The 56,555-nt window shown below is 40.8% G+C and carries 68 protein-coding genes (2 of these 68 cut by a window edge); 48 read left to right on the top strand and 20 right to left on the bottom strand.

Going from position 1 to position 56,555, the window contains the following annotated elements; translation table 11 throughout:
- From FXF70_RS05495 to FXF70_RS05440, 12 genes are all read left to right on the top strand, one after another.
- A protein-coding gene (locus tag FXF70_RS05495; RefSeq protein WP_148779963.1) for a formate--tetrahydrofolate ligase crosses the window boundary here: on the top strand, window positions 1–329 show its 3' end. Its footprint begins 1,354 nt before the window's first position; the window shows 329 of its 1,683 coding nt (coding positions 1,355–1,683); the start codon falls outside the window, past its left edge; it ends in the stop codon at window positions 327–329.
- Window positions 330–403: 74 nt separating this feature from the next.
- Window positions 404–886: a glutathione peroxidase gene (locus tag FXF70_RS05490; RefSeq protein ID WP_007500827.1), complete on the top strand. Its 483-nt coding sequence runs from the start codon at window positions 404–406 to the stop codon at window positions 884–886.
- A 2-nt stretch (window positions 887–888) separates the two neighbouring features.
- Window positions 889–1,512 (top strand): HD domain-containing protein, encoded by a 624-nt coding sequence (locus tag FXF70_RS05485; RefSeq protein ID WP_148779962.1) that lies wholly within the window; start codon window positions 889–891, stop codon window positions 1,510–1,512.
- A gap of 30 nt (window positions 1,513–1,542) precedes the next feature.
- Entirely contained in the window at window positions 1,543–2,682 is a 1,140-nt protein-coding gene (locus FXF70_RS05480; RefSeq protein ID WP_148779961.1) for a conserved virulence factor C family protein, read from the top strand.
- A 310-nt stretch (window positions 2,683–2,992) separates the two neighbouring features.
- Window positions 2,993–4,669: a dihydroxy-acid dehydratase gene (gene ilvD / locus FXF70_RS05475; protein WP_007500822.1), complete on the top strand. Its 1,677-nt coding sequence runs from the start codon at window positions 2,993–2,995 to the stop codon at window positions 4,667–4,669.
- Window positions 4,670–4,750: 81 nt separating this feature from the next.
- On the top strand, window positions 4,751–5,185 hold the full coding sequence (locus FXF70_RS05470) for a BrxA/BrxB family bacilliredoxin (protein ID WP_008346384.1): 435 nt from the start codon (window positions 4,751–4,753) through the stop codon (window positions 5,183–5,185).
- A 65-nt stretch (window positions 5,186–5,250) separates the two neighbouring features.
- Complete coding sequence (locus FXF70_RS05465; RefSeq protein WP_148779960.1) at window positions 5,251–6,048, top strand: class I SAM-dependent methyltransferase; 798 nt, start codon at window positions 5,251–5,253, stop codon at window positions 6,046–6,048.
- 266 nt (window positions 6,049–6,314) lie between these two features.
- Window positions 6,315–6,932, top strand: a complete 618-nt coding sequence (locus FXF70_RS05460; RefSeq protein WP_017367469.1) for a YpjP family protein — start codon at window positions 6,315–6,317, stop codon at window positions 6,930–6,932.
- An 18-nt stretch (window positions 6,933–6,950) separates the two neighbouring features.
- A complete protein-coding gene (locus FXF70_RS05455) occupies window positions 6,951–7,478 on the top strand; it encodes a phosphatidylglycerophosphatase A family protein (protein WP_148779959.1) in 528 nt (175 codons plus the stop codon).
- A gap of 104 nt (window positions 7,479–7,582) precedes the next feature.
- Window positions 7,583–8,377, top strand: coding sequence for a thymidylate synthase (locus tag FXF70_RS05450; protein WP_017367468.1), 795 nt, complete (start codon window positions 7,583–7,585; stop codon window positions 8,375–8,377).
- On the top strand, window positions 8,374–8,862 hold the full coding sequence (gene folA / locus FXF70_RS05445; protein WP_017359700.1) for a type 3 dihydrofolate reductase: 489 nt from the start codon (window positions 8,374–8,376) through the stop codon (window positions 8,860–8,862). The genes FXF70_RS05450 and folA overlap by 4 nt, the downstream gene beginning before the upstream one ends.
- A gap of 19 nt (window positions 8,863–8,881) precedes the next feature.
- Window positions 8,882–9,505, top strand: a complete 624-nt coding sequence (locus tag FXF70_RS05440; RefSeq protein WP_035703293.1) for a lysophospholipid acyltransferase family protein — start codon at window positions 8,882–8,884, stop codon at window positions 9,503–9,505.
- 38 nt (window positions 9,506–9,543) lie between these two features.
- Here FXF70_RS05440 and trhA read toward each other — a convergent pair whose 3' ends face one another.
- Together trhA and FXF70_RS05430 are read right to left on the bottom strand one after the other, a co-directional pair.
- Window positions 9,544–10,179 (bottom strand): PAQR family membrane homeostasis protein TrhA, encoded by a 636-nt coding sequence (gene trhA, locus FXF70_RS05435; protein ID WP_008346394.1) that lies wholly within the window; start codon window positions 10,177–10,179, stop codon window positions 9,544–9,546.
- A gap of 13 nt (window positions 10,180–10,192) precedes the next feature.
- Window positions 10,193–11,161, bottom strand: coding sequence for a sigma 54-interacting transcriptional regulator (locus FXF70_RS05430; protein ID WP_148779958.1), 969 nt, complete (start codon window positions 11,159–11,161; stop codon window positions 10,193–10,195).
- 180 nt (window positions 11,162–11,341) lie between these two features.
- Here FXF70_RS05430 and ilvA point away from each other — a divergent pair, with 180 nt between their 5' ends.
- From ilvA to ypmT, 7 genes are all read left to right on the top strand, one after another.
- On the top strand, window positions 11,342–12,610 hold the full coding sequence (gene ilvA, locus FXF70_RS05425) for a threonine ammonia-lyase IlvA (RefSeq protein ID WP_008346398.1): 1,269 nt from the start codon (window positions 11,342–11,344) through the stop codon (window positions 12,608–12,610).
- A 36-nt stretch (window positions 12,611–12,646) separates the two neighbouring features.
- Window positions 12,647–12,898, top strand: a complete 252-nt coding sequence (locus FXF70_RS05420) for a YpmP family protein (protein WP_008346400.1) — start codon at window positions 12,647–12,649, stop codon at window positions 12,896–12,898.
- 187 nt (window positions 12,899–13,085) lie between these two features.
- Window positions 13,086–13,928 carry a DegV family protein gene (locus FXF70_RS05415; protein ID WP_008346402.1) on the top strand — a complete coding sequence of 281 codons (843 nt, stop codon included), beginning with the start codon at window positions 13,086–13,088 and terminating at the stop codon, window positions 13,926–13,928.
- Window positions 13,929–13,950: 22 nt separating this feature from the next.
- A complete protein-coding gene (locus FXF70_RS05410) occupies window positions 13,951–14,541 on the top strand; it encodes a cytochrome c oxidase assembly protein (protein WP_007500791.1) in 591 nt (196 codons plus the stop codon).
- 69 nt (window positions 14,542–14,610) lie between these two features.
- Entirely contained in the window at window positions 14,611–15,372 is a 762-nt protein-coding gene (locus FXF70_RS05405) for an SGNH/GDSL hydrolase family protein (RefSeq protein ID WP_025207511.1), read from the top strand.
- Between the two features lie 9 nt (window positions 15,373–15,381).
- The gene (locus tag FXF70_RS05400; RefSeq protein ID WP_024718556.1) at window positions 15,382–15,948 is read left to right on the top strand and encodes a YpmS family protein; all 567 of its coding nucleotides are present in this window, start codon (window positions 15,382–15,384) and stop codon (window positions 15,946–15,948) included.
- A gap of 24 nt (window positions 15,949–15,972) precedes the next feature.
- Entirely contained in the window at window positions 15,973–16,170 is a 198-nt protein-coding gene (gene ypmT, locus FXF70_RS05395; protein ID WP_008346409.1) for a protein YpmT, read from the top strand.
- A gap of 188 nt (window positions 16,171–16,358) precedes the next feature.
- Here ypmT and FXF70_RS05385 read toward each other — a convergent pair whose 3' ends face one another.
- From FXF70_RS05385 to FXF70_RS05375, 3 genes are all read right to left on the bottom strand, one after another.
- Window positions 16,359–17,027: a DUF4397 domain-containing protein gene (locus FXF70_RS05385; protein WP_136944856.1), complete on the bottom strand. Its 669-nt coding sequence runs from the start codon at window positions 17,025–17,027 to the stop codon at window positions 16,359–16,361.
- Window positions 17,028–17,144: 117 nt separating this feature from the next.
- Window positions 17,145–17,405, bottom strand: a complete 261-nt coding sequence (locus FXF70_RS05380) for a hypothetical protein (protein ID WP_008346413.1) — start codon at window positions 17,403–17,405, stop codon at window positions 17,145–17,147.
- Window positions 17,406–17,457: 52 nt separating this feature from the next.
- Window positions 17,458–17,889 carry a MarR family transcriptional regulator gene (locus tag FXF70_RS05375; RefSeq protein WP_007500780.1) on the bottom strand — a complete coding sequence of 144 codons (432 nt, stop codon included), beginning with the start codon at window positions 17,887–17,889 and terminating at the stop codon, window positions 17,458–17,460.
- Between the two features lie 138 nt (window positions 17,890–18,027).
- Here FXF70_RS05375 and msrA point away from each other — a divergent pair, with 138 nt between their 5' ends.
- Window positions 18,028–18,561 (top strand): peptide-methionine (S)-S-oxide reductase MsrA, encoded by a 534-nt coding sequence (gene msrA, locus FXF70_RS05370; RefSeq protein ID WP_060832402.1) that lies wholly within the window; start codon window positions 18,028–18,030, stop codon window positions 18,559–18,561.
- Window positions 18,561–18,992, top strand: a complete 432-nt coding sequence (gene msrB, locus FXF70_RS05365; RefSeq protein WP_041091280.1) for a peptide-methionine (R)-S-oxide reductase MsrB — start codon at window positions 18,561–18,563, stop codon at window positions 18,990–18,992. The genes msrA and msrB overlap by 1 nt, the downstream gene beginning before the upstream one ends.
- Window positions 18,993–19,044: 52 nt before the next feature.
- Here msrB and FXF70_RS05360 read toward each other — a convergent pair whose 3' ends face one another.
- Window positions 19,045–20,073: an SDR family NAD(P)-dependent oxidoreductase gene (locus FXF70_RS05360; RefSeq protein ID WP_017367463.1), complete on the bottom strand. Its 1,029-nt coding sequence runs from the start codon at window positions 20,071–20,073 to the stop codon at window positions 19,045–19,047.
- A 265-nt stretch (window positions 20,074–20,338) separates the two neighbouring features.
- Here FXF70_RS05360 and FXF70_RS05355 point away from each other — a divergent pair, with 265 nt between their 5' ends.
- The gene (locus FXF70_RS05355; protein ID WP_008346422.1) at window positions 20,339–21,061 is read left to right on the top strand and encodes an acylneuraminate cytidylyltransferase family protein; all 723 of its coding nucleotides are present in this window, start codon (window positions 20,339–20,341) and stop codon (window positions 21,059–21,061) included.
- A 28-nt stretch (window positions 21,062–21,089) separates the two neighbouring features.
- Here the strand turns inward: FXF70_RS05355 and FXF70_RS05350 are convergent, their stop codons facing one another.
- Both FXF70_RS05350 and FXF70_RS05345 read right to left on the bottom strand, forming a co-directional pair.
- On the bottom strand, window positions 21,090–21,884 hold the full coding sequence (locus FXF70_RS05350) for a CgeB family protein (RefSeq protein ID WP_231947208.1): 795 nt from the start codon (window positions 21,882–21,884) through the stop codon (window positions 21,090–21,092).
- A gap of 183 nt (window positions 21,885–22,067) precedes the next feature.
- A complete protein-coding gene (locus FXF70_RS05345; protein WP_007500770.1) occupies window positions 22,068–22,469 on the bottom strand; it encodes a hypothetical protein in 402 nt (133 codons plus the stop codon).
- A gap of 208 nt (window positions 22,470–22,677) precedes the next feature.
- On the opposite strand from FXF70_RS05345, the gene cgeC reads away from it, so the two are divergent.
- From cgeC to FXF70_RS05310, 7 genes are all read left to right on the top strand, one after another.
- Window positions 22,678–22,998 (top strand): spore maturation protein CgeC, encoded by a 321-nt coding sequence (cgeC, locus tag FXF70_RS05340; protein ID WP_007500768.1) that lies wholly within the window; start codon window positions 22,678–22,680, stop codon window positions 22,996–22,998.
- Between the two features lie 18 nt (window positions 22,999–23,016).
- Complete coding sequence (locus FXF70_RS05335) at window positions 23,017–24,312, top strand: glycosyltransferase family 2 protein (RefSeq protein ID WP_099496568.1); 1,296 nt, start codon at window positions 23,017–23,019, stop codon at window positions 24,310–24,312.
- A 156-nt stretch (window positions 24,313–24,468) separates the two neighbouring features.
- A complete protein-coding gene (locus FXF70_RS05330; protein WP_099496567.1) occupies window positions 24,469–25,845 on the top strand; it encodes a sigma-54 interaction domain-containing protein in 1,377 nt (458 codons plus the stop codon).
- A 116-nt stretch (window positions 25,846–25,961) separates the two neighbouring features.
- Window positions 25,962–27,362, top strand: coding sequence for a lysine 2,3-aminomutase (kamA, locus tag FXF70_RS05325; protein ID WP_008346434.1), 1,401 nt, complete (start codon window positions 25,962–25,964; stop codon window positions 27,360–27,362).
- Window positions 27,363–27,364: 2 nt separating this feature from the next.
- Entirely contained in the window at window positions 27,365–27,646 is a 282-nt protein-coding gene (locus tag FXF70_RS05320) for a YokU family protein (RefSeq protein ID WP_048003315.1), read from the top strand.
- Window positions 27,647–27,725: 79 nt separating this feature from the next.
- A complete protein-coding gene (locus FXF70_RS05315; RefSeq protein ID WP_003215834.1) occupies window positions 27,726–27,950 on the top strand; it encodes a YozE family protein in 225 nt (74 codons plus the stop codon).
- A 147-nt stretch (window positions 27,951–28,097) separates the two neighbouring features.
- Complete coding sequence (locus FXF70_RS05310; protein ID WP_008346441.1) at window positions 28,098–28,778, top strand: hypothetical protein; 681 nt, start codon at window positions 28,098–28,100, stop codon at window positions 28,776–28,778.
- Here FXF70_RS05310 and FXF70_RS19190 read toward each other — a convergent pair.
- Complete coding sequence (locus FXF70_RS19190) at window positions 28,775–28,909, bottom strand: hypothetical protein (RefSeq protein WP_017359686.1); 135 nt, start codon at window positions 28,907–28,909, stop codon at window positions 28,775–28,777. The genes FXF70_RS05310 and FXF70_RS19190 overlap by 4 nt on opposite strands.
- Window positions 28,910–29,028: 119 nt before the next feature.
- Between FXF70_RS19190 and FXF70_RS05305 the strand changes: the two genes are divergently transcribed.
- From FXF70_RS05305 to FXF70_RS05285, 5 genes are all read left to right on the top strand, one after another.
- Window positions 29,029–29,199 (top strand): YozD family protein, encoded by a 171-nt coding sequence (locus FXF70_RS05305; RefSeq protein ID WP_065460573.1) that lies wholly within the window; start codon window positions 29,029–29,031, stop codon window positions 29,197–29,199.
- 51 nt (window positions 29,200–29,250) lie between these two features.
- On the top strand, window positions 29,251–29,859 hold the full coding sequence (locus tag FXF70_RS05300; RefSeq protein WP_065460571.1) for a phosphatase PAP2 family protein: 609 nt from the start codon (window positions 29,251–29,253) through the stop codon (window positions 29,857–29,859).
- A 54-nt stretch (window positions 29,860–29,913) separates the two neighbouring features.
- Entirely contained in the window at window positions 29,914–30,231 is a 318-nt protein-coding gene (locus tag FXF70_RS05295; protein ID WP_007500756.1) for a YodL domain-containing protein, read from the top strand.
- A gap of 110 nt (window positions 30,232–30,341) precedes the next feature.
- Complete coding sequence (gene deoD, locus FXF70_RS05290; protein WP_007500754.1) at window positions 30,342–31,037, top strand: purine-nucleoside phosphorylase; 696 nt, start codon at window positions 30,342–30,344, stop codon at window positions 31,035–31,037.
- Window positions 31,038–31,105: 68 nt separating this feature from the next.
- A complete protein-coding gene (locus FXF70_RS05285; RefSeq protein ID WP_007500752.1) occupies window positions 31,106–31,936 on the top strand; it encodes a M15 family metallopeptidase in 831 nt (276 codons plus the stop codon).
- Between the two features lie 49 nt (window positions 31,937–31,985).
- Here the strand turns inward: FXF70_RS05285 and FXF70_RS05280 are convergent, their stop codons facing one another.
- Complete coding sequence (locus FXF70_RS05280) at window positions 31,986–32,249, bottom strand: hypothetical protein (protein ID WP_017359682.1); 264 nt, start codon at window positions 32,247–32,249, stop codon at window positions 31,986–31,988.
- Between the two features lie 92 nt (window positions 32,250–32,341).
- Window positions 32,342–33,040: a class I SAM-dependent methyltransferase gene (locus tag FXF70_RS05275; protein WP_148779957.1), complete on the bottom strand. Its 699-nt coding sequence runs from the start codon at window positions 33,038–33,040 to the stop codon at window positions 32,342–32,344.
- 151 nt (window positions 33,041–33,191) lie between these two features.
- On the opposite strand from FXF70_RS05275, the gene FXF70_RS05270 reads away from it, so the two are divergent.
- Window positions 33,192–34,577 carry a S41 family peptidase gene (locus tag FXF70_RS05270; protein WP_148779956.1) on the top strand — a complete coding sequence of 462 codons (1,386 nt, stop codon included), beginning with the start codon at window positions 33,192–33,194 and terminating at the stop codon, window positions 34,575–34,577.
- 40 nt (window positions 34,578–34,617) lie between these two features.
- Here the strand turns inward: FXF70_RS05270 and FXF70_RS05265 are convergent, their stop codons facing one another.
- From FXF70_RS05265 to FXF70_RS05255, 3 genes are all read right to left on the bottom strand, one after another.
- A complete protein-coding gene (locus tag FXF70_RS05265) occupies window positions 34,618–36,111 on the bottom strand; it encodes a sodium:solute symporter family protein (protein ID WP_148779955.1) in 1,494 nt (497 codons plus the stop codon).
- Window positions 36,096–36,314, bottom strand: coding sequence for a DUF3311 domain-containing protein (locus tag FXF70_RS05260; RefSeq protein ID WP_017359680.1), 219 nt, complete (start codon window positions 36,312–36,314; stop codon window positions 36,096–36,098). The genes FXF70_RS05265 and FXF70_RS05260 overlap by 16 nt, the downstream gene beginning before the upstream one ends.
- A gap of 237 nt (window positions 36,315–36,551) precedes the next feature.
- Complete coding sequence (locus FXF70_RS05255; RefSeq protein ID WP_017359679.1) at window positions 36,552–37,169, bottom strand: nitroreductase family protein; 618 nt, start codon at window positions 37,167–37,169, stop codon at window positions 36,552–36,554.
- 141 nt (window positions 37,170–37,310) lie between these two features.
- Between FXF70_RS05255 and FXF70_RS05250 the strand changes: the two genes are divergently transcribed.
- A complete protein-coding gene (locus tag FXF70_RS05250; protein WP_017359678.1) occupies window positions 37,311–37,643 on the top strand; it encodes a winged helix-turn-helix transcriptional regulator in 333 nt (110 codons plus the stop codon).
- Between the two features lie 75 nt (window positions 37,644–37,718).
- Window positions 37,719–37,937, top strand: coding sequence for a hypothetical protein (locus FXF70_RS05245; RefSeq protein ID WP_003215921.1), 219 nt, complete (start codon window positions 37,719–37,721; stop codon window positions 37,935–37,937).
- A 40-nt stretch (window positions 37,938–37,977) separates the two neighbouring features.
- Here FXF70_RS05245 and FXF70_RS05240 read toward each other — a convergent pair whose 3' ends face one another.
- Window positions 37,978–38,451: an Hsp20/alpha crystallin family protein gene (locus tag FXF70_RS05240; RefSeq protein WP_046526872.1), complete on the bottom strand. Its 474-nt coding sequence runs from the start codon at window positions 38,449–38,451 to the stop codon at window positions 37,978–37,980.
- An 86-nt stretch (window positions 38,452–38,537) separates the two neighbouring features.
- On the opposite strand from FXF70_RS05240, the gene rarD reads away from it, so the two are divergent.
- The 4 genes from rarD to bshB2 all read left to right on the top strand — a co-directional run bounded on the left by rarD (window position 38,538) and on the right by bshB2 (window position 40,839).
- Entirely contained in the window at window positions 38,538–39,449 is a 912-nt protein-coding gene (rarD, locus tag FXF70_RS05235; RefSeq protein WP_262368781.1) for an EamA family transporter RarD, read from the top strand.
- A 78-nt stretch (window positions 39,450–39,527) separates the two neighbouring features.
- On the top strand, window positions 39,528–39,809 hold the full coding sequence (locus FXF70_RS05230; RefSeq protein ID WP_008346472.1) for a hypothetical protein: 282 nt from the start codon (window positions 39,528–39,530) through the stop codon (window positions 39,807–39,809).
- Window positions 39,806–40,156 carry a YojF family protein gene (locus FXF70_RS05225; protein ID WP_008346474.1) on the top strand — a complete coding sequence of 117 codons (351 nt, stop codon included), beginning with the start codon at window positions 39,806–39,808 and terminating at the stop codon, window positions 40,154–40,156. The genes FXF70_RS05230 and FXF70_RS05225 overlap by 4 nt, the downstream gene beginning before the upstream one ends.
- Before the next feature lie 17 nt (window positions 40,157–40,173).
- On the top strand, window positions 40,174–40,839 hold the full coding sequence (gene bshB2 / locus FXF70_RS05220) for a bacillithiol biosynthesis deacetylase BshB2 (protein WP_148779953.1): 666 nt from the start codon (window positions 40,174–40,176) through the stop codon (window positions 40,837–40,839).
- A 21-nt stretch (window positions 40,840–40,860) separates the two neighbouring features.
- On the opposite strand, the gene FXF70_RS05215 is transcribed toward bshB2, so the two are convergent.
- Window positions 40,861–42,228: an MATE family efflux transporter gene (locus FXF70_RS05215; RefSeq protein ID WP_019743266.1), complete on the bottom strand. Its 1,368-nt coding sequence runs from the start codon at window positions 42,226–42,228 to the stop codon at window positions 40,861–40,863.
- A 59-nt stretch (window positions 42,229–42,287) separates the two neighbouring features.
- Window positions 42,288–42,413, bottom strand: coding sequence for a hypothetical protein (locus FXF70_RS19185; protein WP_003215647.1), 126 nt, complete (start codon window positions 42,411–42,413; stop codon window positions 42,288–42,290).
- Between the two features lie 81 nt (window positions 42,414–42,494).
- Here FXF70_RS19185 and cdaS point away from each other — a divergent pair, with 81 nt between their 5' ends.
- The 7 genes from cdaS (at window position 42,495) to odhB (ending at window position 52,737) form a co-directional block, all read left to right on the top strand.
- Window positions 42,495–43,121 (top strand): sporulation-specific diadenylate cyclase CdaS, encoded by a 627-nt coding sequence (gene cdaS, locus FXF70_RS05210; RefSeq protein ID WP_024718575.1) that lies wholly within the window; start codon window positions 42,495–42,497, stop codon window positions 43,119–43,121.
- Between the two features lie 402 nt (window positions 43,122–43,523).
- Entirely contained in the window at window positions 43,524–44,855 is a 1,332-nt protein-coding gene (locus tag FXF70_RS05205; protein ID WP_041091286.1) for a C40 family peptidase, read from the top strand.
- A 77-nt stretch (window positions 44,856–44,932) separates the two neighbouring features.
- Window positions 44,933–45,511 (top strand): superoxide dismutase family protein, encoded by a 579-nt coding sequence (locus tag FXF70_RS05200; protein WP_072368418.1) that lies wholly within the window; start codon window positions 44,933–44,935, stop codon window positions 45,509–45,511.
- An 89-nt stretch (window positions 45,512–45,600) separates the two neighbouring features.
- Window positions 45,601–46,479, top strand: a complete 879-nt coding sequence (locus FXF70_RS05195) for an ATP-binding protein (protein WP_148779952.1) — start codon at window positions 45,601–45,603, stop codon at window positions 46,477–46,479.
- Window positions 46,480–46,490: 11 nt separating this feature from the next.
- The gene (locus tag FXF70_RS05190; RefSeq protein WP_048002258.1) at window positions 46,491–48,407 is read left to right on the top strand and encodes a vWA domain-containing protein; all 1,917 of its coding nucleotides are present in this window, start codon (window positions 46,491–46,493) and stop codon (window positions 48,405–48,407) included.
- Window positions 48,408–48,631: 224 nt separating this feature from the next.
- On the top strand, window positions 48,632–51,466 hold the full coding sequence (gene sucA / locus FXF70_RS05185; protein WP_035703265.1) for a 2-oxoglutarate dehydrogenase E1 component: 2,835 nt from the start codon (window positions 48,632–48,634) through the stop codon (window positions 51,464–51,466).
- A 14-nt stretch (window positions 51,467–51,480) separates the two neighbouring features.
- Window positions 51,481–52,737, top strand: coding sequence for a 2-oxoglutarate dehydrogenase complex dihydrolipoyllysine-residue succinyltransferase (gene odhB / locus FXF70_RS05180; RefSeq protein WP_007500721.1), 1,257 nt, complete (start codon window positions 51,481–51,483; stop codon window positions 52,735–52,737).
- 31 nt (window positions 52,738–52,768) lie between these two features.
- Here odhB and FXF70_RS05175 read toward each other — a convergent pair whose 3' ends face one another.
- The 3 genes from FXF70_RS05175 to FXF70_RS05165 form a co-directional block, all read right to left on the bottom strand.
- Window positions 52,769–53,719 (bottom strand): bile acid:sodium symporter family protein, encoded by a 951-nt coding sequence (locus FXF70_RS05175; RefSeq protein ID WP_148779951.1) that lies wholly within the window; start codon window positions 53,717–53,719, stop codon window positions 52,769–52,771.
- Between the two features lie 151 nt (window positions 53,720–53,870).
- A complete protein-coding gene (locus tag FXF70_RS05170; RefSeq protein WP_007500719.1) occupies window positions 53,871–54,695 on the bottom strand; it encodes a superoxide dismutase in 825 nt (274 codons plus the stop codon).
- Window positions 54,688–56,555: the 3' portion of a terpene cyclase/mutase family protein gene (locus FXF70_RS05165; protein WP_148779950.1), read on the bottom strand. 10 nt of this gene lie beyond the right edge of the window; the window shows 1,868 of its 1,878 coding nt (coding positions 11–1,878); the start codon falls outside the window, past its right edge; it ends in the stop codon at window positions 54,688–54,690. Before FXF70_RS05165 ends, FXF70_RS05170 begins: the two co-directional genes overlap by 8 nt.

Here is a 56,555-nt window from a genome sequence, read left to right as displayed (position 1 = left end):
TGTCAAAAGTCGCCAAAGTGGTTTATGGTGCAGACGGCGTCAACCTTACATCAAAAGCAAGAAAGCAGCTAGCTGCAATTGAGAAAAATGGCTGGGCCCATTTGCCGGTTTGTATGGCAAAAACGCAATATTCACTATCGGATGATCCGGCTTTAATCGGCAGACCAAAAGGCTTCACCGTTACGATTCGAGAGTTAAAAGCATCTGTAGGAGCAGGTTTTATCGTTGCACTAACGGGAAGCATTCTGACCATGCCAGGTCTCCCTAAAAAACCTGCGGCACTTGAGATGGATTTATTAGAAGACGGCAGTGTGACTGGACTCTTTTAGCAGGAAGCATAAAAAGCGATTTTCTAAAAGAAGCATGTTACGATAGGAAAAAGTGAATCCTAGGAGGCTATGAGATGTCAATTTATGATATTCAGGTCAAGACCATTAACGGTCAGGAAAAATCAATGGCAGATTACAAAGGGAAAGTACTGATCATCGTGAACACAGCGAGCAAATGTGGACTGACCCCTCAATTTAAACAATTACAAGAGTTATACGATCAATATCATGAAAAGGGCCTTGAAATTTTAGGATTTCCGTGCAATCAATTCATGAATCAAGAGCCAGAAGGGGAAGAAGCAATTCAAGAATTCTGTTCGTTAAACTATGGTGTGACCTTCCCGATGTTTGCAAAAGTAGATGTCAATGGTGACAATGCGCATCCGCTTTTCAAATACTTAACGAGTCATGCGAAAGGTGTGCTTGGTACAAAAACGGTGAAATGGAATTTTACAAAATTTATCGTTGACCAAAACGGAGAAGTGACTGAACGATTCTCTCCTAAAACACCACCAAAAGAATTAGAAAGCTCCATTATCGCTCTTTTGGAGAAATAAGCATGTATTCGAGTAAGCAGCAAGAACAATTGGAGGCAGCTGCCTCCTTTGTTTCGAAACAGCTAAAGAATGAACCGACTGGACACGATGAAGCTCATATCAATCGTGTTCGCCAGTTTGCCGTCCATATTGCACAACAGGAGGGCGGGTCGCTTTTTGTCATTGAAATGGCAGCGATTGTCCATGATGTCATTGATGACAAGCTGTCTAGTGAATGGAAGCTTTCACCGCATGATCTCAAGCAGCAGCTCCTTTTGTGGGAAGTGGACACGCGAGATATTCGCTATATCATGGATATCATTACAACGATGTCTTTTCGTCACCGGCATATGCAGCATAAGCCAGTGACATTAGAAGGGGCCATTGTTCAAGATGCAGATCGGCTAGATGCGATAGGTGCAACTGGGATTGCAAGGGTGTTTACATATGCCGGTGCAAAAGGGGAGCCTCACTATACAGAGGGTGCTCACCAAGGCACAGTACTTTTGCATATGCAAGAAAAGCTGCTTCAATTAAAAGACTTGATGAACACACGTGCTGGAAAGCAGCTGGCTCATGAGCGGCATGAGTTTATGTGTCTATTTATCAAGACATGGAAAGAAGAATGCGGCCTTACAGATGAGTAGGGTCTTTATGTGTGTAAGGAGGATGTATAGATGAAAATAACTGCCATAGAACCAACGCCAAGCCCGAATACAATGAAAGTCATTTTGACAGAAGCGCTTGCAGGCGGTAAAAGCAATAACTACAAAAAAGATCAAAAAGACGAAGCGCCAGAGATGATCAAGCGCATTTTAACCATTGAAGGTGTAAAAGGTGTTTACCATGTAGCCGATTTCTTAGCGGTTGAGCGTAATGCGAAATTTGATTGGCAAGGTATTTTACAGCAAGTCAGAGAAGCCTTTGGACAAGAAACAGAAGGTCTTCAGGGAGAATCGCAGTCAGGTGATGACACATTTGGAGAAGTCAAAGTGCATGTTCAAATGTTTAATGGGATTCCGATGCAGGTCAAGCTGACAGACGGTGAAAGAGAAGAACGATTTGGAATGCCTGAACGTTTCCAGGCAGCGATTTTAAAGCTAAGAAGCAGTTCAGATAATGTTGTATTTGAACGTGTGTGGAAAGAACATGGCGTACGTTTTGGAGAATTTGCTGATATCGGTCAAGAAGTCACAGAAGAGCTGCAAGCTGCATATGACGACGAGCGTTTATCCCGTTTAACAGAGGCAGTGAAGGAAGGTCAAGAGGCTGTAGATAAACAAGTGAACCGAAAAGCATATGATGTGACAGAAGAGATGCTGCTCGATGAAGATTGGAAGAAACGTTTTGCTCATTTAGAGCAAATGCAGCCTGAGAAAAAAGATATACCTGTTTTAATGAAAGCGATGGAGGATCCAAAAACATCAATTCGCAGACAAGCTGTTGTGAATGCTGGCATGATTGAAGATCCAGACATTTTGCCTATTTTGTATAAAGGGCTTGAAGATAAAACAGTGACAGTTAGAAGAACTGCTGGAGATTGTATTTCAGATCTTGGTGATCCTAGTGCGATTGAAGCGATGATTCAAGCCTTAAAGGACCCAAGTAAGCTTGTCCGCTGGCGTGCGGCCATGTTCCTTTATGAAGAAGGTGACGAAACAGCACTAGAAGCTTTAAAAGAAGCGGAGCAGGACCCTGAATTTGAAGTCAGTCTTCAAGTGAAAATGGCCATCGAACGAATTGAGCACGGAGAAGAAGCAAAAGGCTCTGTGTGGAAGCAAATGACAGAAAGTAGAAAAAATGCATCAGAATCATAAGAAAGACAAGCAGGCTGCCAATAAAAGGCAGCTTGTTTTCTGAAAATGGCTTTTTTATTGGCAGAAAAATTTTTTTAGAAAAATTATTTTGAATATTGTTGAAATATGAGAAAAAACTCTATATAGTAGTACCAATATAGAATATTGGAGGTCAGATTTTATGACACAATCCTTGCTGAGCACTTGCTTCAGCAGAGAAATCAGTCACTATCTATTATAGGTGGCTAAATAAACAGAAAATTTGTAAAATAAAATCAACTCAAAATCATACAGTCAACAAGACTAGTAGTATAGGAGGCTTTTTAAACAGATGGCAGAACTTCGCAGTAATATGATTAAACAAGGAATTGACAGAGCACCTCACCGAAGCTTACTAAGAGCAGCTGGGGTAAAAGATGAGGATTTTGGCAAGCCGTTTATTGCCGTATGTAATTCCTATATTGATATTGTCCCAGGGCATGTCCATCTTCAGGAATTCGGAAAAATTGTGAAAGAAGCCATTCGTGAAGCTGGCGGTGTTCCATTTGAATTCAATACAATTGGGGTAGATGATGGTATTGCGATGGGGCATATTGGGATGAGATATTCATTGCCAAGCCGTGAAATCATTGCTGATTCAGTAGAGACCGTGGTGTCTGCACACTGGTTTGATGGCATGGTTTGTATTCCTAACTGTGATAAAATCACGCCAGGTATGATGATGGCTGCCATGCGTGTGAATATCCCAACTGTATTTGTCAGTGGTGGACCGATGGAAGCTGGTAGAACAAGTGATGGCAGAAAAATTTCTCTTTCTTCTGTCTTTGAAGGCGTAGGCGCATACCAATCAGGGAAAATTAATGAAGAGGAGTTAAACGAATTAGAGCAATTTGGCTGTCCAACATGCGGATCTTGCTCTGGTATGTTTACAGCAAACTCAATGAACTGTTTAGCAGAGGCGCTAGGGATTGCTCTTCCTGGAAATGGAACCATTCTGGCGACTTCACCAGAACGAAGAGAATTTGCGAAGAAGTCAGCAAAACAATTGATGGAGCTAATCAAAAAAGACATTAAACCACGTGATATTGTCACGGAAAAAGCGATCGATAACGCATTTGCTTTAGATATGGCACTTGGTGGTTCAACCAATACAGTTCTTCATACATTGGCGATTGCAAACGAAGCAGGCGTTGAATATTCACTTGAGCGTATCAATGAAGTCGCAGAACGTGTGCCGCATTTATCGAAACTTGCTCCAGCTTCAGATGTATATATTGAAGATTTACATGAAGCTGGCGGAGTGACTGCTGCACTAAATGAATTGTCCAAAAAAGAGGGGGCTCTTCATTTAGATACCATGACCGTCACAGCGAAAACGTTAGGCGAGAACATTGCAGGTCATGAGGTAAAAGATTATAACGTCATTTATCCAATTGACAAGCCATTTACTGAAAAGGGCGGCTTAGCCGTTTTATTTGGAAACCTTGCGCCAGATGGAGCGATCATTAAAACAGGCGGTGTACAAGACGGCATCACACGTCATGAAGGACCTGCGATCGTATTTGAATCCCAAGAGGAAGCACTTGAAGGAATCATTAATCGAAAAGTAGAAGCAGGACATGTTGTCATTATTCGTTATGAAGGACCTAAAGGCGGTCCAGGTATGCCTGAAATGCTTGCACCAACTTCACAAATTGTTGGAATGGGACTCGGTCCAAAGGTTGCTTTAATTACAGACGGACGATTCTCCGGTGCTTCTCGTGGATTGTCTATTGGACACGTCTCTCCAGAGGCAGCAGAAGGCGGCCCGCTTGCCTTTGTTGAAAATGGTGATCATGTCGTTGTTGATATCGAAAAACGCATTTTAAGCGTAGATGTCCCGGAAGAAGAATGGGAAAAAAGAAAAGCAAACTGGAAAGGCTTTGAGCCAAAAGTAAAAACAGGTTACCTTGCCAGATACTCAAAACTTGTGACATCAGCCAATACAGGCGGAATCATGAAAATTTAATGTGAAATTGATCATTTGAAAATTGGCTCTCTCTATAGTATCCTTTATTCACAACATAAGGATTATAGAGGGGGCTTTTTTATGTCAATGGCATATGAAGAATATATGCGTCAGCTCGTCGTACCAATGCGCCAAGAACTAACAAGTGCAGGGTTTCAAGAGTTGACGACTGAAGAAGAAGTAGAAAAAACGATGCAGGAAGCAGAAGGAACAACATTTGTTGTCGTCAATTCCGTATGCGGATGTGCTGCTGGTTTAGCACGCCCTGCTGCTACTCAAGCTGTCATGAAAGCAGAAAAAGCACCAGATCGAATGGTGACGGTTTTTGCTGGTCAGGACCGGGAAGCAACGGCTAAAATGAGAGAATACTTCACAGGTGAGGAGCCATCTTCTCCATCTATGGCACTTTTAAAAGGAAATGAACTCGTTCACTTTATCCCGCGTGACGAAATTGAAGGTCATGAAATGGAAGATATTATGAAGAACGTCTTATCTGCATTTGAAAAACATTGCTAATACAAATGTTGAAATGTCCTGTGATCCATCAGGGCATTTTTTCTTGATTATGATGGAGGAACGTCATGCTCATTACAACAAGCTTTAGAGCAAATGAACAAACAATTGAAACGGCAAAGGCCCTCGCAAAGGACTTGCATGGTGAGTATATCGAGCGGCGCAAACAATCTGTCAAACAGCTTGCGATCAAGCGGGGGGATGTACTGGTTGTTGGGAAAGAACGATTTGAATGGTATCAGTCAAATGGTGAAAAGTTCTTTTTCCATCCAAGCTCAGCGATGTTTAGGGTGAAGCGGGTTCTGCGAGGGGAAAAAGATCCATTAATAGAAGCAGCACAATTAAAGCCGGGCGATTCCTTTTTAGATTGTACGCTTGGCTTAGGATCTGATGCGATTACCGCAAGCTGCGCTACAGGAGCCAATGGAAAAGTGACCGGTATTGAAAAAAATCCGGTGACGGCATTGCTTGTTCGAGAAGGACTCAGCACATGGGAAACGGGTGTGAGAGAGGCAGACGAAGCGATGAAACGGATATCTGTTATCAGCGGGGATAGTATTGAGCAGTTAAAGAAGCTCCCTGATCGATCCTATGATATCGTCTATTTTGACCCAATGTTCGAAGAAACCATACAAGAGTCTGCTAGTATGATGCCGCTTCGTCATGCAGCTGAGCATCATTTTAACCATGAAACCGCTGTGAAAGAAGCAATGAGAGTGGCTAGAAAAAGAGTGGTTTTAAAAGATCATTGGAAAAGCACACGATTTACCACTGATTCCTATCAATTTCAGGTGATGAAACGCAAAACCGCCCAATTCCATTACGGATATATCTCAATAGAAGAAGACAAATCAACAAAACTTTAATCACTCTTAACAATTAAAAAAGCCCTACTTCAGGGCTTTTAATCGGTGATCTCCATATAGACAAAATAAAATAACGTCAGCAAGGAAGCTGTGATGAAAAACCCTTCAAGCATATCCATTCCTCCCAAATTTTAGTCGTCATTACTGTCATTGTAAACGTTTTATCATGAAAAAGAAAGTCTCAACTCAATGACCAAATTGAATGACTGAAAATTCATTATATGCTAGAATAGCAGTATGATAACTTATGGAAGGAATTAGATATCATGAAAATGTGGATGAGAAAAACGCTTGTTGCACTCTTTACGATTGCGACTTTTGGTTTAATCTCTCCTCCATCGGCTTTGATGACAGACAAGCCATCTGAACTTTCTTCATCTGATAAAGCACCTTATACAGCAGTTTATGATACATCAGATGATACGCGCAGCTGGGAATTATCGCAAGAAGACAACAAAGAGCGGGTAGACCCCTTTGAGCAATATAAGCAAGAGGTTCTATCAAGTGCAGAAAACCAATCCTTTCTCAAATTTGGTCGTAAAATCACACCTGTCATTGAGGACGAGTATAGAGAAGAGATTCAACCAAAAATTGAACAAGTGTTAACCGACTATTTAACAAATTTCAAAGATGACGAAAAATTTCAAGATGTTGTTTTAACTGATCAGCCTTCAAGCGGAAATGGGGAAAAAATCTTCCACATTTATAATAGAAAGACTGGAGAAGATTTGCTTCGTTTTCATGTCAGGAGAGATCAGCCGCCTCATAGCGGATATTGGTTTAACTTTCACTACCATACAGCAGAAGATGGATTCCAGACGCATCATGAACTCGGTAATATTTACTGGGATAAAAACACCCCGCCGAGCTGGATGAGCCACTAGAAGGAGATGTCATGCCAATTGAAAAAGTATACAATGAACGAAATGGTTCGCATTACAAAACAGATGTTAAACGAGCGTGGAGTGAAAATAGAAGATATTGCACACATTGTGCTGAAACTCCAAGAGAAATACAACCCAAATCTTCCACTTAGTGTCTGCATTGAAAATGTTGAAAAAGTGCTGAATAAAAGGGAAATTGTCCACGCAGTTTTGACAGGACTTGCGCTTGATCAGCTGGCAGAAAAAAAGCTTTTGCCAGAACCTTTGCAGCATTTAGTTGAAACAGATGAACCGCTATATGGAATTGATGAGATTATTCCGCTTTCCATTGTCAATGTATATGGATCAATCGGTTTGACCAACTTCGGTTATCTAGACAAAGAAAAATTTGGTATTATTAAAGAATTAGATGAAGGTCGTCCTGGTGAAGTACACACCTTCCTTGATGACCTTGTCGCTGCGCTTGCCGCCGCCGCCGCAAGTCGCATAGCTCACTCTCACCAAGATATTAAGGACGAAGAGCAGGATCGAGTGAATCAAGCATAAAAAAGAAAAACATGTCTGCTCATCTTGCAGACATGTTTTTTTGGTTTCAACAAAAGCAGAAATAAGGTAAACTACAACAAGAACATAAATAAAGGATGAAAAAAATGAAACAATACAAAGAGTTATGCCGTCATGTATTACAGCACGGGGATGAAAAAGGTGACAGAACAGGAACAGGCACTATCAGCACGTTCGGTTACCAAATGAGATTTGATTTACAGGAAGGGTTTCCTCTATTAACAACAAAGAAATTACACCTGAAATCAATCATTCATGAGTTACTGTGGTTTTTAAAAGGTGATACAAATGTCAAATATCTTCAAGAAAATGGTGTCCGTATTTGGAATGAATGGGCAGATGAAAATGGAGAGCTAGGGCGTGTGTATGGTGCGCAGTGGAGATCATGGGCGAGTGGAGACGGAGAGACAGTAGATCAGATCAGCAAGCTGATCCATGATATTGAGAATCATCCTAATTCGAGAAGATTGATTGTCAGTGCGTGGAATCCAGGAGAAATTGATCAGATGGCGCTGCCTCCTTGTCATTGCTTGTTTCAATTTTATGTATCAAACGGTAAATTATCGTGCCAGCTCTATCAACGTTCGGCAGATATCTTTTTAGGTGTGCCTTTTAATATTGCTTCGTATGCACTTCTAACGATGATGATTGCCAAAGTGACAAACCTTGAGCCAGGAGAGTTTATTCATACGCTAGGAGATGCTCATATTTATCAAAATCATCTTCCGCAGGTCAAAATGCAGTTAGAGCGTGAGGAGCGCACACTTCCGCAGCTTCGCATCACTAGAGATGTCAAAAGTATTTTTGATTTTACGTTTGATGATTTTGTGCTTGAGAACTATGATCCACATCCGCATATTAAAGGAGAAGTCAGTGTATGATTTCCATGATAGTGGCGACAGGAAAAGACAGAGTCATTGGCAAAGATAATCAAATGCCTTGGCATTTACCCGCTGATTTAGCGTATTTTAAAAAAGTCACAAGTGGCCATACCATTGTCATGGGCAGAAAAACGTTTGAATCAATTGGACGAGCACTGCCTAACCGCCGGAATATCGTGTTGACCACAAGTTCTTCTTTTCAAGCTGAAGGATGCGAGGTAGTCCATTCAATCGATGATATTTTAACCATTGCGAAGACCGAGGAAGAATTATTGATCATTGGCGGGTCTAAGCTGTATGAGGAAATGATGCCATACGCAGATCGTCTATATATCACGCACATTCATCATTCATTTGAAGGCGACCGTTTCTTCCCTTATTACGATGAAGATCATTGGACGGTTGTATCACGTGAAAAAGGCCATCGTGACGAAAAGAACCCCTACAATTATGAATTTGTCGTCTATGACAGAAAAGAAGGATAAGTGAGTAGGAGGAGTACGGTTGTTTCGTTATTGGTTTTTAACGATTTATGTTGTTGTATCCTTTTTTAAAAGTATAAGGCATTTGTATGATCATGAATTAACGGATCCACGCATTTCCTATACGAAACGAATGCATCTCATCCATGAGCATGCAAAAAGGTTTGCCAGAGGGTGTATTGATCAATCAGGATCGGTCATGACCATTCATCAGCAAAAAAAGCTGCCAGATGGCCCTGTTATTTATGTCACAGAAGCACATCATCCAGTGACGACGACATTGCTGATTGGTCACTTAGAGAAGCCATTTGCTTTTATGGCAAAACCGCATCTGTTTCGCTATCCCATCTTAAAACAATGGTTGAAGAAGATGGCGGTGATCAAGCAGAATCAATCTGATGAGGCGTTATTAGAAGAAGCAAGAGAAAGAGTTCTATCTGGCCAGAGTCTGTTGCTTTCTGAACAGTATCGTGTCATGGCAGAAACGCTTGCTGAAGAATGTAACTGCTCACTTGTTCCGGTTGAAACAAGCGGCACAGACCGTCTTTTAACAGGGAAGATCGTCAAAAGACTTCGTCCAGTTAATGTCGATATCCATATAAAAGCACCGGTCAAGATGAGTGATTACGCACAAAAGCGCGCATAGCAAAAACCAGCATCCGAATGTGGATGCTGGTTTTTTGATCATGCTGGGATGTTGACGCAATAAAATAGAATGCAGAAGAACATGGATGCACTTCCACCGAGAACAAAGCTGTGCCAAATCGCATGATGATAGGGAATTTTCCGCCAAATATAAAAGATCGTTCCGACTGAATACAAAATACCGCCTAATAGTAAGAGGCTGAATCCAGCTCCTGTTAATTGAATGTACAGAGGTTTAATTGCGATGATAATCATCCAGCCCATTAATAAATAAACAAGGGTGGATACAATGATAAACCGTTTGACGAAAAAGATCTTAAAGACGATACCGCCTGCAGCGAGCGCCCATACGATTGCAAGAAGAGTATAGCCAAGTGCGCCTTTTAATGGGCCAAGCAAAAATGGCGTATATGTACCAGCAATCAATACATAAATCGCAGAGTGGTCAAGGATTTCAAATACATCTTTTGTTTTTTTGTGCCGAATGCTATGAAGCAAAGTAGAGCTTAAATAAAGCAGCAGCATCGACGCGCCAAATATCGAGAAGCTAATAATGTCAGTGACAGTGCCGTATTGAACAGCGAATAAAACGAGAAAAACAATGGCGGGAATGGATAAAATGACGCCAATGCCATGTGTAATCGCGTTGGCAATTTCTTCTTTTACAGTAAACAATGGATGTCCTCCTTTATTGAACCGGTATATAACCATCAAGCGACTTCAGAAATGAGAGACCTTCAAGTGTAATCTTCGTTCCAGCTCTGCCTTTCCCTTTTGTCACATAGGCTTTTTTCTCAAGATCATCTAATCGACTCCTGACTTGTTGAGGGGTCAGCGGGATGTCGCCTTGTTTGCTTAACTCAGACAAGATACGTCTGCTGGCTGCTTCTCCTTTTTCATTTAGAGACTTAATGGCTTCGAGTAAGAAAACAAATTCTTGTTTCTCCATAAGCGTGAGCTGGTGTTCTTCTTTTTTACCTTTACCAGCTGTTTGTTGTGGTAATAATACAAAAGGTGGCAAGTGATGCAAGAAAACTGTTTGCCCTTCGAGAATTGCAGCTGCATAATGAACGATATTTTTGAGCTCCTGTACATTCCCTTCAAACGAATATTGCTGTAAGACTTCCCACACACTTGAGTCGATGTCAGGCGTCATGTTCAGTTCCTGAAAGAAAGAAGCGGTTAAAATAGGAATATCTGTTTTTCGATCTTCTAAGGGCGGGAGAGGGATATGAAGCACATTGAGCCGATAAAACAGCTCAGGTAAAAAACTGGACGAAACGCTCATCGCCTCTAATGATAAAGACGAAGAAGCAATGATTTTTGTTGCAGGAGAAACTTCGAGAAAACGAATGACCTGATGCTGCATAGGAATACTAAGTGCGCTGACTTCGTCTAAATAAATCACATGATTTGTCGCATGAGTAAATGCTTCCTGCAAAGTCACTTCATCTACAATGGGGCAGTAGATATGTTTCATCGAAGCCTGCGCAGCAAATGAATGGGCCATTTCTTGTGCAAAGCGTGATTTGCCTGTTCCAATTTCACCTGTGATCAACACAGGCTGATCGTTTTTCGTGAATTGTTTTGCCAAATGAATGGCGTGTTTTATATCTTGGTGTTCTCCATATATATTAGCAAACGGATGTGTGGTCATCGAGTGATTCCTTTCTTTTGGTTCTAATTGGTTTTATTATAACACCCAATTAGAACAAATGTATAGAAAAACGAAAAAGTTCATGAAATTTATCTCCGATCCATGATCTATTGGTTTATTTTTTGAATATTCATGTTATAATGACAAATTAAATAAGGTTAAAGAGAAAGGATCTTGTACATGAAACCGTTGCTCAAAGAAAACACGCTAATTCAAGTGAAAGACATCTTAAAAGCCCATCAAAATTTGAAGGATGTAGTGATTCATACACCACTTCAAAAAAATGAGCGACTTTCTGAACGATATGAATGTAATGTCTACTTAAAAAGAGAGGACCTGCAAGTTGTTCGTTCTTTTAAATTAAGAGGCGCTTTTAATAAAATGAGCCAGTTGCCAAAAGAAAAACTAGAAAACGGCATTGTTTGTGCCAGTGCAGGAAATCACGCACAAGGCGTTGCCTATTCTTGCAAATATTTAGGTATCCACGGGAAAATTTTTATGCCTGCTACCACACCAAGGCAAAAAGTATCTCAAGTGGAGCTTTTCGGAAAAGAATATGTTGACATTATCTTAACCGGAGATACCTTTGATGATTCGTATCATGAAGCAGTCAAATGCGGAGATAAGGAAAAGCGGGAATTTATCCATCCATTTGATGATTTAGATGTCATGGCAGGACAAGGAACAACTGCTGTAGAAATATTAAATGATATCGAAGTGGAGCCTCACTTTTTATTTGCAAGTGTTGGGGGCGGAGGTTTGTTATCTGGCGTTGGCACGTATATGAAAAATATCGCACCAGAAACAGAAATTATTGCAGTCGAGCCACTTGGTGCTGCCTCACTTCATGCTTCCCACGAGAAAGGGGAGGTTGTCACACTTGATTCAATAGATAAGTTTGTAGATGGAGCAGCGGTTCAGCGTATTGGCGAAAAGACGTTTACATCGCTTCAGTCTGTTGTCGATAAGATTAGTCTTGTACCAGAAGGAAAAGTATGTACAACCATTTTAGAGCTGTATAATCAATGTGCCATTGTAGCTGAGCCAGCGGGTGCTTTACCGATCGCAGCTTTAGATGCACATCGTGAGGAGATTAAAGGGAAAAATGTCGTTTGTATTGTCAGTGGAGGCAATAATGACATTGGCCGAATGCAAGAAATCAAGGAACGCTCCATGATTTATGAAGGACTCCAGCATTATTTCATCGTTAATTTTCCGCAAAGAGCAGGTGCTCTCAGGGAATTTTTAGATGAAGTGTTAGGGCCAAATGATGATATCTCACGCTTTGAATATACGAAAAAGAATAACCGAAGCAAAGGACCAGCGCTTGTTGGGATCGAATTGAAAGAAAGAGATGACTATGCAGCGCTGATTGACCGAATGAATAAAAAAGGCTTCCACTATGTTGAAGTGAATAAAGATCAAGATTTATTCCACCTATTTATTTAGGCTTAACAGATAATTGGAAAAGAGGATTGATCGTTTGTGCTGCTCAAAACAATATGTTTTAGACGGATGGATGGAGCTCAGATCAAGGTAACAGAAGTCCCTGTTTTAAAGGGAGATGAATCCTATGGTTTCATGCTCACCTTTAGACTTGAAGCTTTCTTGAAAAAAGTCTATGTATCTAAGGGAAAGAGGCATGTGTACTCTTTCAGGGAGGATGTGAAACGTAACGTCAAGTGGAGCACATATGAACAGATCTACCAAGAGCCTACACTAAAACACAATGCGTAAATTGGAATCTTTGCCAAAGAGAGTGAGCGGCCATTTTCAAATGGGGGCTACTCATCTTGGCAAGGATTTTTTACATGAAAAGAAGAAAATGTGACAATTTCAAAAACGTTCTGACAGTTGTTTTCAAGTATGCACGAAATAAGGTAATATCATATGTAAAGACTAAGACAGCAAGGATGAGACGATAGTGAAACAAATTAAAATTGTAACAGATTCAACTGTGGACCTTCCGCAAGAAAAAATCAGTGATCTTTCCATTCATGTCATTCCGCTCAATATCTCCATTTCTGGGGTTGATTATATTGACCGAGTGAACATACAGCCAGATGAATTTATTGAAAAAATGGAGGCCGCTGAGGAACTGCCGAAAACGTCTCAACCTGCGATCGGTCAATTCGTCGAATTATATGAAAAACTGACGGCAGATGGAAGCGAAGTCATTAGTATCCATTTAACTGGTGGGATGAGTGGTACGGTTCAAACTGCTGAAAGCGCTTCTAAAATGGTAGACGGGAATATCACTGTCATTGATTCGAATTTTATTTCCTATGGTTTAGGGTTTCAAGTCACCAAAGCAGCAGAGCTTGCAAAAAAAGGGGCAAGCCGTGATGACATCCTCAAAGAAATGGACAAAATTCGTCTTAAAACAAAGCTATTTGTCACAATCGATACATTAGAAAATCTCGTGAAAGGTGGACGAATTGGAAGAGGAAAGGCGCTGATCGGTTCACTTCTTCATATTAAACCAATTGCCAGCTTAACAGACGGCATATACACACCAGAAGCGAATGTGAGAAGTTACTCCGCTCTTGTCCGCTATTTGACAAAACAGTATGTACAGGCGGTGAAAGGGAAAACCGTTCAGGCCATTGGGATTGCACATGCAGACGCATTAGAACTTGCAGAAAAGCTTAAAGCAGCACTGCTTGATCACACACCTGATGCACTAGTTGACATCGCTTATACAACACCGATTATTTCCTGTCATACTGGTAAGGGCGCTATAGGCTTTACTTTTTATACCGATTGATTGAAAAGGGGATGTAATGGTCATGTATACAAAAAGGGGAGCCTTATTTGGTGCGCTTACGATTATAAGCGTGCTTCTTTTAGTCTCATGTTCAAATGGACAAATCAAGGATGCATTAAATTATCAAATCCAGCCGTTTGAGTATCAAAACCAGGATGGTCAAAAGGTGTCTCTCGACGATTTAAAGGGGAAAGTCTGGGTGGCAGATTTTATTTTCACAAGCTGTGAAACGATTTGCCCGCCGATGACCGCACATATGACAGAGCTACAAAAACGGTTAAAAGAAGAAAAATTGGATGCGCACATTATTTCATTTAGCGTCGATCCAGAGGTGGATTCACCGAAAAAGCTAAAGGAATTTGCAAAAGCATATCCATTATCCTTTAAAAATTGGGATTTTCTCACTGGTTACTCGCAGTCAGCGATTGAAAAATTTGCAATGAAAAGCTTTAAGACGATTGTGAAAAAACCTGAAGACGAAGACCAAGTGATACACCAATCTCTGTTTTTCCTCGTTGATCAAGAAGGAAAAGTGATGAAAAACTATGATGGTGTTCAAAATACGCCATATGATGAAATCATCAAGGACATCAAAACACTGAATCGAAGCTAGCATAAGGATGTTCAAATGAGCGAAAACATGATACACTTTTTTAATCAGAAAAAGGAGGGACATCATCGTTTGAAGGCTCGTTTGATTTTGATTGTGATGTCTCTAGCTTTTGTTCTTTCTGCATGTTCCGCACAAGAGGCTGGCATAAAGGATAAACTAGAAGACACACAAAACGTAAAAGAACATATTACGATCGCAGCGGTTGGAGATTCCTTAACAGAAGGAATCGGAGATCAAAATAAAAAAGGGTATGCCGGCATCACCCGTGACAAGATAGAAGCGGTGGACGGTGTACAGTCTGTTACATTAAAAAACTATGCCATTAAAGGCAGTAGAACGGTAGATTTATTAAAAAGATTAAAAGAAAAAAAAGTGCAGGATGGACTGAAAGACGCTGATTATATTTTCTTTACGATCGGCGGAAATGACTTAATGCATGTCGTCCGTCAAAATGTGCTCAACTTGACATTTGCTCCTTTTCAAAAAGAGCAAGGTCCTTTTGAAGAGCGTTTTAAGACCATTCTTGCTCAATTAAGAGAGCATAATGACCATGCAAAGATCATGTATGTCAGTATGTACAATCCTTTTAAGTTCAGCTTGTCTGAGCTGAGAGACATTGATGAGGTCGTCAAAGACTGGAATGCTGCTGCCGAAAAAGAACTAAAAAAAGACGGCAATGCTGATATGATCGATGTAGCAGATTTATTTGAAGATGATCAAGATGAAAAATTACTGGCAGATGATGATTTCCACCCAAACCAAAAGGGGTACTCTCTTATGGCAAATCGTTTATTCTCAGAAGTGAAAAAAGAAGGACTGCCGAAGGAATAGGGTGAAAAGATGAAAAAATGGAAGAGTTTATTTTTTATTTTACTGTCAATTAATCTATTGATTGTTCTTGTATGCGGTATTTTTATGCTGCTGCCGAGCGATCAATCCGCTTCGAAAAAAGAAGTGAACAGCGAGTATGCTTTTAACATTTCTAGTTCAAAAGAATCACTCACCAGCTTTGTCAATGATTATTTGAAAAACCAAGGATCAAGCGATATGCCCGACTTTCATGTTGCGATTGACCAAGATGTGAAAGTAACAGGTGCAATCAAAGCTTTTTCTTCAACGATTAATGCAAATGTATCATTTACACCATCTGTTGAAGATAATGGGGATGTTCTGCTGAAAGTAGATGACTTTTCAATTGGACAATTAAGCATCCCAATCAGTTTTGTTTTAAGTTACATGGGTCAATTCTATGAACTGCCTGATTTCGTTCATGTGAAACCAGACCAAAAAACGGTGGAAGTGCGCCTTTCAGAAATGCCGCTGACGAATGATATGTATGTCAAAGCGAACAAAATTGATCTTGAGAATGATGAAATTGAATTCTCATATTATCATCCAAAGCAATAGAACGTGTAAGTCAGGAGTGAAACGATGAAGCGAGTCTATCAATATTTTAGTTTACTGTCGCTCTTATTTGCTGCATACTTTGGCATGACAGCTGCCTCTCATTTAAAAGCAGAAAATATCGACCAGTTTTACTTAAATATCGCCTATTGTGCATTATTTTTAGGTACCATGATTCTTGCTTTTGATTTTCAAAAACAAGAAAAAGCTGAAGATGTCTCGTAAATAGCCTTTTCCATTTGGAAAGGCTATTTGTCTTCTTTTCAGCGTGATTGAAAACCTTTGCATTCTAGGAAGCACGAGTACCGGCGCGGAGTGAATGTGACATTCGTGAGCACCGGCACGCAGGACTGACACCGAATGAGAGGGTTTGTCTACACACTGAGAGCCTTTTCCATTTGGAAAGGCTCTTTTTACATTTGGTGAGACAAGACGACTTTTGCCATTAGCTCTGGCTCTCCGTTTGCAAATCCATGAAGTAAAATAAGATAGGCCCGCTTTGTTTGCAGGTGAACTTTCGGAATATCTAGCAGTACACTTTGAGTACCGGCAGCTTTTAATTCAAAGTGATACTTATTCGGAGAGAAGTGGTGGGTTTGGGTGCCGTTCACATATCCGAGCTCCTTTGATAACATGCCTTGATCTCGTTCATATATATCAATGAAAGGGAGGTCTGGTGACAGCTGGATAAACGTGAGTGCTGATAGCTCTTCTTGCTTAATCAGCGAGTCTTGCTTTTCTGTGAGCAGCGCAAAGCCGGTACGAGCTCCTGTGATACATAGCGTGTAAGTCTCGTTTCCATTAATCATCATACGAGAAGAAAGAATTCTTTCTTTTGTAGCCAGCTTGAATACTTCTATCTCATAAACACCCTCATCCCATTCCATATAAGCAGACAGCTGACCGTATGGCAGCTTTTTTTGGATTGGCTGCTGATTTACAAATACAGCAAGCTCACTTAAATCCGGTGCAGCGTGAAATAATCGAATAACAGCTTTGGAAATGGTGTGTCTCGGATGGTATGGGGGAAAGGTAGCTAATGGACGATATAGAAATTGATTCATCTCGTAGAGCTGCTGCACGTCTTTATCCCTTCTTTCTCTGCAATGTGTTTTTTGTAGCGTATGCAAGAAAGGGACGATCTGTATAGGCAAAAGAAACATAGAAAAAAGCCTGACAAAAAGTGTCAGGCTCTCGTATTAAGAAGGAGATGAATATTGATGATATTCAGCCAACTTAATGAACGTTTTTTCATCCTCAATTAATCCGCAAACGCCACACTGGACTTTGATTTTCGGTCCTTGATAGTTCATGTGAAAAGGAGAAAGCTGATCTCCTTCATATGTTTCGACAATCGCTCCAGTTGCTGGATCAAGTTTCACAGGTTCTGAATGCTGCTCGATGAGATTAAAACGCGTTCTGTTGGTTTTGCAGTTCGGACAAAGATATGGACTTGTCATGGTTCATTCCACCTTTTTATCCGTAGCATGTCCTCCACGCTAAAATCTATGCTTAATCCTTTTGACTTTTATCCAGCTTTTTAAATAATTTGATCATCGTTTTCAGTTCTTCATCATCAAATGATTCAAATCGTTCCATGAAGTATTCTGTTTTCTTTTTCTCAAAATGCTCAGTAATTTCCTTACCCTTATCGGTTAAGTGGATTTTGATGATGCGTCGATCCTCTTTTGAACGGATACGAGTGATCCAGCCTTTTTCTACAAGTGTGTCGGTTACAGCTGTAATATGGCTTGCTGATACACCGAGAATTGAGGCGAATTCCGTTACTTTTTTTGCGCCTTGTTCACGCAGCAGATTTAAAATGAGAAATTCATTCCGAGATAATTCGTTTTCAAGCAGGCTGTTAATTTCATAACGTATTTGCTTAAATACGGTTCTCAGTAAAGTATCCATTTCATACATCATTTGTTTTCTTTGTTCCAATCATTAAACCCCCATTATATTTTAAGATACGACAGAATGCTTTCTTTTGTTTTTAGGTATACAAGTCGTATCATTTTCATTATTTTTTATCATGTTATAATATGATGATACCATTTTTTAAATGAAGGGGGCACTAATATGTCTGAAAAACAAGAATTAGCCACATTTGCTGGAGGCTGTTTCTGGTGTATGGTTAAACCTTTTGATGAACAGCCAGGCATTATCAAAGTTGAATCAGGGTATACTGGCGGACATACAGTGAATCCAACCTATGAGGAAGTATGTACAAATACGACAGGCCATAGAGAAGCCGTTCAAATTACCTTTGATCCAGACGTTTTTCCGTATGAGAAGCTATTAGAACTATATTGGCAGCAAATAGACCCAACAGATGATGGAGGACAATTTGGTGATAGAGGAGAGTCCTACCGTACAGGGATTTATGTCCACAATGAAAAACAAAGGCAATTTGCAGAAACATCAAAAGAGCAGCTGAGCCAAAGCGGAATTTTCCAAAAGCCAATCGTGACAGAAATTTTAGAGGCTGGCCCTTTTTATCCTGCTGAGGAATATCATCAGCATTATTATAAAAAGAACAAAATGCACTACGAACGATACCATGTCGGTTCGGGCAGAGCAGGTTTTATTCAATCTCATTGGAGTGATAAATAATGGCTAACGAAAAAGAGCAGCGCATCAAAGAATTAAACCGAATGCAGTACGAAGTGACGCAAAATAATGGAACTGAGCCGCCATTTCAAAATGAATTTTGGGATCATAAGGAAGAGGGCATTTATGTAGATATCATTTCAGGCAAACCATTGTTTTCTTCTTTAGATAAATTTGATGCCCATTGCGGCTGGCCAAGTTTTACAAAACCGATTGAAGATCAAGAGGTAGAAGAGAAAGTAGATACGAGCCATGGCATGGTGCGGACAGAAGTTCGCAGTAAGACGGCCGACTCTCACCTTGGTCATGTATTCCCAGACGGCCCAGGGCCAAACGGTCTTCGGTATTGTATTAATTCTGCCGCTTTAAAGTTTATCCCGAAGGATGAGCTTGAAAAAGAAGGCTACGGTCATTTGAAACACATCTTTCAATAATTGATTTAAAAATCGTCACATGGAAGTCAGCTGCTTCCGTGTGACGATTTTTTTATTTTTTATGGTGTGTATGATGTAATTGTTCAATGATGTGAAACAGTTTCTCTTTTGTAATGAGCGGTGCTTCGTTTGATGTGTAATGGGTCAAATGGACTTTTTGAAAATGAGGGTGAAGATGTGGTCTTGGTAAAATGGCGTAAAATTGTTCATGTTCAAACAGTGCATCTCCCTCGTGAGGGAATGTGAGTTCCTCGTGAAGTTTTTCTCCAGGTCTTTTGCCGACAACGAGAATATCAGGAGAAGGAACGTTGATCTGACCGGCATATTCATGAAATGCTTTCAATAGATCAGCCAGTTGTAATGACTCCATCTTGAGGATGAATGTTTCGCCGCCTTTCATCATGATAGCTGCTTCAAGTGTGAGGGATACAGCTTCTTCGATAGACATAAAAAAGCGTGTCATCTTAGGATCAGTTACAGTTAGAGGTTGTTCATTTAACAACTGTTGAAGCATGATGGGGATGACGGAACCCCTTGATCCAAGCACATTGCCAAACCGGACAGAGCAAAATCTCGTTTTCTGATTTGAAATACTTTCATTCGCTTGAAAAAACAATTTTTCTGAAATTAATTTTGTAGCTCCCATGGCATTTGTCGGAGAAACCGCTTTGTCGGTTGAAATGTTCACAACATGACTGACTTCATGTTCAAGTGCTGCTTCGATGACATGCTGTCCGCCGATGATGTTGGTTTGGACAGCTTCAAACGGATTATCTTCGCAGGTGGGTACTTGTTTGAGTGCAGCTGCATGGAAGATGATATCTACCCCTTTGACAAGCTGCCTGACGCGGCTTGCATCCCTCACATCTCCAAGTGCAAATACAACCTCTGGATGCGCCGCATATTCATTTTTCATCATGTATTGTTTACTGTCATCTTTACTGAAGACAATGACCTTTTTAGGAGAGCAGGCTGTTAATTTTTTCACAATCTGCCGGCCAATCGAACCCGTACCGCCTGTGACCAAGATGATTTTGTCACGAAAAAAGGTCTTCAAACTCGTTTCTATTTGTTTGGACATATCTAATCCCCCAACTCTCAATTCTCTACTTTGCATCATATGTGAAAGAGTGGAAGACGTTTGAGGAAAAGAACCACTTCATGCATAAATTAGGTGAACCAATTATAACCATCTGCTTGACGACTTAATAGAATATGTAGAGATAGAAGATTAAGTAGAATAGCGAGGCACCTGAAGACTTCAGTACGGCGATCAGTACGGCGATCAGTTCAGCTCTCAGAATGTATTCACTGATACTGAGCTGCGCGAGGGGAGAAGATCATACATGTATAGGGGAAATCGTATTTTAGCCATGATACCAGCTTTTAGCAGCAAGCAGGGGCATCATGCTGAACACATTCGCGTATTGGCGGAGCGGCCGCTAATCTATTGGACCATTCAGCCATTATTACAAATGATTGAATTAGATGAAGTCATCGTATCTTCAGAGGATGTGAATACTCAAATCATTTCGGCCCACTATGGAGCAAATGTGATTGAACTGCCAAGCACACATGTGACGGAACAAACACCTTCTTTAGTAGCTGTGAAGCACGCACTTGCTTATTTAGAACGAGAGGGAAAAACGTTTGATATTGTTTTGTATTTGCATCCAGCATCACCACTAAGGCAGACGGCAGATATTGAGAACTGCTTACAGCTTCTAGTAGAGGGAGGATATGATTGTGCTGCTTCTTTTACAGAGGCGTTAGAAAATCCAAATGAAACTTGGACACTTCATGACACCAATGAAGCCAGCCTGTATAAGGACAATCATTATTTTTTTGTACCAACTCAGGAGCACCCTTATACGTATGGGCGTTTAAATGGAGCTGTCTATGCGTTTCATGTTCCATATGCAAAAGAATGCATTCATTCCTTTTTAGAAGGATCTGTTGGTGCATATATGATGGATCATGCGCAATCGCTTGTTGTGAAAAGTGAGGAGGATCGGAAAAAGGCAGAGAAGATTTTATTGGCTCGACAAGATGCAGAAGGAACGGCATAAGATGATGACAATTAGAAAAAGCGCCCGGTCATAGGGCGCTTTTGACTATTTCATAAAGTCTGTAAGGTAGCGTATCAAATGTGTTCCAGCGAATGACTTGCTCGTAATTGTTCTCTGCAACCGATTGTCTTTGTTGAGGGTTTTTTACATAGTGCTCGACCTGCTTAATCAAATCGTTTTCATGTGTGTAAAAAGCGAAGCTTGAAAATGCCTGTGACGGTTGTAGATCTGTCAACTGAAAGCCTCCGCTTGCAGCGATATCAAATGCTCTGTTGTTAAGACTCATATTTTGAACATTGGCTTTGTTTTGATTATAGGCAAATTGCGCGGGCCTGTGCGGATTCAGAACAATGGCTGATGTTTGATAGATGTTTGCCATCTGCTCGGGACTCAGCCAGTGGGTCATCAGTGAGAGATCATGATATCGTCTGCGTGATTTATTCAACACGCGATGCCACTCTTTTCCTGCTACGAGAATGCGCCATTTGTTTTGATGTAAGAGTGTATTGATGGCTTTGATGCGGTTTGGATAAGGGTAGCCAATGAGTGCAATGTCATAAATGCACGACTCATGTGGTGATTCTTTTTTCTGAAATACGTGTGTATTGGTTGGAATGGGAAAGTAGTGCGTGTGATCAGCCCCCATTTGTTTGTAAAATGACAAAGCACCTTCGTCAATCGTTAAGATCAGCTGTGCATCACTTACGCATGCAGCTGACACATCTATATAAAAAGGGTCTTCTGTCATCCACAGTACAACGGGGATCTTTTCTTGTTTGAATTGATGAAGCAGTTCTGTTGGAATATGATCACCGATCATCATGAAAACAAAATCCGGAGAAAATGTCCGGATTTTGTGCATATAAGCGGGTAGAGTTTCCCTTTCCACCTTGATGCATGAAAAGGGGGAATCAATGAAGCTATCTTCTATCCATTGATCAAACATCCGATAGATTCCACCGTAGCCAGAGCTGATATAAAGAAGCTTCATGATGGCCCTCTCACATTAAGATGTGAACGTAACACTTTCTACTTTATCTACATCTAATAGAGTCGTTGCAGAGCCCGTAGGTGTCACAGAGCTTTCTTGTGTGACGAAAACAACACCTGTTGAAGCATCGAATGATACGAATTGAACGGGTCCGATTAAGTCACCTGAGTCCATGACAATGCTAATGACTGTTCCAGGTGCAAGTCTTGCAAAAATCCATCTTGCTGGTTGAGATACGTCGAGTGTTGTAGCAGAATCTGAAGGTGATGCTTCAGCTGCTACCTCACTAAATAAATCGTTCAATTTTTCTTCCACTTGAACTCCTCCTTCTTCGAGATTAACTGTTAACGCATGACTAAGCGGTTTGAAAAACAGCTTTAACAGCTCTTTTTTTAATTCGGCACGCTTTTCGCTCATGTTTTCCCCATCCTTTCTTCATCCATTCAAACACACCACTATGTATATGCCGTTCTCTTTTTTTGGTATAAGCAGAATGCTCATTCCTTGTTCTTTTTTTCATTTAATGACTTCACACATTTTTGAAAAATGTTTTCAAATGCTGATGCTAAATGAAGTGATCCTCATACTCTAGTAAAGATCAAACGAGAAGAAAGAGGGAATCTGAATGGAATTTGAACAACTATTAAATGGCTGGAACGAAGAATTACTAGAAACAGAAGGAATACTTGAAGTTGTGTTGATTATACTTCTTCTTCATCTTTTAGAGGAAAGTGAGGAAGGGAGTGCGTCAGAGATTAAAGAATTGCTGCGCCCGTGGCTTGAGCTCGGTATTCCGCTGCCGCGTGTTCATTTAGTCAATGGAGATGTGTTGCAAAACGTGGTTGTCGTACAATTGTTTGACTCAGTAGCAGTCTTTAAAAATGCGACAAATCAGCTAAGAGTAAGTGTTCCTTATGTGAACATTGTCAGCTGGGGGGCTTTTTAATCTATTTAAAAAAGGATAATGGTCATGAAAGTATCAGTGATATTAACAAGCTACAACAAACCTGATTTCATTGAACGTGTGTTAAAGAGTGTGGTAGAACAAACGTATCAGCATTGGGAGCTTTTGATCATGGATGATGGCTCTGAACAAGAAACGATCCAAAAGATGCAGCCTTATTTAGTGGATAAGCGCATTCAATTGTATTCTCATCAAATTCATCCTGCAAACCGGCTGAAGACTGTACGTTATGCAACGCTAATTAATGAAGCATTAACACGTATAACAGGTGAGCTGGTTTGTTATGTAACTGATGATACAGTCTACAGAAAAGATCGTTTAGAGAAAATGGTCGAGGTTTTTCAATCGAAGCCTCACATAGATATCGTCTATTCCTCGCAACGTGTCGTGCATGTGAATCAGCATTTGGTGGAAACGGCGAGCTTCGTTCGAGAAGCAGATCAAGTGTTGGAGCATGCATCCTTTCAAGTCGACCATTGCTCTGTTATGCATAGAAGCCGGCTGCTTTCGCTTATTCATGAAAAATATGGACAATACTGGGCTGACGAACCAAAACATTGGCATCATGCTGACTCTGTGTTTTGGATGAGACTGAATCATTTTGCTGCGTTCTTTCCATTACAAGAAGTACTTGATACCACATATAAAACGCCACAATCATTCCATCATATGTTTGCGAGTATGCCCTACGATTTAATTGACGGAGCTGTGATTGAAAGAGAAGGCGCTTATTATCAAATCGCTCACGGATATCTTCATCGTATTGACAGGCGCTGGGTGAATGAAAAAAACAGGCGTGCGATTCGTGTTCCCTCGTTATGTGCGATGAAATATGAAATGAACGAGCCGCTGACAGTCCCAAATTATACAGTCGTCACCGCAGATAACGGCAGAACATTTTATTATATTGAACATCAGACAAAAAGACGGTTTGCTTCAAAACGTGATGTGCAATATTTTCAGTTTCACCAAAAGGAGATATACACGGTAACAAAAGAGCAGCTGGAGACGTTTGAGGAAGGCAGCATCATTCAAGTATCTCCAATATTCAGCCCGCCAAATAGACGGCTGTTCAAATGGAAACAAGATGTCTATTTATTTGTGCATGATACCTTTTGCCGCATTGTCCCTGAGGTAGTGAAAATATTTGCATTTTACCATCAGCCAATCAAACTACAGCCTTCTCAATTTGCATTTTTTCAAGAAGGAAAGCCAATTGTGCCGCTGTATATGGAGTCTCTTCAGGAATTTGACTTGTCTCTTTATCAAACGTCAGGGCGAAAGCACTCCTCCTAAGAGGGGTGCTTTTTTTAGAATAGATGAAAAAAGCAGGAGATCGACAGGAAAAAGCGAATCGTGAAAAGGATAGAGGAACACGTTGAACATCATCAAGCCGCTGAAAATTGGGCAATACAGTGCCGAATTTTCGGCATAGAAAGTGAGGGGGAAATAGTGGGGAAGGTTGTCGAAAGAGCGGATTGGTTTGAATTAATTTTAGAAGCCATCGATGAAGCGATTCACGTTGTAGACGATCAAGGGGTCACCATCTTTTATAATCATAATGCAGCGAAGTTCGACTGTTTAGCGAAAGAAGAGGTGATTGGCAAGTACATACTGGATGTGTATCCTTCATTAACTGAAAAGACAAGTACACTCATGCATGTACTTAGAACAGGAAAACCCATTTATCATTCGTTGCAAACCTATTTGAACAAAAATGGAGAAAAAATTGAGACCGTCAACACCACACTGCCCATTATGGAAGGCAGTAAGTTAATTGGGGCGGTAGAAGTAGCGAAGGATGTGTCGAAGCTGTCGGCGCTTTCGAATCGTTTAGATCAAAAAAAACGAACGGATGGTGCCGCGGAGACCACTCAAATGCTCGATTTTTCTTCATTTTTAACAAATGATCCACACTTAAAAGAGATGCTGGAGAAAGCGAAAAAAGCTGCTGCATATCCTTCGTCGGTTATGGTCTTCGGGGAAACTGGGACAGGAAAAGAGGTACTCGTACAAGCGATTGTTCATGCATCTGATCGGAAAGATCAAGTCTTTATCCCGCAAAACTGCGCTGCTCTTCCAGAATCGCTGCTTGAAAGTCTTTTATTCGGGTCTGTCAAAGGAAGTTATACGGGCGCAATAGATCGCAAGGGGCTGTTTGAATTAGCAGATGGCGGTACGCTTTTTCTTGATGAGCTGCAAGCGATGCCGCTTACGCTTCAAACAAAATTACTGCGTGTGTTAGAGGATGGTGTTGTCCGCCGGATAGGTGATGCAAAGGCGGTTCAAGTAAATGTCAGAGTGATTACTGCCCTCAATATCGACCCATTTGAAGCCGTTAAAAAACAAATGTTAAGAGAAGACTTATTTTATAGACTGCATGTGTCATCATTTCATATCCCGCCGCTTCGCACCAGGAAGCATGATATCCAGCTGTTATCCCGCCACTTTATTCAAATGTATCATCAGCAATTTTCAAAAAACGTCAACCGCCTTTCAGAAGAAACTGTCCAAGTATTTATGGCCCATCAGTGGCCAGGGAATGTCAGAGAATTAAAACATACGATCGAGCATGCCGTCTTGATGATGCCAAAGGAAGCAGAAGAAATCACCCCAGCATATCTCCCTGCCCATTTGCGGACGCATCAGATAGAAAGTCATCCACCAGAGTCCTCATTAAAAAGTCAAGTGACGTCATTTGAACAAACGCTGATTCAAGAAGCTTTAAGACAGCACGCAGGGAATATTAAGCAAACAGCAGCCGCTTTAAAGATTCCTCGACAAACATTGCAGTATAAACTAAAAAAATATACAGATGCCGAAAAGTAGGCACTTCAAACAGGTGAATGTGACGGAAAAGCTCCTTTTGTAAAGAATAGGGGCATTTTCCCATGTTGGCACATAACTTGCATAGTATAAAGTGAATGCTGATAGGGGGAATGGATATGAATCAAAAACTGTATCAACCTGCGCGACATTGGAAGGACATTGAACTTTGGAAGGACGTACCCGAGGAAAAGTGGAACGACTGGATTTGGCAGCTGACGCATACGGTCAAAACGCTTGAAGATTTAGAAAAAGTCGTGAACTTAACAGAAGAGGAAAAAGAAGGGGTGAAAATTTCCACGAAAACCATTCCACTCAACATAACACCCTACTATGCCTCACTGATGAATCCAGACGATCCAAGATGCCCAATTCGTATGCAGTCTGTACCAATTGCAGAGGAGCTTCATAAAACAAAATATGACCTCGAAGATCCGCTCCATGAAGATGAGGATTCACCTGTTCCAGGTTTAACGCACCGCTACCCAGATCGTGTGCTGTTTCTTGTCACAAATCAGTGCTCCATGTACTGCCGCTATTGTACGAGAAGGCGCTTTTCCGGTCAGATCGGGATGGGCGTGCCGAAAAAGCAATTAGATGCCGCCATTGGATATATTAGAGAAACCCCTGAAGTGCGGGATGTGTTAATTTCAGGCGGTGACGGGCTGTTAATTAATGATCAAGTGCTTGAATACATTTTGAAAAACTTACGAGACATTCCTCACGTTGAAATCATTCGAATTGGAACACGTGCACCGGTCGTGTTTCCGCAGCGAATTACAGATGAATTGTGTGAGATTTTAAAAAAATATCATCCAGTTTGGCTGAACACTCACTTTAATACAAGCATTGAAATCACAAAAGAAGCGAAAGAAGCGTGTGAGCGCCTTGTCAATGCTGGCGTCCCTGTTGGTAATCAGGCGGTGATCCTAGCAGGAATTAACGACAGTGTGCCAATTATGAAGAAGCTGATGCATGATCTCGTCATGATTCGCGTCAGACCTTATTATATTTATCAATGTGATTTATCTGAGGGGATCGGCCACTTTAGAACACCGGTTTCAAAAGGCCTTGAAATCATTGAAGGCTTAAGAGGACATACGAGTGGTTATGCCGTGCCAAGCTTTGTTGTAGATGCACCAGGCGGAGGAGGTAAGATCACCTTACAGCCAAATTATTTATTATCTCAAAGCCCAGAGAAAGTGGTCCTGCGTAACTTTGAAGGTGTGATCACCTCTTATCCGGAGCCAGAACATTACGTCGCAGGCCAAGCAGATGCGTATTTTAATGAAATCTATGAAGAAAAGAAAGAACCCGCCATTGGCATAACTGCTCTATTTGAGGATGAAGCAAGATCCTTTACGCCTGAAAATTTAAGCCGAATGAAACGAAGAGAGTCTTATGAAACGAATCCTGAACATGATACGCTCAAAAACAAACGTGAAAAACGAGATGAATTAAAAGAGAAGAAATATCAAGCCCAGCTCAAAAAAGAACAAACCGTAAAGGAGGAGAAATAAAGTTGCTGACATGTGATTGGTGTGAGGAGAAGAAAGCGAACGCAGGACAGACCACAGTCTATTGGGAACTCATCACGGGCACACAATCGATTGAGATTTTGGAAACGCCTTCGATTTCTTGCACGCATTGCGGGATGACGTATCAGAAGGATGAGACAGTAAAAGAGATAGAAGATCAATTAATTTTAGTCGATCAAACAAAACTTCCAGAAAAAATCTTATATGCAGAATTAATGAGCATGGAGCGGTTATTAAAGCGTAATTACTTTGATTTTTCTTCATAAGTTGTACCTCCGCCTATACAAGTCATCAAATTCCTGTATAATATAACAACAAAATAGAGTGTCGCGGAGGGAAAAACAGGTGAAGTCGTTTTACCATTATTTAATGAAGTATAGACATCCAAAACCGAAGGATGAAATCAGTCATTTTGCAAATGCTGCTTATGAAGATCACAGCTTTCCTAAAGCATCCACTGATTATCATGAGCTATGTGCCTATTTAGAGTTAAATGGGGACTATTTAAGCTCCATGACGACATTTGACGAGGCTTTTGAGCAATACGAAGTAGAAGTCAAAAAAAAATAACACACACAACCGCTTGTTCCGTATGGAAGAAGCGGTTTTTTCATGAAGAAATAAAATGGCGTTTTGCATGGTGTGGTTGCCCATGCAGAATTCCTTGCGCCGGCATACGATACGTTAAGACCAAAAGTCGGGCAAGGGGGAGACAGAATGAAGGCGAAAGCACCAAAATATAAAGTAGGGGATATTGTCGTCGTTGTCATGTACGGCACAGTTGGAACGATAACAAAAGTCCATCAAATTGACCAGCATTATTTATATGAGGTCAATCATAATGAGGTGCTTTATTTTGAAACATCACTCCAGCTTTACGATGAGTACGACGGGGTGATAGTGGATACAGAAAAGCTGGACATTGAATATGAGTTCCTCATTGGCGATGTTGTATATGTAAAGGATTACGGGAAAGAGCTATTTAAAATCATTGGTCATCGGACTGAAATATGGCGTTACCTTGAAGATGGCTGGGAAGATGTCATTTATGAACTGACAAGGTTAAAAGACGGAGAATGGTTGGAAACAGAAGAAGAAGACTTGACGCTTGTTCTAAGGAAATATGAGATGGATCAGTTTGTTCATCAGCTTCTTTTTGTGCATTACGTTGGAGAAACCTCAAAAGAAATAGAGGAAGATATGGTGCAAACCGCTCTATTACAGTTAGAAGAGAAACAAGAAAGCGAAGCATCACTAGAATTTCTCGCTGTATCTATAGTGGATGAGCTTCTTGATATTTACAATGATTATAAAATTCTCTATGAATTTTTCAAAGACCCAGAATATAAGGATATGATGGACTTTATTTTGGAAAGTTTAAACGAGCATTTTGGTTAAAAGAAGACTTGTCCTAACACGAATAAAAAGTAAGGAACACAGAAAAAAGCAATCACATAAAACCATCCCCTCAAGATACGGCCCATCACCTGATCAAAAGTATGTCCATCTAAAATGCTTAACCATTTCATTGCCTCATGCCCCTTTTCTTTTCGTTTACTGCATTTATATGTATGGAATGAGCCATTATGACAAACTGTAATAAAAATAAGGCAGCGTTCATACATCATAAAAAAGGAGGCGGAAAGCAATGAAAGAAGCAGATTTGGTGATTGATACAGAGGAAATTGCAGAATTCTTCTACATGGAGCTGGTCAAAAGAGGGTACATACCATCTGAGCTGGAAACGTTTGAGCTTGCCGATATTACATTTGAATATATGCTGAGGAAAGCAATGATAGTTGAAGAAGAGGCACGGTAGGCACTATACTTTGAAGAGATTCTGAGTAGAAAGGGAGGGGAATTGTTTCGCGTGTATGTGATCATTTTTTTCCTTTTGTTTGGCGCCATCGCTGCGCTTATGGTATCTGGTAAGTTTCAGGAATTGGACAACCAGATCATCTTATCGTTTGAGAACATTAGACTTCCTTTTTTAAATGATGTCATGCTGACTTTGACTGACTTTGGTATCAGTGCGCTGCTTGTCCCAATCATGCTCATCTTTAGCGTGATGCTGTTTATGTATAAACGCTACCACTCTATTATGCTGCTTTTTCTACTATATATAGCAGAAAAAACGGTCAATCATGAACTGAAAGGACTGTTTGCTAGAGAGCGTCCGGCCTTTGATCATCTAGTGAATGAGACCTATTACAGCTTTCCGAGCGGACATTCTATGAATGCAGCAACGATCTATCCATTTATCGCCTATCTATTCATTGAAATGATTCCGTGGCTGAAAAAGAGACAAAAAGCAGTCTATATGGTGACAGGATGTTGTGTGCTGATGATCGGCATCAGCAGGATGTATATCGGTGTTCATTATGTCACTGATGTAGCAGGAGGCTTTGCGATAGGACTAGCTTTATTTCTCATATGTAAAAAGATTGACGAAAAATTGTCCGTCATTCGACAAAAATAGAAGAAGGAAATTCATAGATCCCAGCCAATTTTATATAAAAGGGGAGGGATTTGAATGCAATTGACGTTGAGATTTTTTCAAAAGAAACCTTCAGCTTATCACTTAACCATTTATCAAACACCTGAATATGGTGCAGAAAGCGGGCATCAGCCTGTGTACCGGACAAAGATTGGCGGCAGGACACACCTTGATGTACTGGAAAAAGCATTCTCGACATTTAATGTACAAGATACAGTCCCTAATGATTACAATGCACGGTTTATCACAACTGGGGATATCGTTGTGATTGATGACCAGAAAAAAGGGAAGTGCTACTACCAGCTCTTTCCGGCAGGATGGAAACGCAGTGAACGCCTAATGACGATGAGTTAAATATAAACGACGATGCCAGCTTTACTTTCAGCTGGTATTTTCTTTTTTGAACGCAATCGTTTATAATAAATGGGACTAAACACATGTTAAACGTAAGTGGAGGCTAAAAAATGAGTGTACATATTGGAGCAGAAAAAGGACAAATTGCAGAAACGGTATTGCTGCCAGGCGATCCGCTTCGTGCGAAATATATTGCAGATACATACTTAGAAGATGTTGTGTGCTATAACGAAGTGCGCGGCATGTATGGTTATACTGGAACATATAAAGGAAAACGCATTTCTGTACAAGGTACTGGAATGGGCGTACCGTCTATTTCGATCTATGTGAATGAGCTGATCCAAAGCTATGATGTTCAAAACTTAATCCGTGTTGGCTCTTGCGGAGCGATCAAAAAAGATGTCAATGTACGTGACGTCATTTTAGCTCAAACATCATCAACAGATTCTCAAATGAACCGTGTGGCATTTGGACCGATTGATTACGCACCATGTGCTGATTTTGGTTTACTGAAAAAAGCCTACGACACAGCAGAAGCGAAAAATGTAGCTGTGCGTGTTGGGAATGTATTTACAGCAGACCAGTTTTATAATGAAAAACCACTTGAGCTGATGGACCAATATGGAATTCTAGCGATCGAAATGGAGACAACGGCTCTTTATACGCTTGCTGCAAAATTTGGCAGAAAAGCGTTGTCGATTCTGACAGTGAGCGATCATGTGCTAACAGGAGAAGAAACAACTGCTGAAGAGCGTCAAACGACATTTGACGAAATGATCTTAATTGCACTAGATTCTGTTTTATAATAGTATAAAGGGTGTGCTACGATGTAGCGCATCTTTATTTTTTTAGTAGAGCAAAAGGAAGGTATGTCATGAAGAAAAGCTATAAAATACTCTCAATCGCATCGATTCTTGGTTTGACGGCCGCATTATCAGGCTGCCAGTTGCTGGATCAGAAAAGCGGTACCACTGAATCTAACAAAACAAACGAACAAAAGAACGCAGCAAGTTCATCATCCCAGCAAAACTCAAACGATACGGCAGATTCATCTAATCAAGAGCTGACGTTAAAGAGTGAATATTTCAATGACATCAAGGTAGTGAGCGGACTGAAGACCATTCAAAACCCTGAAAATGTGCTTGCTTTAGTGAACAAAGAATATGCACTGCCAGGAACCTATAAACCTTCTGATCTCGTTGTACCAAAAGTGGAATTCTCTTTTTCAGAGGATATTGAAAAACGATATATTCGAAAAGAAGCAGCGGAGGCACTTGCGAAGTTATTCAAAGGTGCTAAAAAGGAAAACTTTGAGCTCGCAGCAGTATCTGGCTATCGTTCCTATGATCGTCAAAAAGTCATTTTTGATAGTGAAGTGAAACTAAAAGGGAAAGAAAAAGCCCAAGAAGCCGTAGCCTTACCAGGCGAAAGTGAACATCAAACAGGTCTAGCTATGGATATTTCCTCAAAAAGTGCCGGCTTTGAAATCTCTGAAAAATTTGGTGAAACACCTGATGGTAAATGGGTAGCCAAAAACGCTTATAAATATGGCTTTATCATCCGTTATCCAAAAGGGAAAGAAGACATCACAAAATATGAATATGAGCCGTGGCACTTGCGCTATGTAGGGAAAGAAGCTGCAAAAGCGATGCACGATCATGATTTAACATTCGAAGAGTATATGAACAAAGTGAAGAAAATATAAACAAATAAAAGGCCTCCTGAAGCTGGGAGGCCTTCTTTTATACGCCGTTTTAAAAAAAGAGCAAACCTGCTAATGCGAAGCCGGTAATAAAACCGAGACCGATGCCATAAGCTGGACCCCAGCCATAATAGCCTCCGTAATAACCTCCGTAATAGCCAAAGCCTAAGCCCCTGCGGGACCCGCCGACTGGACGGATATAAACTTTGCGGTTTGACACCCGCTCAATACGTCCAACATGTACTCTGCCATTTCGATCAGTAATTCTAGCTACTTTCCCCATATGCTGCTGACAAAGTTTATAGTAGCGCTCCATGTTTTTCCTCCTTATGACAAACTCTTTTCACTCTTATCCTATGCGAAAGACTTCATAGAGTTTGGACAAAACATATAGGAGATTCGCTCATTTTATACTGTACATTCAAATACAAGGTGACTCAGATGTTCTCGGTGTGTTTGAATCAGGTCATAGTGTGTCTGTAATGTATCATAAAGAGAAGGTGGTATTTGATCTGATAATTCCATTTCGGTCGGCTCTTCCTGCACCATGTGTTCATCAAATGAGAGAATCTGAATGTCACGGAATCCTGCGGACGCTAACTGCCTTTTCCATTCAGGAAATGAAAAGAGGGAGTGAAACCCATAAAACTCCCGAATGGTTGCCTGTTCTTTTGAGGGGAGCGGCACTTTTAACACAGCCTCATTTGCGATCAATTGTTTTCCAGGAGCAAGCACCCGTTTGATCTCAGCAAGCGCAGCAGGTAAATGGGTAAAGCTTAAAACAGATTCACTGATCAGTAGAGAGAACGAGTCATCCGCAAATGGCAGGTGTTCGATCGATGCTTGCTGTGCACGGAAAGGTAGTTGTTCCCGCTCGAATCGCAGATTGGCTTTTTCAATCATCAAAGGGTGTGTATCAATCGCCTCTACTTCATAACCTAAATGTCCTAGATAGGCGGCTGTTTGTCCTGTGCCGCATCCAACATCCAGTATACGATCGTCAGACGCCAAGTGAAGATGCTCAATCATCGTTTTTGTTAGCTCAATTCCGCCAGGATGGGCACCTGATACACCAAAATAGGCAAGCATTTCTACATAGTCACTCATGGAATCCCTTCTTTCCTTATCATGTTTCTCTCTAAAGATTATGCATTGCAAGGCTAAATGGCTTATCTTTTCAAATAGAAGTTTGATCCTTTGGTTGACGGATGAAGAATCGTCCTTGATAATAATGAAAGGAGATAAAGGTGGTGTTTTTTTGAAAAAACAATTAAAGTTCGTGATAGCCATTCTGGTGACAGCAGCGCTTTCCTCAGCGATTACATTTGTGATCACAAAACAAGGTGCTGTCAGCGTTTCAGGAGATGAGAAGTTTAGTAAACTCATGGCTGCATATACGAAGGTAAAAAACGAGTATTACGAAAAAACGGATGATCAAAAACTAGTAGACGGTGCGATTCAAGGAATGATTGCATCACTTGATGATCCATACTCTACATATATGGATCAGGAGGAAGCCGAAGGATTTAACAACACGATTTCATCTTCATTTGAAGGAATTGGTGCACAAGTAGAAGAGAAGGATGGACAAATTTTAATTGTCGCACCGATTAAAGGCTCTCCTGCTGAAAAAGCTGGTTTGAAACCTCATGATCGTATTTTAAAAGTGGATGGTAAAAGTACAAAAGGTATGTCAGTGAATAAAGCCGTTTCTCTTATCAGAGGGAAAAAAGGAACGGATGTCAAACTGCATTTGAACCGACAAGGTGTTGGAAATGTGGATGTCACGATCACAAGAGATACGATTCCACTTGAAACGGTGTATGCAAAACTAACAAAAGATAAAATAGGCGAAATCCAAATCACGTCTTTTGCTGAAACCACGTCTAAAGAGTTAGATAAAGCGATTGATGACCTCGAGAAAAAAGGGGCAAAAGGTTTTGTCATTGATCTGAGAGATAATCCAGGCGGCATTATGACAGAAGCAATTGAAATGAGCAATGACTTTATCGATAAAGGAAAAGTCATTATGCAGGTTGAGGAAAAAGGAAAGAAACAAGTGTACAAAGCAGAAAAAGAACGCAAAGTTCATCAGCCGACAGTTGTTCTTGTAAACGGCGGTTCAGCGAGTGCTGCTGAAATCATGGCGGCAGCTCTGCACCAATCCTCTAGCATTCAACTTGTTGGAGAAAAGACATTTGGTAAAGGGACTGTTCAGAATGCGCAAAGCTACAATGATGGTTCTAGTGTGAAATTAACCATTGCCAAGTGGCTGACACCAGACGGGTCTTGGATTCACAAAAAAGGAATTGAGCCACAGGTGAAAGCATCTCTGCCGAGTTATGCGAAGCTGCCATACTTAAGTCCGAAAAAGACGTATCAACTGAATGATGATGGAGATGAAGTCAAAGCGGCTCAAAAAATGTTCCAAGCGCTTGGCTACAAAGCAAAAGCCAATGGAGAATATGATCAAGCATTCCAGTCGATCGTGAAAAGTTTCCAATCAGATCACGATCTAAAGGCTGATGGTATTCTGACAGGGGACACAACGACGGTACTGATGACAAACATCCAAGATAAGCTCAAGAAAAATGACACGCAAATGAAAAAAGCCATTGAAGTGTTGAAAAAAGAAATGAAATAGAAAAAGCAGTCCTCATCAGGGGACTGCTTTTTTTCTTGTGTTACGCTTTGTTAGCCACAGGTTCCGTTGTTTTCCCATTCTTTTCAAACAAATCACTTGTCACAGAATTAGATGTGACATTCTTCTGGAAGAATGGATTCAAAATCAGGATGACCACAACGTTTGCTAGTAAACCGAGAAAGCCTTCATAAAGGCCGAATGTCATTTGTGTCATATTCGCTGTAAAGGTCACGATAATTCCTACGATGAGCCCCGCAATCGTTGCTTCTCTCGATTGTTTTTTCCAGAACAAGCTGATGGCAATGGCTGGGAAAATTTGAACCATTCCAGAAACACCGATCAGCTGAAGCGTGACAAGCGCAGTCGGGAACAGCATACCGAATAAAAGAGCAAGCCCGATCACGATAAATACCATCGAACGTGTAATGATCGTTAACCGTTTAGGTGACACATTTGGATGGATTAAATCACGGTACAAATTATTGGCAAATAAATTCGATGCCCCAATGGCCATGATCGAACATGGAATGAGAGAAGCAAGTGCAATCGTTGAATACGCAAGCCCCTGCATCACGCCGCCATATGACGTCTGTATTAAATGAAGAAGAGCAAATCTTGGATTTGTATCTTCCGGTAAGACTAAAAAGGCAATGAAGCCAAGGAAGATGACCAAAATCAATACAATGTTGTAAAGAGGTAAAAACATACTGTTTTTACGGATGGCATCTGCGCTTTTTGCAGTGAAAACGCCAGTTGCTGCATGTGCCCACATAAATAATGCGAGTGCAGAAACACCTGATGCGGTAATAAACCACAAAATGCCTTTAGGCCCGCCTTCAGGAATCGTCAGAAGCTGTGGGGCTTCCTTAGCTAACGTATTCATCATTGGGGTCCAGCCGTTAAAATGAATAATCGGGAGGGAAACGACCATAAAGAGCATGATCACCCAAACAAGAATATCTTTAATAATGGCTGTATATGTAGGACCTTTAATACCACTGAAAAATGTATAAAGTGCAACTAAAATAAATGAAATGATAACAACTGCATTCACATTAATATAACTCGTTCCAGCGACAGTTAACGTATCTTGAATCCCGCTGAGCTGAAGACAAATGTATGGAATGAGCATGAGTACACCAACAATGGCAATCAAACTAGATAACAGTTTACTGTCAAATCGCTCACGTGCATAATCAGCAAGTGTTGTCAGCTTGTGATTTTTTGCAACCGTCCAAAGTTTTGGTAAGAAGAAATACGCAATAAAATAAGCAAGAACTGAATAGGGGATAGCGAAAAAAGCAACACTTCCCGCTGTATAAGCTGTACTTGTGAGCCCTAAAAAGGTATAAGCAGTATATAAGTCTGCGCCAACAAGGAACCAGACGAGAAGCCCGCCAAATTTTCTCCCGCCAACAGACCATTCTTCTACTGATTGTCTTGATGATTTATCACGACCAGCGGCAAAACCGATGACCACGACGATGAAAATGATACTTGCAGTAATCAATAAAGCTGTTAAGTTTCCTTGCATTCGTCAGTTCCTCCATTTGAATGTTGCATCCTGTAAATGATAAATGTGCAAACGGGTGTGAGTACAATCCATAGTAAGAGCCAGAAGTGGAAAAAGGGCAGCCCGATGACAAATGGATGAATACGATTCACAAAGGGGAGCAGTGCAAGCTGTCCAATGAATGGAATCGCGATGAGTAGCGCCAGTATCAGTTTTTTGTTCATGTTTTCCTCCTCTAATATTTTGTAATTTCATAATAATAGCAGTTGTCAGATTAGATCACAAGACCATTTTCAGAAAAAACAATCATTTTTATGAATATCATACTAATATAACGCTTTCATTTTTAAAAAGAGGTAAATAGTGAAGAATGAGAAAGGAAGACTTGAAAATAAGTATGGAAAAATAATATTTAGAGCAAATAAAAAAGCCCCAGCATGAAGCTGAGACTGTGCCGTTTTTTATAGGAAATCAGATACTTCTTCGATGTCAAAACGATTGCTTTTGTGAGCTTCTTTTGCTGCTTTCCCGACAGAAATCAACATCACTGGTTCGTATCGACCGCTCACATTGAATTCTTTCACGTACGCTTCTTTGCTGAAACCGCCCATTGCGCATGTATCATATCCCATTGCTTTCGCCGCAATCATTAATTGCATAGCAGCTAACGAAGCGTTTGAATACGCAGCTTCACGTGCATATTGCTCGCTTTGGTAAGCACCATTGATTTGTGTCATCAGTGTTTCTTTAATATCTTCTGTGATGAAACCTTGTTCTGCTAGCTCACTGTAGATTTTTTCACCCTTTAGATTGGCTTCAAGGTCACCTAGCACAGCAATCACAGCTGATGCTTGAGAGACTTGTTTTTGGTTGTAAGCTATTGGAAGAAGTTTTGCTTTTGATTCAGCACTATGGAAAACAGTGAAATGCCAATGCTGAAGGTTCCAAGCAGATGGTGCTTTTGTTGTGATATCAAGAAGCTCTGTTAACTCTTCTTTTGTCATTTCATGAGTTGTATCATACTCTTTTACTGAAGCTCTTTCTTTTAAAATGTCAATCGTTTTTTGATCGCTCGCCATATGGATATTTCCTCCCGTTTTTGCAAATAGTATGGTACAATAAATAAAAAAGTGAGAAACTTACTTATTGTAACTAGAGATATATTTTAAATTGTACACCGTTAGTTTGTCAAACGATTATGAAAAGAAAGGCTGAAATATATGGAATTTCAATTATGTCCAAACATTCAGCAAGCTTTTTTGCTTCTTGGCAAAAGGTGGAATGGTCTCATCATTCATGTATTGCTTGATGGTCCGAAGCGGTTTAAAGACCTGACGGACATTATTCCATCCATCAGTCAAAAAATGCTCGCAGAACGCTTAAAAGAGCTTGAGCAAGAAGGAATCATAAAGCGCACTGTACTTCCTGAAACGCCAGTCAAAGTCATCTATTGTCTAACCGAAAAAGGGAGTGCATTACATGGTGTGTTCGGAGAAGTATCGCGCTGGGCAGGGGAGTATGCTGGATCTCATGAAAAAAAGGAGCAAGCTTAGTTTTAGGTTTGCCCAAACGTTTTGTCTTCTAATGAATATGCTGATGTTAGGCACATGACAAAGGAGGAGAAAAGCATGTACCCTCATACTCCGTATTTTCGAGGCGGTGCCCCTGGCATTCCGCCATATGAATCTAGAGTCCCTTTGTTTTTTGGTTTTGGCGCTCCTTTAGTCGGCGGACTGCTTGGCGGATTTCTAGGAAGTGCGATTTTTAATTATCCTCGTCCATATTACCCGCCTCCACCACCGCCTGTTCCACCACCTTATGGCGGCGGATATCCACCATATTATTAAGAAAAAAGAGTAAGCCTGCTTCCATTTCAAAGCAGGCTTTTTATAATGGAATATCAATTTCAGAGATGCCTGGATCATCATGCTTTAAAAACATAATTTCTAAAATACCATCTTGATACGAAGCCTTCGTTCCTTTTCTTTTCACAGCAGCAGGCAGGACAACCTTCTTTTGTTTATTCTCTTCAGGAAAATGATCAATAAACAGCAGATTGGCTGTATGTTTGATTTTTACTTTTTCAGTGTTCGGACGATCGAGCTCTATTTTGACAAACACGTGATCTGTCGTCTCAAATACTTCAACATTCGGCTCTTTCTTTTTTTTATCGTCTGTCTCTCTTGCTTTCTGCTTCTGAGACAGCGGATCCTGAAAGGGGAATTGAGCAGAATAATTGGAGCCGAAAACACTTTCCATGACTTGATTGACATATTGCTCAACGTCTTTAGGGTCTGAATTTTTTAACGCTTCTTTTGAAAATTGCTTTTGAAAAGGGAATAATCGGTTCCAGTCAAACATGCAAATCATCCTTTCTAAATGCCCTGAATTAGTATATGCCCATAATGTGATGTGCGTGCTATAATATACGATAGGTTTAGAAAGGAATGGTTAGATTGAACGAACAACAATCAAAAGGTGTCTTATATACGGCTGCATCTTTTACATTATGGGGATTGTTCCCATTATATTGGAAACTGATGGAGCATATTTCGTCAGGCGAAATTTTAGCGCACAGAATCATATGGTCCTTTGTTTTTATGTGCGGTATTCTTTTATATTTAAAGCAAGTCCGTCCAGCGATGCAGACTGTGAAAGGTCTGATGATAGATGGAAAAGCACTTTTTTCATTACTTTTATCGGCTATTTTAATTTCGGTCAACTGGTATGTATACATTTGGGCTGTAAATCACGATCTGATGCTGGAAGCGAGTTTAGGGTATTATATTAATCCGCTTGTATCAGTTTTACTAGGCATCATTTTCTTAAAAGAACGACTGAATAAAATGCAAACCACCGCCATTCTCATTGCTTCAGCTGGTGTCATCATCTCAACTGTTCAGTACGGCTCATTTCCTGTCGTGGCTTTCGTATTGGCTTTTAGTTTTGGGTTTTATGGACTGATTAAAAAAAGAATGAGTTTTACGAGTGCCATTGGATTAACCATTGAAACACTGCTTCTTGCACCAGCTGCGCTTGTTTACTTATTCTTCTTCTTAAAAGAACCTGTTGTCACGATGAATCCGAGCAGCTTCGGCTCTCTTGGGCTATTATTTTTTGCAGGTGTCTTTACAGCTGTACCGCTTCTTTTATTTTCTGAAGGAGCCAAAAGAATTCCTTTATACCAAGTTGGTATTTTGCAGTATATTGCACCAACTATTACACTCTTTTTGGGGCTATTTGTGTATCACGAACACTTATCTGCAGCAAAAATCGTGACATTCCTCTGTATTTGGGTGGCGATTTTACTATTTACAACCTCGCAACTCCGAATGAAAAAAACAGCGAATTCTCATTAAAGAGACGAAGCAGTTTGCTTTTTTTTGCAGGCGGATCATGTCATAATAAGTTGTTACCAAAACTGTAGAGGTGATCACATGTCATCAGTCGATGAGCTTGCACACGCTTATCAATCTTTATGGAAAAATCGGCAGCTTGATGTAGTGGATATGACTTCATTACACGAGGCGATACGAGATGATTTGCTTGATGCACGCACCCATCCTCGCGCAAGAAAGTCATTACATCAAAAGTATGTACTCGCTGTGGAAAGAATTTTAGAAAGCACGATTGAACAGGGTCATCAACTACAGCTGATCAGCTTACATACGAAAAAGCTGCGAGAACTAATTCAAAATGAAGGAAGGAACCACTCATGAAACCAATTCAAACGGAAGATGTCACAGCACATCTTGAATCGTTTTTAAATCGGCCAGTCTTCGTTCATCTTGAAACGACAACTGGTTCTTATTCAGCTCATGTGAATGAGCAAAATATGACGGTCGTGGCGTATATCCGCAACGCAAAAGTTGTCTATTCACAGGCAAAAATAAAAGGACAAGGTCCATACCGTGTCGGAATGAAAACAGAAGATGGCTGGATTTACGCAGAAGGTTTAACCGATTACGTGTTTGATGAACAAGGTCGCCTGCTGTTAGCAGGACACCTGCCAGACGGAAAACTAGCGATCTCATTACAAATTAGTGAAACACCATTTCAGGTGTAGGAGAGAGGGGAACAGTGATGAACGAACATGTACTTGTGATGCTGCCTCACCCCGACGATGAATCCTTCGGGGTCGCAGGGCTCATCGCGCAAAGCAGAAAACGTGGAATTCCAGTGACGTATGCATGCGGGACACTTGGAGAAATGGGAAGAAATATGGGAAGTCCAACATATGCTAACCGTGAGACACTTCCTGAATTAAGAAAACAGGAATTAATCAATGCATGTAAAGAAATGGATGTCACAGACTTGCGAATGCTTGGTCTTCGAGATAAAACGTTGGAATTTGAAGATGATGAGTATTTAGCGGATGTGATGGAACACATAATTGATGAAGTGAAACCAACTCTTATTGTCACGTTTTATCCAGGTCATGGCGTACACCCTGATCATGATGCGACAGGTGAAGCGGTCATTCGTGCTCTATCCCGCAAGAAAAAAGAAGACCGTCCCGTCACATACTGCATGGCCATTACGAAAAATCGAGAAGAAGTGCTAGGAAATGCCGATATTGTGATTGATATTACGGATGTAGCCGATATCAAATTAAATGCACTAAGAGCGCATAGAACACAAACAGAAGGCATGCTAAGAGAGCTTGAACAAAAGTTGAAAAACAAAGAACCAGTCGTTCAAAAATGGTTTGATGAAGAAATTTTCTGGACGTATCAATGGAATGACTAAATGAAAGGCAGCTGACTTCAGTCAGCTGCCTTTTCCTGTTGTATCAGAATGCATACGTCTTTCAATCAACCTGAGACGAACAAATAGGACGATGGCACCTGCGGCAAGCCCAGTAATCAGCCCAACCCAATAACCAAACGCTCCAAATGAGGTATACGTGCCAATCAAGTAGCCAGCTGGAAGGCCGATGACCCAGTAAGAGACAAACGCAGCAATCAGTGTGTAATTCACATCTTTATAGCCGCGCAGAGCCCCTTGAATGGGTGCAGCGATCGCATCAGACAGCTGGAAAAAGATCGCATACATCAAAAAGTGCTGTGTCATTTGTAAAACAGCTGATTCAGTTGTATATAAACCAGCGATCTCAGGTCTAAATAACAAGATGAGTGCTGCAGTACATAATGAGAACAAAACAGCTGTTGCAATGCCAATATAGCTGTAGCTTTTTGCGTCTTTATACCGCATGGCACCGGCTTCAAAACCTACAACAATCGTTAAAGCCATTGAGATACTAAGCGGCAGGATATATAAAATAGAAGCAAAGTTCATCGCTGCTTGGTGACTGGCGATTGTCACGGTATCAAAGTGACCCATTAAGAGCGTGACAGCTGCAAAAATACTTGTTTCAAAAAAGATCGCAAACCCAATAGGAATACCGATTTTCAGTATTTGACCCATTCGGGAGACGTTAAAACGAGGTAATGTCTGAAACAACCGAAAGGATGCAAACGGTTCGGCTTTGATGACAATACAAATACTCATGATGAAAATCGCCCAATACGTCAGCGCAGATGCAAGACCTGCCCCTGCACCGCCAAGCTTTGGAAACCCAAAGTTTCCAAAAATAAAGAGATAATTTAAAACAAAATTAATAGGAAGTGCGGTTAACGTAATGAACATCGTCACTCGTGTTTTTCCTAATGCATCAATGAACGATCTCATGACTGAATAACCAAAAAGCGGGATGATTCCAATAGCAAGGAAGCTGAGAAAATGACGGGCAATAGTTTCTACGGATGGTTCAAGCCCAAGTCTCCCTAAAATAAACGGAACACACAACGATCCAATGACAATCACCACGATACTTAAAAGAAAAGATAAATAAATGGCCTGGAAGACCGCACGAGGAACGTCTTCCCTGCGGCCGCCGCCCATCAGCTGAGCCACAATAGGGGTAACAGCCATTAAAATGCCAGCGAGACCAGTATAAACAGGTGTCCAAATGCTCGAACCGATCGCTACACCTGCTAGGTCTTCTGCACTCACTTTTCCAGACATCACCGTGTCTAAAAATGTGATGAGCGAAAGACCTGCTTGTGTAATTAAAATCGGAATCAATATGGTTAAAAATTGTGCCAACTTTGCTCGAATACTATTCGTTTCTCTCATCATAAGTTCCTCTCTGAACAGAAATAACGAGAGGAATTATATCACGCTATGTAAAAAAATCAATTCTCCGTCGGATTATTTTTCTTTGAGGGCTTCGTTTTTTTGAACATTTGGGCATAAATAAAAGAAAGACTGACAACACCTAAAATGCTGCAAGCATATTGAATCACTTTTTGAATGGTCATATTGAATTCACCTCCATACAAATAGAATGTGCACAATTTGTTATTTTATGACACAAGCGAAAGAAGGAGGGACATGGTGAGATGATCAATCGCACAAATGAAGAAGCGATGTTTAAGTTAGAAATGAAATCTCATTTAACGCAAATTATGATGGATGCAAGGAAAATCGTCGATTCGCTTGACCAGACGGAACAATGCCTTCTTTGTGAACTCGAATCATTGCATGATCAGTTTAATGAAATGCATGCAGAGGCTTCCTCGTTTTATTTACAAGCATATATGGAAGAATTCACACCAGGTTTTGCTCAATTTTCTTTAGCCATTGAGAACTTATCAAAACAAAAGCATGGCGCACTGATTGTGATTCAAAGGAGAGATGAGGTGGAGGATTATATACAAAAAGGGACAAACCTCCATGCGAAAATTAGCGCATCATTAATAGAAAGCATTTTCTATCCTGGAAACCCACTTCATGATGGCGCCCTTTTAGTAAAAGAAAACACGCTTGTTTCCGCTGCAAATGTCCTGCCGCTCACCTCAAAAAAAGTCAGCCCTTCTCTAGGCACAAGACACCGGGCAGCCATTGGACTTTCTGGCATGACTGATGCCCTTGTTCTTGTTGTATCAGAAGAAACAGGGAAAATGTCGTTTGCGAAAGAAGGCGTCCTCTATCCGTTAACTGTAAAAGACCAAGAAATCAGAAAGTAAACATGAACACAGCATTCTTCATTGGGAAGGGTGCTTTTTTTATTGAGGAGAAAAAACAGGCAATTAAGTAAAAAGTCATTTGATACAGAAAAATTTGTCATGTAGAATAGAACTATGAAACTAGCAACGTGCTTGTTTTGACAAATTTCTAAACGTCAACTTAAAAATTCCTTAAAAATTGTTTATAAATACAGCAAACAGCCGATAGAAACGATATGGCTTTGTTTTAGCATTTTGAGTTTGTTGCTCTAACCTATTTAGTATTGCCCAACGTCTTCATGTCGAGTAATATAATAGAAATAAAGATAAAATAGTGCAAGAGAAGCAGAACCATTAAATGCTAAACTCAAAACTAGTACATAAGTCTTATGGAACGAAATCATGAAAGGCGGAGATTTATCTATGAAGAAAAAAGTAGTAACCGGCCTCACAGTTTCAGCGATCGCGGGCTCAGCTGTTATTGCTGCACCGGCAGAAGCACAGACGATCAAGGTGAAAAGCGGTGACTCACTTTGGAAGATTGCCGAACAGTACAACACAAGTATTTCGGAACTTCAATCTCTTAATCAATTAAAAACGACGATGATTTTTGCAGGACAAAGCTTAAAGATTCCTGGTGCAAAAAGTTCAAAATCCAGCTCATCAACAAGTTCAAAAGCAACGAAATCAAGTGCTTCAACAACATCTAGCTATACAGTCAAGCTTGGGGATTCATTATGGCTGATTGCGAAGAATCACAAAATGTCAGTTGCAAGTTTGAAAAGTTTGAACAGCTTAAACAGTGACCTTATTCGTCCTGGACAAAAGCTGAAAGTGTCTGGAACGACGAAAACGAGCGGCAGCCAGTCCTCAAATTCAAACTCAACATCTAATTCCAGCTCAAGTAACAAATCAACGAATTCTAATAGTTCGTCATCAGCATCTAGTACATATAAAGTAAAATTAGGCGATTCACTTTGGAAAATTGCCAATTCGTTAAACATGTCGATTGGTGAAATTAAAACATTGAACTCGCTAAAATCTGATATGATTTATCCAAATCAAGTATTGAAGGTAAAAGGAACGGTGACGTCAAAACCAAGTCAGCCGAAAGCACCTGCTCAATCTAGCACGCCTTCAAACAGCAATCAGTCTTCAAGTAGTAAAACCACATCTTATACGGTTAAATCAGGTGATTCATTATGGAAAATTGCGAATCAGTTTAAGGTGCAGGTTCAATCAATCCGCACAGCAAACAGCTTGAAAAGTGATGTGCTGAGAATTGGACAAGTATTAAAAATCAACGGAACAGCTTCCGGTTCAACTGGATCTAATGGTTCTACGTCAAACGGTTCAACAACACCGGTCAACAATAATAAAACTGACGTTCCAATGAATGCAAAAATCACGACAATGATTCAAGAAGGTAAAAAACTCACAGGCATTCCTTACAGATGGGGTGGCAATACACCAGCTGGATTTGATTGTAGCGGCTTTGTTTACTATCTCATTAATAAGGTTTCATCAGTATCTAGATTGAGTACAGCAGGATACTGGAATATGATGACGCCTGTCAGCACACCACAAGTTGGAGATTTTGTTTATTTCACAACGTACAAAGCAGGTCCTTCTCATATGGGACTATACCTAGGTGGAGGAGATTTCCTTCATGCAAGTGACAGCGGAGTAGGAATTTCAAACTTAAGCAATCCATATTGGAAAAAAGCCTACCTAGGCGCAAAACGTTTCTTCTAAAAAAGCCGATTTTCGGCTTTTTTTGTTTGCCCGTTGCTGTGATTGTCCATACTGATAACAAAAGGGGGCAGTCATAAATGAAAAAGTCAGTGTGGATGATCATGATATGTTTGATCTTTACCGCATCAGCATGTCATGCACCGCCGAAAAAAGAAACGACAGAAGAAACAAGAGAAGTTGCCGCACCTAAACAAGCACCAGTCACAACGTCACTCATAAACGAAAGCGGGCAAAAAATAGGGAGCATTGAAATAAGAGAATCCTCAGAAAATGGGCTGGATCTGCATGTGAAAGCGAGAGGACTGCCGCCAGGTCCTCACGGCTTTCATATTCATGAAACAGGAATATGTGAAACGCCAGATTTTGAAACGGCGGGGGCTCACTTTAATCCGACCCATAGAGAGCATGGCTTCGACAACCCAAAGGGTCACCATGCTGGAGATATGCCTAATTTAGAGGTAGGGGCAGATGGACAAATTGATGTTGTCGTGAATGTACCAGATGTGACGTTAAAGGGAGGCCCAAATCAATTAATCGATCAAAACGGGCGAAGTTTTATCATCCATGCAGAAGCAGATGATTACTTAAGCAACCCTTCTGGCAACTCAGGGAAACGCATTGCTTGCGGAGCCATCACAAAAGAAATGGTAAAATAACAGAAGACGAACCTTTATGTATTGAGTGCATAAAGGTTTTTTTAGTATACTTGGTGAGGAAAATGATCGAAGAGAGGAATTAATCATATATGTTTAACCAACCATCACTCCCAGAAGAAATTCAAGCAATGATCGAAGCAAAAGGAAAAGTTCTCGAAGAAGAATTTCGTCCGCTTATCGGAACAGGCGGCTATGAATCACAAGATACGTCTATTATTCAAGATGCCATGATTGCACTTGCCCTAGGAAAAAATGTTCTGTTAAAAGGACCGACGGGCTCAGGTAAAACCAAACTAGCAGAAACTTTATCTGCGTTCTTTCAACAGCCGATGCACAGTGTAAACTGCTCAGTTGACCTTGATGCAGAAAGTCTTATTGGCTATAAAACCATCCATAATGATGGACAAGTTGCTTCTATAGAATTCATTGAAGGACCCGTTACAAAAGCAATGAAAAAAGGACACCTTTTATATATTGATGAAATCAACATGGCAAAACCAGAAACACTGCCTATTTTAAACGGTGTGCTTGATTACAGAAAAATGATGACAAACCCATTTACAGGTGAAGTCGTTAGAGCAGAAGAAGGTTTTGGCGTGATTGCAGCAATCAATGAGGGATATGTGGGGACAGTGCCGCTCAATGAAGCGCTGAAAAACCGTTTTGTCGCCATTGAAGTTCCTTACATTGGCGGTGGCATTTTAAAAGAAGTACTGCACACTCAATCCGTATTAAAGGATGAGCGTTTAATCGATCAATTCGTACAGCTCTCATCAGATCTCATCGTCCAAGCACACAATGGACAGGTCAGTGAAGAAGCCGCATCCATTCGCGCACTGTTAGACACATGTGATCTTGCGCAATATATTCCGCCGCTTCGTGCAATTGAACGAGGAATTGTAGAGAAGCTAGAAGATGACCGGGAAAAAGCAGCGGTAAGAAATATCGCTCAAACATTATTCGAGTGAGGTTCTGACTTTTGAAATTCATCAAATTTAATGACAGCAGAATCGATTCATTTCTATTTATGGAATTAACGGATTTAGCCAAAACACTTGCCAAAAGTGATGATGTGGAGCTTGAATACGGTGTTCAATCGTACTATGAACCGTTTGAAAAGAAAATTTTCATCAGCCATTTTTGGGATGATCGTCATCAAGAGGATATGATGGCAGGCCTAAAAAGTGATGTGTTTCTGCGAGCAGTAGGGACAGTGTATAGCGATCTTACAGTATTTGAAGACATCATTCGCTATGCCCACACATTATCCATTCCTGATGTGTGCAAACAATTGTTTATGCTGTTTGAAGATATCCGCATTGAAGAGCGGATTAAACGTGACCGCCCAGGAACAAAAAAGGTATTTAAACGAAGAAGAGAGCTTTACAGACGTCACTTTAAAACACAATTAACGATTAACCAAGAGCGTAGTATTTTAACAGATGCACTCTTTTGTGCGATATACGTGAAGCTGACAGCCGAATCTCCGCTTGAAGAAATTCCACCCCTTCATGAGCGGATAGATCCAATGATTCCGTTTATTGAGTCGAGTCTTGAACGTGTATATGACGCACGCTCGACATCTGATATCGCCACTATTGTGAAGGAATTGACAGAAGGCTTCGATGAGCTCCTTGAAAAGGATATGCTGAATACATACTTCTTCTTCCCAGAATTGGACTATGAAAAAGCGGCAAAAGAACCGCTTTTCCATGACCTCAAAAGAAAGCCTAAATTAAGTGAGGATATAAAAGTCGATCGGGAAAAAGAGGGGGATGAAGACATCCATAATGAATATATGGAAGTATGGCATAGAGAAACGGAAGCACCATCTAAAAGTTTCCTTCAATTTGATTTAGAACACGGTGGTAAAAGCGATCTCGGTAAAGATGCGGCAAGAGAAGGTGACGATGGAGATCAGGCGCTTGGAACGGTTCAAGGTTCAGCCAAACAAACCCATCGAAAAGACTATTCAAAGCTTGAAGCACTAGAAGAGGCAGAAGGAGAAGAAAGCGGGGCAGATGCGCATGAGAATGGAAAAGAAAACAAATTTGCATTTCCAGTCATGATTTCACCAGAACCTCCTTCACCAGAGCAAATAGATGTGTACAAGCAGCACGCAAAGGCAATCGAGCCTTATCAGAAACGCTTAAAACAAATGATTCAAAAAACACTTGAGCATAAAAAATCATGGCCAAAAACAGATCTTCATGCAGGACGTCTCAGTAAAAAGCTCATTCGTTATTTTACAGAGTCCAACCCTCGACTATTTTATAAAAAACAAGCGCCATCTTCTCAAATTGATGCTGTGTTCACTTTATTAGTTGACTGTTCTGCAAGTATGTTTGACAAAATGGATGAGACAAAAAAAGGGATTGTTCTGTTTCATGAAGCTTTAAAATCAGTGCAGGTACCTCATCAAATTGTAGGGTTCTGGGAAGATACAAATGACGCAACTGAAACAAGTCAGCCGAACTACTTTAACACCGTCGTATCGTTCAAAGATTCCTTATTTGACGCAGGACCATCCATTATGTCACTTGAGCCAGAAGAGGATAACCGGGATGGATATGCGATTCGCCAAATGACAAAAATGATTTTAAAACGAAGAGAAGAGCAAAAGTTCCTCATTGTTTTCTCAGACGGAGAGCCGGCTGCATTCAGCTACGAACAAAATGGGATCGTGGATACACATGAAGCGGTTCTCGAAGCGAGAAAAAAGGGAATTGAAGTGATCAATGTGTTTTTATCCAATTCTCCGATTGAAGAGGCGCAGATGAAAACGATCCAAGATATGTATGGCAAGTTCAGCATTTTTGTACCGGATGTCGATACATTGCCAGATGTGCTATATCCATTACTCAAGAAATTGCTGCATAAAAGCATTGGGGCATAAGGTTTTGCCCCTTTCTTTAAAATATTTTTCGGAATGATTTAAATTTTTTGTTTTTCTTTGAATTTTTTATCTTTAATTGAACAAAGAATGTAGAAAGTAATCCGAAACAGTGGTAGAATATGATTGGAAGCGTTTTATTACATAAATTTGGTCATTGTGTTCTGGAAGTTATATCGAGATAGTGTTCAATCACTTGATGATCAAAGTTGGGGGTAGTGTTCAAAATGTTTCAAAATGATGTGAAACAACCGTTGAGTTGGGAAGAATTTCATGGTCCGAACCTCGGCTACGTGCTCGAGCTCTACGATCAATATGTCCAGGATCCTACTAGTGTTGATGAAGACATAAGAGGCATATTTGATGAACTTGGTGCACCACCGAGTGAAATGAAGGAGGAAATTGGGAAAAAAGAAAATAGCGTAGTTACTTCTGAACAAATCCAAAAGATAGCATCAGTCGTTAAACTGGCAGAAGACATCAGAACGTATGGCCATTTAAATGCTTCCGTCAATCCTCTTCGCAAAGAAAAGGAATTACAAGAGCTGTTTCCATTAAAGGAATACGGTTTAACTGAAGAAGACGTTAAGAATATTCCAATATCAATTATTAGTCCAGATGCACCTAAACACATTTCAAACGGCATAGAAGCCATTAACCATTTGAGAAATACGTATAAGCGTACCATTTCATTTGAGTTTGATCATGTACATGACTTCGAAGAGCGCAACTGGCTCTCTAAATCTATTGAGTCTGGTGAATTATTTAAGAAAAAACCAGCAGATAAACTAGTTTCTGTACTCAAAAGATTAACAGAAGTCGAGCAATTTGAGCAGTTCCTTCATAAAACATTTGTTGGACAAAAGCGTTTTTCTATAGAAGGATTAGACGCACTTGTTCCAGTACTTGATGAAATTATATCCGAGTCTGTTACACAAGGGACTTCAAATATTAACATTGGAATGGCACATAGAGGCCGTTTAAATGTATTAGCACATGTGTTAGGAAAGCCATATGAGATCATTTTCTCAGAATTCCAGCATGCGCCTAATAAAGAGCTTGTACCATCAGAAGGCTCTATCGGCATCAGCTACGGATGGACAGGGGATGTAAAATATCATCTCGGTGCTGACCGCCAAATCAAAGATGAAGATACAAAGAGTGCAAGAGTCACACTTGCCAATAACCCAAGTCACTTGGAATTTATTGATCCGATTATTGAAGGAAGCACTCGTGCTGCTCAAGAATCGCGTACTCAAAAAGGCTATCCAGTTCAAGACGTTGAAAAAGCGTTAGCCATCTTAATTCATGGGGATGCTGCATTTCCTGGAGAGGGAATTGTCGCAGAAACATTAAATTTAAGTCAATTAGTCGGCTATCAAGTGGGGGGAACGATCCATATCATTGCCAACAATATGATTGGATTTACCACAGAAAGCAATGAATCTCGTTCAACGAAATACGCTAGTGACCTTGCAAAAGGTTTCGAGATTCCAATTGTTCACGTCAATGCAGACGATCCAGAAGCTTGTTTAGCAGCTGTTCAGCTGGCGGTAGAATACCGTAAACGGTTTAAAAAGGATTTCTTAATTGACTTGATTGGCTACCGCAGATATGGCCATAACGAAATGGATGAGCCTTCTACTACTCAGCCAATGCTGTACGATGCGGTCAGAAAGCACAAAACGGTCAAGAATATCTTCGCAGATAAGCTTGTCACTGAGGGCCTTCTGTCAAAAGAACAAAGAGAAGAAATTGAGCAGGCTGTCACGGCAAAAATTGAAGAAGCTTATAAAAAAGTACCTTCAAAGAAAGAACATACGATTCAAGAAATCGAACTGCCAGAGCCTGTATCTAACGGCTTCCCTGCAGTTGATACATCTGTAGAGTTTGATGTATTAAGAAAGCTGAATGAAGAATTAATTAGCTGGCCGAAAGACTTCCAAGTATTCGGTAAGCTAAAGCGGATCCTTGAAAAACGTGCAAAAGTGTTTACAGATGATCGCAAAGTGGAATGGTCACTTGGTGAAGCACTGGCATTTGCATCTATATTAAAAGACGGTACGCCGATTCGAATGACCGGACAGGATTCTGAGCGAGGCACATTTGCTCAAAGAAACCTTGTTCTTCACGACAGTCAAACGGGTGATGAATTCATTGCTCTTCATGAACTGAGTGATGCAAATGCATCATTTACAGTCCATAATAGTCCACTGTCAGAAGGCTCTGTCATCGGGTTTGAATATGGTTATAATGTCTATTCTCCTGAAACATTAGTGATTTGGGAAGCTCAATTTGGAGACTTCGCAAATGCGGCTCAAGTGTATTTTGATCAATTTATTTCAGCAGGCCGCGCCAAGTGGGGACAAAAGTCAGGGCTTGTGATGCTCTTGCCACATGGATATGAAGGACAAGGTCCAGAACATTCTAGTGGAAGAACAGAACGCTTCTTGCAATCAGCTGCTGAGAATAACTGGACAGTTGCGAACCTGACAAGTGCAGCTCAATACTTCCATATTCTTAGAAGACAGGCGAAAATGCTGCTTCGTGAAGAGATTCGTCCTCTTGTCATCATGACACCGAAGAGTCTGCTTCGAAACCCGAACACATTATCCGAAGTCCAAGAACTAACAGATGGACAGTTCCGTCCAGTTCTTGAACAGCCGGGCCTTGTGCATGATCATGAAAAAGTAACACGCCTTGTGCTATCGAGCGGGAAGGTATCGATCGATATTAGTGATCGTTTTACTCAAATGGAAGACTCAAAAGATTGGCTTCATATTGCGAGAGTGGAACAATTATATCCATTCCCAGCCAAAGATATTAAAGCCATTTTATCAAAACTGTCGAACTTAGAAGAAATCGTATGGGTGCAAGAAGAACCGCAAAATATGGGCGCTTGGGGATATATTGAGCCATATTTACGTGAAATTGCATCTGAAAAAGTAAAAGTACGTTACATCGGCCGCAGAAGACGTTCAAGTACGGCTGAGGGTGATCCAACTGTTCATAAAAAAGAACAAGAACGAATTGTATCTGATAGCTTGACTCGCAAAAACTAAGGGGGAAATGAAAAATGGCGGAAATTAAAGTACCTGAACTAGCGGAATCAATCTCGGAAGGAACAATTGCTCAATGGCTAAAACAGCCGGGCGATTATGTTGAGCAGGGGGAATACCTGTTAGAACTTGAAACAGATAAAGTCAATGTCGAATTGACAGCTGAAGAATCTGGTGTTCTAAAAGAAGTACTGAAAGATTCTGGTGACACTGTCCAAGTTGGAGAAGTCATCGGAACGATTGCAGCAGGTGAAGCTGGCGGAAGCGAGTCCGCAGCTCCAGCACCTGAGCAAGATTCTGCACCAGCTTCGAAAGAAGAACCAGCAGCTGAACAAAAAGAAGAGGCAGCAAAAGAAGAGCCGAAATCTGGTAATGGCAGAACGATCGCTTCTCCAGCAGCTAGAAAACTAGCAAGAGAGAAGGGGTTAGACTTATCTGAGATTCCAACCGCAGATCCGCTGGGCAGGGTACGAAAGCAGGATGTAGCTTCTTACCAAAAGAATGAAGCTCCTGCAAGTGCACCGAAAGCCGCGCCAAAAGCAAATGCTGCGGTGCAAAATGATCAAGCAGGGAAACCAGTTGAGCGTGAAAAAATGTCACGCCGCAGACAAACCATTGCAAAACGTTTAGTGGAAGTTCAACAAACGGCAGCGATGCTGACAACATTTAATGAAGTCGATATGACAGCTGTCATGGATTTAAGAAAGCGTCGCAAAGATGCCTTCCTTGAACAAAACGATGTGAAACTGGGCTTCATGTCCTTCTTCACAAAAGCAGTGGTAGCAGCACTTAAAAAATATCCACTTCTCAACGCAGAAATTCAAGGTGATGAGCTTGTCATTAAAAAATTCTATGACATCGGTATTGCTGTAGCCGCCAATGAAGGGCTTGTGGTACCAGTTGTCCGTGATGCAGATAGACTATCATTTGCAGGAATTGAAAAAGAAATCGGTCATCTTGCGAAAAAAGCAAGAGATAACAAATTATCGCTCAATGAATTACAAGGTGGATCATTCACGATCACAAACGGAGGAACATTTGGTTCTCTGCTTTCAACACCAATTTTAAACAGTCCTCAAGTTGGAATTTTAGGTATGCATAAAATTCAGCTTCGTCCTGTTGCAATTGATGAAGAACGCTTTGAAAACCGTCCAATGATGTATTTAGCTCTTTCATACGACCACCGTATTGTCGATGGTAAAGAAGCTGTTGGGTTCCTTGTCACGATTAAAAATCTACTTGAAGATCCTGAACAGCTATTGCTTGAAGGATAATCGAAAGAAAAAGCTAGTACCGATGAGGGTACTAGCTTTTTTGGTCTTTATTTTCTGAGTAGCCTCTTTTTGACCAAAATGTTGCCAGCCAAGAGCCAGATAAATTATGCCATACGCTAAAAATGGCACTGGGGACGGCGGCAAGTGGAGAAAAATGTGCGGTTGCAAGGGCTGCGCCAAGTCCAGAATTTTGCATCCCTACTTCTATTGAAATTGCTCGTTGAGAAGGAATGTCCATTTTACACCATTTTGCAATGAGGTAACCCAATAATAGACCAAGAGCATTATGTAAAACAACAACGGCAAAAATAAGCAGTCCAGATTGCAATATCTGTTCTTTATTTGCGCTGACAACAGCTGCGATGATGGCGACAATGCCAGCAACAGATACAAGTGGAAGTGCTTGTACAGCATACGTCACTTGTTTTTTAAAAAACAATTTGACGATAACCCCTAAAATAATCGGAATTAAGACAACTTGGACAATCGACAAAAACAAAGCACCCGGTGATACAGATAACCAAGATTTTGCAAAAATATAAATAAAAACAGGGGTCAAAATGGGAGCAAGTAGGGTCGAGATCGTTGTCACGGCAACAGATAAGGCCGTATTTCCTTTCGCCAAAAAGGTCATTACATTGGATGCAGTCCCGCCTGGACAGCAGCCGACGAGAATGACACCAACAGCGATTTCAGAAGGCAAATGTAACCCATAGGCCAATAAAAATGCAATGAGTGGCATCAGTGTATACTGCGCTAAAACCCCGATCAATACATAAAGAGGCTTTCTAAAAAGCTCTTTAAAATCTTCAGAAGACAGCGTCAGCCCCATGCCAAACATAATAATGCCAAGTAAAAAAGGGATATAAGGTCCAATCAAAGAAAATGCCGCAGGAAAAGTAAAACCTAGACAAGCAAAGACAATGACCCATATAGCGAATGTTCTTCCTGCAAAGTGACTAATGTGTAAAAGGGTGTTCATACTATCTTTCAACTCTCTTTCTTTTCATATCTTTTCTATTTTAAATGAATTTTCTGAAAAAACAACCTATGATTTTGTAATGGGTGTTCATAATATTATTATGTAAACTAATATAAACCCACATAGTAAATGAACTATGTGGAGTATGCGATCAAAAAGGTGTCCATTTCACTTGTTGAGCCTGTTTTAGTCTTGCTTCTGGCTCACGCCAGTCAACGACATTCCACCACCGGTCTACATATTGCGCCTTTTCATTTCGATATTGGAGGTAATAGGCATGCTCCCACACATCAAGAGCAAGAAGGGGGATGATGTCCCATTGTGAGAGAAACTGATGACGCTCTGCTTGTAAAATGTCTAAACGCTGAGATCGAGGGGACCATACAAGAATCGCCCATCCGACACCTTCTACTTGTTTGGCAGCAGCTGAAAAATGTGACTTGAACGCCTCATAGCTGCCAAATGATTGATCAATGAGACGAAGCATTTGACCAGTAGGTTTTCTTTTCCCTGAAGGACTCATGGAAAACCAAAAGATACAATGTAAATAATGTCCTGCCCCATGAAAGGCAAGCTCACGTTCCCAATGCTTGATCATGGTAAAGTCGTTGGTTCTTCTTGCTTTTTTTAGCGCAAGTTCAGCTTGATTTAGACCATCAACATAAGTTTGATGATGCTTTTGATGGTGCAAGTACATAATTTCTTTTGAAATATAAGGTTCGAGCGCGTCATACCGATAAGGCAGTGGTGGTAACTGATGATTTCCAGCTGCTACATCGCGCACTTCTTCGTGTGGATGCTGCATGTCTTCTGCAATCCTTTCGGCTAGTTCGTACCATTCTTGTTCACTGGAATCATCATCCTCCATTTTGAGTCGTAAATGTTCCACTTTTCGATGGATATTATCATCTTGCCACACATGTTGAATCGTGCTGAGCCACTCTTTGAGCTGTGAGCGATATTCTTCTTTATTCATGTATACGCCTCATTTCCTCTAAAAATGTAGAACAAGCCATCATCGGAAACACAAATGGGTAGCTATGATAGGTGATGTAAAATTGTTTTGGCAGTCCAATGCCGACCGGATAGTACATGGCTTCTTCAGTATGGTGATGGTTCACTAAAAAGTAGACAGCTTTCAAAATGGCTGCGTTATTTGCTTTCTCATATTGGAGGAGCGCCTCTGTCGCCCATGCGGTTTGAACCACTGTGCCAAAGGGAAGCGGGACATAGGTTTTCAGTTCTGCACTTTTACACGATTCTCCGAAACTGCCATCTTCAAGCTGAATCTGCTTTAGGAAACGGCACGCTTTTTGCACAGCAGGGTGTGAGGAGGGAATGCCAGCCGCTTTCAGTCCTGTTAACGCTGCCCAAGTTCCATAAATATAACAAACACCCCATCTGCCAAACCATGATCCGTTTTTCTCCTGGTGGTCAATGAGCCATTTTACACATCGATCTTTTTGCCTGAGAATCGTGGGTGAAGCAGTATCTTTTTCTTCTAAACCAATCAAATGGAGCACACGACCAGTAATATCAGGAGTTGACGGATCAATCGCCGCATCCTCCGCAGATTCAAGCGGAAGGTGACGAAGCAGAAAGTGATCTTGATTTTTTTCGAAAGCAGAAAAGCCGCCATCACGGTTTTGCATGGAGAGAAGCCAGTCATATCCTCGTTTCCACTGAAGTGGAGCGTATTCCTTTGGGAGCGCTTTTAACACAATTTGCGTGTCATCACAATCAGGATTATTCGTATTGATATGTGAGAAACCAAAGCCCCCGGGAGCAGCATGACGGTTATGAACTGCCCAATCCGCTTTCTTCATTTGCTGCCGGTCTATCAAATAGGTGAAGGAATTCATGATCATGGGATCTTCTCGTTTTCTTCCTGCTCTTTGAGAAGCGTAACTGACAAGCGCTGTATCCCACACAGTCGAGGTGGAATTCTCAGCATATATCTTGCCTTGACAGGAGGTGACGAGCTTTTTCATACCTCTGACTGCTTTTTGGATGAGATGATGTCCAGGGGAGTACCCAAGGCTCATGAGGGCATAGACCATAAAGATGGTTGCACTTAAGTAACTGTACAGCGTCCCATCTTTTTCAAGACGGTCAAACATGTATCGCTTTGCCGCTTCATATCCGAAAAAGTCGAGCCGGCTGTCGAGGGCTGTATATGACCGCATATACATGAGGAAGTCATCAGTCGAACGTTCTTCTCTTGCCATAAACCAGTCAAATGGATTTTTAGACATGTTTTCATCAAGATGGGCTAATGATGGAAACGCAGCATGAGAGGTATACCGTTTGTTCAGTGCGATCATCATGGGTACAAAATGAATCCTTGCATAGGCACTAAGGTGGTAGAAGTGTAGCGGAAAAGACGTAGGGATGAGTAAAAAGGAAAGAGGTGCATAGAAGTAGGGCCAAGGGTGCATGCCATTTACGGCAAGCATCCACTTTGTCATAAAATGAACGTTCTTTAGGCCACCTTTTGAGCGAATATATTGTGCTGCTTTTTCCATATGGGGCTCGTCTTTTTGAAATCTGCCAGATGCGAGCATTCCGCAATAACCTTGTACTGTAGCTGTGAGATGTCCTGACTGGTCATGATACAAAGAAAAGGAACCATCTTCATTTTGTTTGGCATGTATTGCTTCGGCCAATTGATGGATCAATTGCTGATCGGGGTCACCAACGGCTTTTAACAGCATAATGAAAAAAGCATTTGTCATCATAGGTCCTTCAAAGCAGAAAATAAATGCGCCATCTTCTCTTTGTCTGCGTTCTACCTGCATGTGCAGTTCATCGATATATTCGTTGACTCTCGTTTTAA

Origin of the sequence: Bacillus sp. Y3 (assembly GCF_008123875.1) — a bacterium.
Taxonomy (GTDB): Bacteria; Bacillota; Bacilli; order Bacillales; family Bacillaceae; genus Bacillus; species Bacillus altitudinis.
This window is presented reverse-complemented; position numbering and strand designations above follow the sequence as displayed.

Bases quoted from the DNA above. Each gene is read 5' to 3' on its own strand.
- FXF70_RS05490 (WP_007500827.1), top strand. From the start codon at position 404: ATGTCAATTTATGATATTCAGGTCAAGACCATTAACGGTCAGGAAAAA.
- FXF70_RS05485 (WP_148779962.1), top strand. From the start codon at position 889: ATGTATTCGAGTAAGCAGCAAGAACAATTGGAGGCAGCTGCCTCCTTT.
- FXF70_RS05480 (WP_148779961.1), top strand. From the start codon at position 1,543: ATGAAAATAACTGCCATAGAACCAACGCCAAGCCCGAATACAATGAAA.
- ilvD (WP_007500822.1), top strand. From the start codon at position 2,993: ATGGCAGAACTTCGCAGTAATATGATTAAACAAGGAATTGACAGAGCA.
- FXF70_RS05470 (WP_008346384.1), top strand. From the start codon at position 4,751: ATGTCAATGGCATATGAAGAATATATGCGTCAGCTCGTCGTACCAATG.
- FXF70_RS05465 (WP_148779960.1), top strand. From the start codon at position 5,251: ATGCTCATTACAACAAGCTTTAGAGCAAATGAACAAACAATTGAAACG.
- FXF70_RS05460 (WP_017367469.1), top strand. From the start codon at position 6,315: ATGAAAATGTGGATGAGAAAAACGCTTGTTGCACTCTTTACGATTGCG.
- FXF70_RS05450 (WP_017367468.1), top strand. From the start codon at position 7,583: ATGAAACAATACAAAGAGTTATGCCGTCATGTATTACAGCACGGGGAT.
- folA (WP_017359700.1), top strand. From the start codon at position 8,374: ATGATTTCCATGATAGTGGCGACAGGAAAAGACAGAGTCATTGGCAAA.
- FXF70_RS05430 (WP_148779958.1), bottom strand. From the start codon at position 11,161: ATGACCACACATCCGTTTGCTAATATATATGGAGAACACCAAGATATA.
- ilvA (WP_008346398.1), top strand. From the start codon at position 11,342: ATGAAACCGTTGCTCAAAGAAAACACGCTAATTCAAGTGAAAGACATC.
- FXF70_RS05410 (WP_007500791.1), top strand. From the start codon at position 13,951: ATGTATACAAAAAGGGGAGCCTTATTTGGTGCGCTTACGATTATAAGC.
- FXF70_RS05400 (WP_024718556.1), top strand. From the start codon at position 15,382: ATGAAAAAATGGAAGAGTTTATTTTTTATTTTACTGTCAATTAATCTA.
- ypmT (WP_008346409.1), top strand. From the start codon at position 15,973: ATGAAGCGAGTCTATCAATATTTTAGTTTACTGTCGCTCTTATTTGCT.
- FXF70_RS05380 (WP_008346413.1), bottom strand. From the start codon at position 17,405: ATGACAAGTCCATATCTTTGTCCGAACTGCAAAACCAACAGAACGCGT.
- msrA (WP_060832402.1), top strand. From the start codon at position 18,028: ATGTCTGAAAAACAAGAATTAGCCACATTTGCTGGAGGCTGTTTCTGG.
- msrB (WP_041091280.1), top strand. From the start codon at position 18,561: ATGGCTAACGAAAAAGAGCAGCGCATCAAAGAATTAAACCGAATGCAG.
- FXF70_RS05360 (WP_017367463.1), bottom strand. From the start codon at position 20,073: ATGTCCAAACAAATAGAAACGAGTTTGAAGACCTTTTTTCGTGACAAA.
- FXF70_RS05355 (WP_008346422.1), top strand. From the start codon at position 20,339: ATGTATAGGGGAAATCGTATTTTAGCCATGATACCAGCTTTTAGCAGC.
- FXF70_RS05350 (WP_231947208.1), bottom strand. From the start codon at position 21,884: ATGATGATCGGTGATCATATTCCAACAGAACTGCTTCATCAATTCAAA.
- FXF70_RS05345 (WP_007500770.1), bottom strand. From the start codon at position 22,469: ATGAGCGAAAAGCGTGCCGAATTAAAAAAAGAGCTGTTAAAGCTGTTT.
- cgeC (WP_007500768.1), top strand. From the start codon at position 22,678: ATGGAATTTGAACAACTATTAAATGGCTGGAACGAAGAATTACTAGAA.
- FXF70_RS05335 (WP_099496568.1), top strand. From the start codon at position 23,017: ATGGTCATGAAAGTATCAGTGATATTAACAAGCTACAACAAACCTGAT.
- kamA (WP_008346434.1), top strand. From the start codon at position 25,962: ATGAATCAAAAACTGTATCAACCTGCGCGACATTGGAAGGACATTGAA.
- FXF70_RS05310 (WP_008346441.1), top strand. From the start codon at position 28,098: ATGAAGGCGAAAGCACCAAAATATAAAGTAGGGGATATTGTCGTCGTT.
- FXF70_RS19190 (WP_017359686.1), bottom strand. From the start codon at position 28,909: ATGAAATGGTTAAGCATTTTAGATGGACATACTTTTGATCAGGTGATG.
- FXF70_RS05305 (WP_065460573.1), top strand. From the start codon at position 29,029: ATGAAAGAAGCAGATTTGGTGATTGATACAGAGGAAATTGCAGAATTC.
- FXF70_RS05295 (WP_007500756.1), top strand. From the start codon at position 29,914: ATGCAATTGACGTTGAGATTTTTTCAAAAGAAACCTTCAGCTTATCAC.
- deoD (WP_007500754.1), top strand. From the start codon at position 30,342: ATGAGTGTACATATTGGAGCAGAAAAAGGACAAATTGCAGAAACGGTA.
- FXF70_RS05285 (WP_007500752.1), top strand. From the start codon at position 31,106: ATGAAGAAAAGCTATAAAATACTCTCAATCGCATCGATTCTTGGTTTG.
- FXF70_RS05280 (WP_017359682.1), bottom strand. From the start codon at position 32,249: ATGGAGCGCTACTATAAACTTTGTCAGCAGCATATGGGGAAAGTAGCT.
- FXF70_RS05275 (WP_148779957.1), bottom strand. From the start codon at position 33,040: ATGAGTGACTATGTAGAAATGCTTGCCTATTTTGGTGTATCAGGTGCC.
- FXF70_RS05265 (WP_148779955.1), bottom strand. From the start codon at position 36,111: ATGCAAGGAAACTTAACAGCTTTATTGATTACTGCAAGTATCATTTTC.
- FXF70_RS05260 (WP_017359680.1), bottom strand. From the start codon at position 36,314: ATGAACAAAAAACTGATACTGGCGCTACTCATCGCGATTCCATTCATT.
- FXF70_RS05255 (WP_017359679.1), bottom strand. From the start codon at position 37,169: ATGGCGAGCGATCAAAAAACGATTGACATTTTAAAAGAAAGAGCTTCA.
- FXF70_RS05250 (WP_017359678.1), top strand. From the start codon at position 37,311: ATGGAATTTCAATTATGTCCAAACATTCAGCAAGCTTTTTTGCTTCTT.
- FXF70_RS05245 (WP_003215921.1), top strand. From the start codon at position 37,719: ATGTACCCTCATACTCCGTATTTTCGAGGCGGTGCCCCTGGCATTCCG.
- FXF70_RS05240 (WP_046526872.1), bottom strand. From the start codon at position 38,451: ATGTTTGACTGGAACCGATTATTCCCTTTTCAAAAGCAATTTTCAAAA.
- rarD (WP_262368781.1), top strand. From the start codon at position 38,538: ATGGTTAGATTGAACGAACAACAATCAAAAGGTGTCTTATATACGGCT.
- FXF70_RS05230 (WP_008346472.1), top strand. From the start codon at position 39,528: ATGTCATCAGTCGATGAGCTTGCACACGCTTATCAATCTTTATGGAAA.
- FXF70_RS05225 (WP_008346474.1), top strand. From the start codon at position 39,806: ATGAAACCAATTCAAACGGAAGATGTCACAGCACATCTTGAATCGTTT.
- bshB2 (WP_148779953.1), top strand. From the start codon at position 40,174: ATGAACGAACATGTACTTGTGATGCTGCCTCACCCCGACGATGAATCC.
- FXF70_RS05215 (WP_019743266.1), bottom strand. From the start codon at position 42,228: ATGAGAGAAACGAATAGTATTCGAGCAAAGTTGGCACAATTTTTAACC.
- FXF70_RS19185 (WP_003215647.1), bottom strand. From the start codon at position 42,413: ATGACCATTCAAAAAGTGATTCAATATGCTTGCAGCATTTTAGGTGTT.
- cdaS (WP_024718575.1), top strand. From the start codon at position 42,495: ATGATCAATCGCACAAATGAAGAAGCGATGTTTAAGTTAGAAATGAAA.
- FXF70_RS05205 (WP_041091286.1), top strand. From the start codon at position 43,524: ATGAAGAAAAAAGTAGTAACCGGCCTCACAGTTTCAGCGATCGCGGGC.
- FXF70_RS05200 (WP_072368418.1), top strand. From the start codon at position 44,933: ATGAAAAAGTCAGTGTGGATGATCATGATATGTTTGATCTTTACCGCA.
- FXF70_RS05195 (WP_148779952.1), top strand. From the start codon at position 45,601: ATGTTTAACCAACCATCACTCCCAGAAGAAATTCAAGCAATGATCGAA.
- sucA (WP_035703265.1), top strand. From the start codon at position 48,632: ATGTTTCAAAATGATGTGAAACAACCGTTGAGTTGGGAAGAATTTCAT.
- odhB (WP_007500721.1), top strand. From the start codon at position 51,481: ATGGCGGAAATTAAAGTACCTGAACTAGCGGAATCAATCTCGGAAGGA.
- FXF70_RS05175 (WP_148779951.1), bottom strand. From the start codon at position 53,719: ATGAACACCCTTTTACACATTAGTCACTTTGCAGGAAGAACATTCGCT.
- FXF70_RS05170 (WP_007500719.1), bottom strand. From the start codon at position 54,695: ATGAATAAAGAAGAATATCGCTCACAGCTCAAAGAGTGGCTCAGCACG.